We start from the raw sequence: 57,671 nt of genomic DNA, 5'->3' as shown, positions 1-57,671 counted from the left end.
CTCAAAACCCCTGTTCGCAAGATAGAGCTCGCGTGCAACCGCAAGCGAGCGGCGCAAGCCGTCGAGCGACTGCGCTTCGGTCAGATGCGGCCGCTTGTCGAACCATTTCGGCGCCAGCATCTCGGCGCCGGCGCCGGTGGCGCGACCCTTTCCCTCTACCTCGATCTCGACCCGAGCGAACATCTGCGTCGACGCGGTGATCGTCACCGCGCCGAAGCGGAACGGCCGGGCGAACACCAGCGGCCGTTCGAAGAACGCGATGTCGTTGACTTTGAGGCGAAGCGGCATTGAAGGCTCGGGTGTTAGTCCAGCGACCCCTGGGTGAAGAAATGCTTCCGGATCCGCTGCACCAGTTCGTTGAAGACAGGATCGGACATCGTCTCGAGCGAGCGCGGCCGCGGCATCGGCACGTCGTAGATCGCGGCGATCGCGCCGGGCCGCTCGGTCATCACGAGCACGCGGTCGGCGAGGAACACGGCCTCGGGAATCGAGTGCGTGATCAGCAAGACCGTCTTGCCGGTCTCGCGCTGGATCCGCATCAATTCGACGTTCATCCGCTCGCGCGTCATGGCGTCGAGCGCGCCGAACGGCTCGTCCATCAGCATGATCTTCGGATCGTGCACCAGCGCGCGGCAGATCGAGGCGCGCTGCTGCATGCCGCCGGACAGCTGCCAGGGCAGCTTCTTCTCGAAACCTTCGAGGCCGACCAGCTTCAGCAGGTCCTTGGCGCGGGCAAGATATTTGTCCCGCGGCAGCTGCTTCATGTCGATCGGCAGCATCACGTTGGAGAGGATGTTGCGCCACGGCAGCAGCAGCGCGTTCTGGAACACGATGCCGACATTGCCGTGCGGCCTGGTCACCGGCTCGCCGTCGACCAGCACCTCGCCCGTCGTCGGCGGCAGCAGGCCCGAGATCATCTTGAGCAGCGTGGACTTGCCGCAGCCGGAGGGCCCGACCACGACGAAGAACTCGCCGTCATTGATGGTGAAGTCGAGCGGCCGCAGCGACGGCACATCGCCGTCGCGCGACCGGTAGGTCTTCGACACGCCCGACAGCTTGATGCCCGGCGTGGCACCGGCCGCGCGGTCCGACACCAGACGCAGATGCGCGGCGGGCTGGACGTCGGCTATTGGCTTGGTCGCTGGGTTCATTCTGCCCGGTCCGCAGGGACATAGATTGCTGTCATTCCGGAATGGTCCGAAGGACCAGACCCGGAATCTCGAGATTCCGGGTTCGATGCTTCGCATCGCCCCGGAATGATGGTGCCTGTTGCAGTCACGAATCGCCCTTCGGCAGATAGTCGTTGGTGTAGAACGCCTTCGGATTGGCCTTGGCCTTGGCGTCGAGGCCGCCATACTCGACCATCAAATTGACCGACTCGGTCATGTTCTGGTCGGTGACCTGGAACGGCCGCCTGGTCCTGGTCTCCGCCGTGCGATAAAGCGGGATCGTCAGCTCGAAGCCTTGCGTCAACGTGTCGATCTTGCCGCCCTTCGGGTTGGCGTCGAGGATCGTCTGCGCGGCGGCCTTGGGGTCCTTCTCCGCGGCTTCCACCGCCTTTGTCGTCGCCGACATGAAGCGGCGGACCAGGTCGGCATTGGCCTTCACATAGTCGGAGTTCGCGATGATCCCCGACGACACCATGTTGATGCCGTAGTCGGCGAACTTGATCGGATAGACGTCCTTGCCGGTGGCATCCTTGATCTTCATCGACTGGTCCATGACGTAGCCGAGCAGCAGGTCGGCCTGGCCGTTGATCACGGCGTTGAGCTTGGTCTGGCCGTCGCCGGCGACGGTGTTGAAATCGCTTTCCCTGAGGCCGGTCTTCTTCAGGAACAGCGGCCAGATCTGCGTCATCGAATCCGCCGGCGTGATCGCGACCGTCTTGCCCTTGATGTCCTCCGGCTTCCTGATGTTCTTGTCGGCAAGGCTCATCGCCGACATCGGGCTGGTCTGCAGCAGCACGCCGGTGGCGATCACGGGCGCGCCCTTCACCGCGGCGCGCATCATCGTGGGCACGTCGACATAGCCGAAATCGGCGGTCTTGGCCGCCACCGCCTGCGTGGTCGCCGCCGAACCGCGGCCTTCCTGGATCTCGAGGTCGATGCCCTCAGTGGCGTAGATGCCCTTGGCCTTGCCGTAATAGAACGGCGCGTGCTCGCCATAGACGTACCAGTTCAGCATCAGCACGACCTTGTCGGCCGCGGACACCGGTGCCACCGCTAGTGCGGTCCAGGCGAGCGCGGCACCCGCGACCGCAATCAAACGCTTCATGGTTGTTCTCCCTTTATTGTCCGCGGTCCTTGCGTGGACCGCTTGTCCGGTTGCTGCGCTAGGAAGCGAAGATGATGTCGTCGCGCTGGCTGACGTGCCAGGGGATCACCAGCCGCTCGATGCGGTCGACGATCCAGAACAGGATGACGCCGAGCAGCGCAAGGATCACCAGCGCGGCGAACATCGTCGGCAGGTCGAAGGTGCCGATCGAGCGCTGCATCACGTAGCCGATGCCGGAATTGGAGCCGACGAACTCTCCGACGACGGCGCCGACCACGGCGAGCGTCACCGAGACTTTCAGGCCGGAAAAGATCGCGGGCATCGCGTGCGGCAGGTTGACCGCGCGGAACACCTGGAAGCGGCTACCCTGCATCGCGCGCGCCAGATCGACCATGTCAGGGTCGACCGACTTGAAGCCCTGCACCGCCGAGACCACCACGGGGAAGAAGCCGAGCAGGAACGCGGAGATCACCTTGGGGATGATGCCGAAGCCGAGCCACACCACGAACAGCGGCGCGATCGCGATCTTCGGCACGGACTGGGAGAACACCAGCAGCGGATAAACGTAGCTCTCGACCGTCTTCGAACCCGCGATCAGCATCGCGACGGGAATGCCGAACAGCGCCGAGAGCAGGAAGCCGCAAATCGTTGCATAGGTGGTCGGCCAGGACTGCCGCAGCAGCTCCGGCCAGTCGCTCCAGAGCACCGCCACGACGTCGCCGGGCGAGGGAATTTGGTAGGCCGGAATATGGAACAAGCGGATCGCGAGATCCCAGGCCGCCACGATGACGACCAAGAACAGGAACGGACGTACCCACGCCGCATTCAGCACCTTCGACAGGCCCGAAGGGCTCTTTGCCTCCGCCACGTCACGCTCCCTTTGCAGTCTCTCTGTCCGTTCAGAAATTAACCCGTTGGATAAATACTGTCCAGCCCAAGCGCGCGGCAAAATCGCACCGAAATACGCTACTTTCGTCAGGCGAGAATTCTATGGTCCGTAGCCCGGATGCAGCGGAGCGTAATCCGGAGCCCGGAGTGTCTACGGATAAAGCTGCCCCGGATTGCGCTGCGCTTCATCCGGGCTACAAGACACCATTGGCAATAAGCGCGAACGCGCCGCCTCACACCACGCGGTGTTCCATCGACTTCAGCGCCGGCATCGCTCCGCCGAATGCTGCCGTCGACTTGCCGGTCAGCGCCGCCAGCACCAGCGCGGTCATGTGCTCGAGGCGCTCGTCGCGGGCGTCCTTCTTCAAGAGGTCGCGGCCGAAGATCACGCTCAGCGTGGCGCTGTTGGAGAGATAGAAGAACGCCAGCCCGGCGATCGAGATGTAGAGCTGCACCGGATCGACCGCGACTCGGAAATCGCCGCTCTCGACCCCGCGCGTCACCACGGTGCGGATCATCTCGACAAAGGGCGAGTGCATCGACTTGACCTTGGTCGATCGCTTCAGGTGTTTTGCCTTGGCGAGGTTTTCCGTGTTCAGCAGTGCCAGGAACTCGGGATTGCGCAGAAAATAGTTCCACGTGAAGTCGATCAGGCGTCCGATCGCCTCGGGCGGATCGAGATGCTCGAGATCGAGGGTGCGCTCCTCGGCGCGGATCTTCTCATAGGCGCCTTCCAGCACCTCGAGATAAAGATCCTCCTTGTTGCCGACGTGGTAGTACAGCATGCGCTTGTTGGCGCCGGCGTTGGCCGCGATGCGGTCGACCCGCGCGCCGGCGAGGCCATGGGCGGCGAATTCCTGCTTTGCGGCCTCGAGAATCCGCAGCCGCATCCCCTGGGGGTCGCGCTGCCATCTCTGTATTCGCTTTGCCTTGGCCAAATCGATCGCCCGGTGATGCTGGGTTGGTGAATGTAGCATGACGCGCGACGTTTGAGAACGAATGTTGTCGTGATGCTTGTGCGGGAATATTTCTCGCAACCACCCTCCTCGTCATTCCCCGGTGCGCAATTGCGCACCGGGGAATGACGAGAAACTCAAAACACGCACTGCCGGGACGACCCGCGGATGAGACGCAGCCTAGTCCGGCTTTCCCTGTGACGGCTGCACCAGAAGCGTCGGCACACCGCATGTGCCGTTGCGCACCGTCATCACGCGCGTGCCGGTCTTGCGGCCGGTGCGGACCTCGGAGACGTCGACGCCAGCGGCAATCAGCCGCGCACGTGTGGCATCGATGTCGGCGACGCGCCAGCAGATGCCGCGCAGCCGGTCCGGCGCGTCCGTCTCCGATTTGCCCGGCCGGTGCGTGACCTCGACCACGAGGTCGCCGCAGCGAAAGAACATCAGCCGGCCCCACTCCGGATGCGACCGGTCGAGCGCCATGTCGAGGCCGAGCCGCGCGCCATAGAGCGCGGCGGCGCGTTCCGGATCGGCGGTCGAAACCACCACGTGATCCATCGCGGTGATCGATGCGGTCGTGGTGCGGACCGACAGCGGCCGCTCCTGCGCGCGCTCCAGGAAGAACATGCGCACGCCGCGCGTCGCATCGGTCGCAGCGCGGGTCCGCTTCCAAGACAGCACGACGCCACTGGTCTCGTCGCGGCTTTCGACTTCAGTGATGGGTTCGGGCTTCAGCGTCAGCCGATCGAGCCTGCGGTGTGTCTTCGCGATATCGCTGGTGCGGAAGCAGAGGCTCGCAAGCCCCTCGCCCTGGGTGGCTAGCGCGCTGCGGACACGCTGGGCTGCATCATCGTCGCCGCGCGGCGCCACCAATTCCAGCGTGGTGTTGTCGAGCGTGAACAGCATGCGGTCCGCGCCGCCGCCGCTGTAGCGCCAGGAGGGCGTCCGCGCGAACAGCGTCTCGTAGGCCGCGCTGGCAGCCGCGATGTCGCCGGTCAGGACGACGACGTGATCGAGACCGGTAATCATGGCTGCAACCTCCCCGAATCTGCCGTCATTGTGTTTCTCCCTTGACCCAACCCGGAACCACGGACTGCCGCCGGCCGTTATGCCGCATGCGAGAACGGCCCGGCGCAATCATCACCTCTACCTGTAAACCAGGCAGGGTTGCGAATAATTTCAGCTATATCGGCCGATCAGCAATGCTAGTCTGGAACCGCCGGCCGGGACCACACCAAGCCACGACGGAAAGCGAATGCAGGCTCTCTTCATCGGACAGACCTATATCGACGTCACCTTCATCACGGATCACATGCCCGTCGGCGACGAAAAGCACGTCGCCGACGCCTATGCGGTGTCGTTCGGCGGCAACGCCGTGACCGCAGCATTCTGCTGCGCCAAGCTCGGCGTCCCGCCGGACCTGATCGCCACCATGGCCAATGACTGGCTGGGACGGATGTTCTGGGACATGGCCGACAGGTACGGCATCTCGTTCCACCCCCGCAAGGTCAACTCCTCCTCGCTGTCCTTCATCATGCCGAACGACGGCAAGCGCGCCATCGTCCGCTGCCGCGACGACCAGCACATCCACCCCTTTCCGCTGCTGAACATCAAGGGCTGCCGCGCGTTGCACATCGACGGCCACCAGCCGGACGCCGCGATCCATTATGCGAAGCTGTGCCGCGAGGACGGCATCCTGACCTCGCTCGACGGCGGCGGCCTGCGCACCAACACCCACGAGCTGCTCGCATTCATCGACATTGCGATCGTCGCCGAACGGCTGTGCGAGCAGATGGACAAGACGCCGGAGCAGATGCTCGACTATCTCAAGGGCCGCGGCTGCAAGGTCGGCGGCGTCACCATGGGCGAGCGCGGCCTGCTCTGGTATGACGAGGCCGGCACGGTGCGCACGCTGCCGGCTTTCCCGATCCCGCGCGCGCGCGTGATCGACACCAACGGCGCCGGCGACGTCTTCCACGGCGCCTACATCTACTCTTACCTTTCGAACCCGAGCAAAGGCTGGCATGAGCACTTCAAGTTCGCGCGTGCAGCCTCGACCTTCAAGATCCAGAAGCTCGGCAACGAGGCCGGCTTGCCGACACTCGCCGACATCGCAGCGGTCAAGCAGGAATTTCGCGCCGAGGCCTGATATCGGTGAACGGGGCTAGTCATGAGGCACGTCTTCGTCGCCGGCAGCATCAATATGGACGTGGTGGCGACCGCCGAGCGCCATCCGCGGATCGGCGAAACCGTCGCCGGCGAGACCGTGCTGTATTTTCCCGGAGGCAAGGGCGCCAACCAGGCGGTGGCTTCGGCCAAGCTCGGCGTCCCGACCACGCTTGTCGGCCGGCTCGGCATTGATGCGTTTGGCAAGGAGCTGCGAGCGTTCCTTGTCGCGCAAGGCGTCGATCTCTCCTGCGTCAAGACTACGAGCCGCACCCATTCAGGCACGGCGATCATCACGCTCGCCAATGCCGACAACACGATCGTCGTCGTGCCGGGCGCCAACGGGCTGGTCAGTGCCCGTGACGTCGCCTCACCTGATTTCGTAAGAGGCGACGTCGCGGTCAGCCAGTTCGAGATCCCGCTGCCGGCGATCGCTGCCTTCTTCCGGCGCGCCCGCGTCGTCGGCGCCACCACGATCCTTAATCCGGCACCTGCAAAACAGGCCGACAAGGCTCTGCTCGATCTCGTCGACATCCTCGTTATGAACGAGACCGAACTCGGCTACCTGACTGGCACGGAGCTGCGAGACAGCGACACGCCGGAGCGCTTCTCCGAGGCGGCCCGGACCTTGGGGCAAGGCAGGATCGTTTGCGTCACGCTCGGAAAGCGTGGCGTGCTGGCGCTGGTCGACAACCAGCCGCTGCTCGTGCCGGGACGCGAGGTCAAGGCCGTCGACACCACAGGCGCCGGCGATTGCTTCGTCGGCGCTCTCGCCTCACAGCTTGCCATCGGCAAGCCGCTCGGCGACGCCCTGGCCTACGCCAACGCTGCGGCCTCGATTTGCGTGCAACGGATGGGAGCCGCGCCGTCGATGCCGACGGCGCAGGAGGTCGAGGACGCTCTCTCCCCACGTCGTCCCGGCGAAGGCCGGGACCCATAACCACAAATGTCAATTGTTTGCGGCGCTGGAACGACTAGTCCCGTTCACTAGACCCGCCGCGGAGTATGGGTCCCGGCTTTCGCCGGGACGACGAGGTTGTTAGGAAAGCGCACTCTTCAGATCAAAGCTCGCATCCGCCGCCTGCTCCGGGGTGATCGAGCCGCCGGCGCCGAGCAGCCGGCGGCCGAACATGTGATCGCCGGCGCGGTTGACCGATTCGATGCCGAGCAGTTTGTCGCCGCGGTAGCAGAACGCCGAGAACGCGCCCTGCGCGCGGTCGCCGCGCACCACGACGCGGTCGTAGCCGGTGGTGAGACCCGCCATCTGCAGCTTGTCGGGGCCCTGATCGCTCCAGAACCACGGCAGGCCGTCATAGACCTCGGTCTTGCCGGTCAGCCGCGACGCCACGCAGCGCGCATGGTCGGTCGCGTTCTGCACCGACTCCAGCCGCAGCGATCCGCCGAAGCGTTTGCTGGTATAGAGCGCGCAATCGCCGATCGCGGAGACGTTCGGATCGGCGGTCAGAAGATGCTCGTCGACGATGATGCCGGATGCCACCGGCAGGCCGGCCTCCGCGGCAAGCTCGACATTCGGCAGCACGCCGACACCGACCACGACGAGATCGGCCGGGATATGCGTGCCGTTGCTCAGGCTGACGCCGGTAACCTTGCCGCCATCGGCCTCGATCGCCGTGACCTGCACCCCGAGGTGAATCCGGATGCCGGCCGCGCTGTGCCGGGATTGCGAGAACTCGGAAATCTCCGCGGTTACCGCCCGCGCCATCACGCGGGAGGCGAGTTCGACCACGTCGACCCCGAGGCCCTTGGCCCGCGCGGTGGCGGCGAATTCGAGCCCGATGAAGCCCGCGCCGATCACGACGACGCGCATGCCGGGCGCGATCAAGTCGCGCAGCGCCTGGCTCTCATCCAGGATGCGCAGGTAGCGGACTGCATCGAGCCTGGCGTTGGGGATATCCAGCAGCCGGTTCCGCGCGCCGGTCGCGAACACCAGATGGCCGTAGTCGAGCGATGCGCCGGAGGCGAGCGCCACTTTCCGCGCATTGCGGTCGATCGCATGGGCGCGATCGGTGATCAGCTCGATCTTGTTGTCCTGGTAGAACTTGTCGGGCCGGAACATCAGGGTCTCGGGCCCGCCGGTCCCCTTCAGATAGGCCTTCGACAGTGGCGGCCGCTGATACGGCAAATGGCCTTCATCATTGATCAGGGCGATGCGTTCGGCGAAGCCGGCCTGGCGCAGCGACGCCGCGAGCTGGAAGCCGGCGTGTCCGGCGCCCACGATGATGACCGAGCCCGTCATCGGAACAACCCAAATACGCGCGAGCAGGAGCGACCCATGCCGTTTCCTCTTGTCGATGTTAGCTTGCTTGCCCCGTCCCCACAGCGCTCGTGTCTGCGTACCGAAGGCGCGTGCCATTTGGCCTCATGGCTCGCGCGGACGCAAGGGGGTCCCAGGCGATTCTGGGCGCCCCCCCCGGCCGCCGGGCCGGATTGCCACGGCTCCCGCCAAGGCCTTAAATATGCGGAACCAACAAGCCCAAGGTCTTCAATATGCCAGCACCCGCCCCCTCCGCCAACGACCCCGCCTTGCTCCGCATCGACGGCGCCATCGCGACCATCACGCTGAACCGGCCGGCCGCGTTCAACGCGATCGACATGACGATCGCCAAAAAGCTCGAGCAACTCAGCGCCGAGGTCGAAGCCAACAAGGACATTCGCGTGCTGGTCATCGAGGGCGAAGGCCGCGCCTTCTGCGCCGGCGGCGATCTGCAGACCATCGGCGCTGCGACCGAAGCCAACAATGTCGCCCCCGTGGTCGGCGAGATGCTTCACCACTACCATGCCTTCATCGAGACCGTCCGGCGGATGCCGAAGATCGTGTTATCCAGCGTGCATGGTTCGGCGGCGGGCGCCGGCATGGGCCTCGCGTTCGTGACCGACCTGTGTATCGCCGCAGACGATGCCCGCTTCACGCCCGCCTATGCCAAGATCGGCGTGTCGCCGGATGGCGGCAGCACGGTCGGCATCGTCGGCACGGTCGGTACCCGCCGCGCGCTGCAGATTTTCCTCGCCGAGGATGGATTCACCGCGCAGCAGGCCTATGAATGGGGTCTCGTCGTCAAGACCGTCCCCGCGGCCGAGTTGAAGGCGGCCACCCGGCAACTCGCCGAGCGCCTGGCGCAAAATCCGCCCGCCGCAATAGCTGGGACCAAGTCACTGGTCTATCAGGCCGCCACCACGCCGACCAAGCAGCAGCTCGACGCCGAGGAACACAAGATCATCACGGCGATGCATACCGACGATTTCCGCGTCGCCGTGAAGAAGTTCACCAGCAAGTCGAAGTAGGCCCGCGACGGATCGGCTAGTTCGGACAGATATAGCCGGTGCCGCCGGGTGCCTTGAAGCAGCCGATCGATTCCGGGATCACCTGCTTGGGGAGCCACAGCACGACCTTCGGAAAATAGATCGTGAAGCAGATCGTGAGCAGGAACACGACATAGATCGGCAGCGCCGCCCGCAACGCTTTTGCAAAACTGATGCCGACGAATTTCGAGGCCATCAGCAGCACGAGCCCGTAGGGCGGCGTGATCAGGCCGAACGCCAGCGTTGCGATCAGCACCACGCCCATATGCACGCCGTTGATGTCGCCGGCCTGGGTCAGCGCGTTGACCAGCGGCATGAAGATGATGATGGTCGGCACCGGCTCGATGAAGTCGCCGACCACGGTGAACAGCAGCACCATCAGGAGCATGATGAGGTGTGGGTCGTTGCCGGCGATCGAGGTGATCCAGTCGGCGATGTAGATCGCGCCGCGCAGATAGGCCAGCATCCAGCCGAACGCGTTCGCCGCGCCGATCGTGATCAGCGGCAGCGAGAAGATCAGGCCGGCCAGACAGAAGTCGTACGGGATCTTCTTCAGGTGCCCGCGGTTCAGCGCCGGGATCACCACGATGATGATGTAGGCGACCGCAACGACCCCGGCCTCGGTCGGCGTGAACCAGCCGGTCAGGATGCCGCCGAGCAGGATCACCGGGATCATCATCGGGAGCGCCGCGTCACCGGCGGCGAACACAACCTGGCGCAGCGGCGCGCGCGGCTTGCGCAGGCCCGAGGGCCCGAAGAAGTAGCAATAGATCATCAGCCCGAAGCCGATCATCAGCCCGGGCACCACGCCGGCCATGAACAGCCCGGCGATCGAGACATTGCCGACCGCACCATAGACCACCGCCGTGATGCTCGGCGGCACCAGCGCTGCGATCGTCGAGGCCGAGGCGATGATCGCGGCGATGAAGGCCGGCTCATACCCTTCCCGCCGCATCGGCCCGCCGAGCGCCCGGCTCATGACCGCGACGTCGGCGGTGGTCGAGCCCGACATCTCCGAGAAGAACATGCTGAAGACGACAACGACCTGCGACAGCCCGCCCCTGATGTGACCGACCAGCGAGACCGACAGATTGGCGATGCGGACCACGACATTTGCCGAGCTCATGAGCTCGCCGACCAGGAGGAAGAACGGGATCGCAAGCAGCGCCTCGGAATCGACGCCGTCGAAGATCTTCTGGATGATCGCCGCCAGCGAGACGTCTGATAGCACTGCGCCGACGAACACGCCGGCCATCAGCGAGAACGGCACGGGCACGCCGAGATAGCCGAAGAACAGGAAGCAGAACGACATCAGCGCAAGCACGACCGGGGCGCTCACGGCTGAACTCCCGTCGTCGCGCGGGTGTCGATCGCAGGAATCGGAAGGTCGTCATCCGGCGGCTCCGGATGGTCAAAGCCGTTGCGGATGCCGTTGACGAGCTGCTCGATCGTGAACAGACCGATCAGGATTCCGGAGAGCGGGATCACCGCATAGAGCGAGGCGATCGGCGTACCCGACGGCAGGCGGAAGCTGCCGAAGCCGCGGAGGTAATTTTGATAGCCGTACCACACCAGGCAAAGGGCGACGCCCAGCACCACCAGACGGATGACGATCTCCACGAGCAGCCGCGACCTGCCATGCAGCGCTTCGGAGATCGCGGTGAGATAGAGATGGTCGTTGCGCCGTGTCGCGACCGCGGCCCCGATGAAGATCGCGTAGATGAACAGCGTCGAGGTCACCTCCTGCAGCCACAGCCAGGGGTGACCGATGGTGCGGGTGACGATATCTGCGGTCACCGACAGCGAGAAGCCGAAGCACAGCAAGCCGCACAGCATCATCAGGATCAGCTCGAGCCGGTCGAGCGCCCGCCATTTCAGATGCCGCTGCCGTTGCAGCACCAGCGTGTCGGCGATGGCCATCGAATGCTCCGTCCTCGTATGTCGTCCCGGCGAAGGCCGGGACCCATAACCACCGGCGCCTGATGCTTTGAGAAAGAACGGCGGCCCGGTGCTTCAATGGACGAGCCGCAGCGTATGGGTCCCGGCCTTCGCCGGGACGACGCTTGTCTAGTTGACCGCGCGGATCAAATTCTTGATCTTCTCCGCATGTGGCCCGAGATCCTTGGCGAGCTTGTCGAGATAGGGATCGGCGATCGCGGTAAAGCTCTTCTTGTCGACGTCCTCGACCACCTTGACGCCGAACGACTTCAGTTTTGCAGCCGCGTTCTTCTCCAATTCGAACGCCTTCGCCGGCTCCTTGGCGCTGACCTCGGCGGCCGCCGTCGTCACCCAGGTCTTCTGCTCGGCTGAAAGGCTCTGCCACAGCTTGTCGCTGACGAACAGCAGCGCATTGTTGGCCTCGTGCTCGGTCATCGAGAGCACCGGCGCGACTTCGTAGTGCTTGTTGACGAGGTAAACGTTCACGCTGTTTTCCGCCGCATCGACGACGCCGGTCTGCAATGACGTGTACACGCTGCCGAACGGCATATGGACGGTTTGCGCCGCGTAAGCCGGGAAGATCGTGTCTTCCGTAGCCGTCGCCTGAACGCGAATCTTTACACCCTTGAGGTCGCTGACATTGTGGATTTCCTTCCTCGCATAGATGCTTCTCACACCTTGGCTGCCCGTCGCGATGACATGAAGGCCTTGCGACGTGTCGTCGATCATCGCCTTGATCGCATCGATCACCTTCTGATCGGCAAGCGCCTTGACCACGTGGTTGGCGTCGCGGAACAGGAAGTGCAGCGACATCACACCGGCCTGCGGCGAGATGGTTGCAGTGTTCGCCGACGAGATGATGGCGAATTCAATGTCTCCGGATTTCACAAGCTGCAGCAGCTGCGGCTCCTGTCCGAGCTGCGCTCCCGGATACTGGTCGACGATCATGGTCCCCTTGCTCAATTCCTTGAGCTTGGCGGAGAACATGTCGTAGGCGACGCTATATCCGGTATTGAGCTGCTGATCGTGCGCGAAGCGGTAATGCTTGACCTCCTGCGCGCCAGCACGCGGCGGCAGCAGCAACGCTGCCGCAGCCACGGCAATCCCGACGATCCCAGCTGAATAGCCCATCGCGACGTTCCCCCTGTTTTTAATTGAGGAGATCATCCCACCAGTCGCGCGGGATTGTCAATAAAACGGGCGAAACGAGCTGACCGCAGGTATTATTGAGTGCCGCATCGCAGAAATTATCGACAATTCGACCACCGGGCCGAACGACGCCGGCTACTTGCGACTTGCTACTTCCCCTTGGCGCGCATGAAGTCGAAATCGCAGCCCTCGTCGGCCTGCAGGATGGTTTCGTTGAAAAGGTGCGCGTAGCCGCGCTTGGCCCAATCGGGCGTACCGGCCGGCGCGAGCGCGGCGCGGCGCTTCTGCAATTCGGCCTCGTCGACCAAAAGATCGATGCTGCGCTTGGCGACATCGAGCCGGATCATGTCGCCGTTCCGCACCAGCCCGAGCGGACCGCCGACGGCGGATTCCGGCGTGATGTGCAGCACGATGGTGCCGAACGCGGTGCCGCTCATCCGCGCATCGGAGATGCGGACCATATCCTTCACGCCGGCGCGCGCGAGTTTCTTCGGGATCGGCAGGTAACCCGCCTCCGGCATGCCGGGCGCGCCCTTCGGGCCGGCATTGCGCAGCACCAGCACGTCGTCGGCGGTCACATCGAGCGCGGGATCATCGACCCGCAGCGTCATGTCCTCGACCGACTCGAACACCACAGCGCGGCCGATGTGCTGCAATAGTTTCGGGCTCGCCGCCGACTGCTTGATCACGGCACCGCGCGGCGCGAGATTGCCGTGCAGGATCGCCATTGCGCCTTCGGACTTGATCGGGTTCGCCTTGGAGCGGATCGCGTCCTGCCCCGGAACATCCTCGGCATTGGCGACGACCTCACGCAAGGTCTGACCGGTAATCGTCTTGGCATCGAGATCGATGAGGTCGCCGAGTTGCGCCATCAGCTTCGGCACGCCGCCGGCATGGTGGAAATGCTCCATGTAGTGTTCGCCCGACGGCTTGAGGTCGACCAGCACCGGAACCTCGCGGCCCAGCTTGTCGAATGCCTCGAGGTCGATCTTGTGCGGCGAGCGGTTGGCGATGGCGGTGAGATGGATCAGCCCGTTGGTCGAGCCGCCGATCGCCTGCATGACGACCTGGGCGTTGCGGAACGAGGATGGCGTCAGGATCTCGCTCGGCTTCGGTCCCTTGGTCTTCGCCATCTCGGCGGCGACGCGGCCGCTGGCCTCCGCAGAGCGGAAGCGTTCGGCATGCGGCGCCGGGATCGTCGCGCTCATCGGCAGCGACAGGCCGAGCGCCTCGGTGATGCAGGCCATGGTGGAGGCAGTGCCCATCACCATGCAGGTGCCCACGGAAGGCGCAAGGCGGCCGTTCACCGCCTCGATCTCATTGTCGTCGATCTCGCCGGCGCGATACTTGCCCCACAGTCTGCGGCAGTCCGTGCAGGCGCCGAGCACCTCGCCCTTGTGATGGCCAACGACCATGGGCCCGACCGGAATCACCACCGTCGGCAGATCGGCGCTGATCGCGGCCATGATCTGCGCCGGCAAGGTCTTGTCGCAGCCGCCGATCACGATCACCGCATCCATCGGCTGGGCGCGGATCATCTCCTCGGTATCCATCGCCATCAGGTTGCGCAGATACATCGAGGTCGGATGCGCAAAGCTCTCCGCGATCGAGATCGTCGGGAACACGAACGGCATCGCGCCCGACAGCATCACGCCGCGCTTCACGGCCTCGATGATGTCAGGCACGTTGCCGTGGCAGGGATTGTAGTCGCTGTAGGTGTTGGTGATGCCGACGATCGGGCGATTGAGCGCATCGTCGGAATAGCCCATCGCCTTGATGAAGGCCTTGCGCAGGAACAGCGAGAAGCCGGCGTCACCATAGCTTGTCAGTCCCTTGCGAAGTCCGTCGGCCATTTTCTTCTATCCCGTGGTTGTTCGGCCGCACTTAAGGAGCGGCAGGAATTATTGTCAATATGAGATAATCCGGTCGCGGCGGGTGGCTGGTCTGCGGCAAAATCGCCCCCATTATTGACAATAACCGTGGCGCCATGCTGACCTCAGGCACCGATCGGAAGCCGAGAGCGCATGACAGCTGAGCCCACATTGCCCGAACTCCAGGCCCCCTCGCGCGAGGAGGAACAGGCGGAGGTGATCCGCCGGTTGGAGGAGGACATCATCTTCGGCCGCTTCGCGCCCGGTTTGCGGCTGGTCGAGGATACCTTGATGCAGCGCTATGGCGCGAGCCGGCATTTCGTCCGCCAGGCGCTGTTCCAGCTCGAGCGCCAGGGCATCGTGCTGCGCGAGAAGAATGTCGGCGCCACGGTGCGGTTCTATTCGGCCGAGGAAGTGCGGCAGATCTATGAGGTGCGCGAGATGTTGACGCGCCAGGCCGCGCTGATGATCGCCCTGCCCGCGCCGCAAAGCCTGATCGACCAATTGAGCGAGCTGCAACGGCATTACAGCACCAAGGCCGAGGCGCAGGACATGCGCGGCATTCACGAGACCAACGATGCGTTCCACCTCGCGCTGTTCTCCGCCTGCGGCAATCCCTACCTCGTCCGCTCGCTGCAGGACTACATGAACCTGACGCTGCCGATGCGCGCCAAAAATCTCGCCGACAGCGAGGGCCTCGCATTGTCGCGCCGCCAGCACGAATTGATGATCGAGCTCTTGAAGGGCCGCGACGGCTGGGCGCTGGCGCAGCTCTGCGTCGATCACATGCAGTACAGCAAGGCGGATTATCTCGTCCGCATCTCCAACGACAAAAAGCCGCAATAGCGCGATACGCGGCCTCCTCGTGAAGGAGACGGCGATGCGCTACGTGGCTATATTCCTTGGATCGTTGGCCGTGCAGCTTGCGCTCGGCGGCGTCGGCGAAGCGGCCGATCCGCGCGCGACGCAGCTCACCTACGAGCCCTGGACCAAGACGTGCCTGACAGAGGCGAGCTGCTTCGTCGGCGCCGCCGCGCGCGGTCAGTGCTCGCCGTCGGGCGGCACACTCAGCGTCTCGCCGCAGAGCAGCAAGCGCGCGATCGTGAGCGCCAATGTCGGAACGCGGACCATGCTGGAGGGCACGATCAGCCTCCGCATCGATCAGGACGAGCCGATCCAGATCGCCAAGCCGCATTGCTACACGCTCGGCTGCGGCGGCACGCTCGAGGCCGATGGCGAAATGATCGAGCGGCTGAAGCACGCGCAGACCATCGCCGTCGAAGCCAAGAACCTCACCGGGCAGACCATCAGCCTCGCCTTTCCCCTCACGCACTTCGCCGAAACCTTTGACGGGCCCGGCAGCCCGCCCAAGACATCCGGGCAAGGTTCGAAGGACGCGCAGCAGCACACCGAATCCGTGAAGCAACTACCGCAATGCGAGGATTGATCACTTCTTCCAGTCGATCACCCGCTCCTTGTCGCCGTCGAACTCCATGCTGCAGAACGCACCGCCCTGGTAATAGTCGCCGACCGGATCCGGCGGCAGCTTGGCCTGCTCGGCCGTCGCGTGCTCACGGAAATCTTCAGCCCTTCCGGTCGGACGATAGCCGAGATCGTAGGCGCGGTGATTGTCCCACCACGAGCGCTCATTGTAGGACGCGCCGTACAACACCTCGAAATGGATGTCGGGATGCTCGAGCCCGATGCGGCAGAGCTGAACCAGATCTTCGGGCTTGAGCCAGATCGAGAGCCGGCGGTGGTCGAGTGGCGCCTCGCCGAAATTGCCGATCCGCAGGCAGGTGACCTTGATGCCGTGCTTGTCGGCATAGAGCGCGCCGACGCCTTCGCCGAACACCTTGCTCACACCGTAGCGACTGTCCGGCCGCGCGGTGACGTCGGTGCCGATGCGGTGATGGCGCGGATAGAATCCGACCGCGTGATTGGACGAGGCGAAGATCACGCGCTTGACGCCCTTTTTGCGCGCCGCCTCGAACAGATTGTAGCAGCCGATGATGTTGGACTGCAGGATCGCGTCCCAGGGTCCTTCGACCGAATAGCCGCCGAAATGCAGGATGCCGTCGACGCCCTCGCAGATCGCCTCGACCTCTGCGATGTCGGCGAGATCGGCCGCCTTGAACTTTTCGTAGCCGCCGAGATCGGAGGGCTGCTTGATGTCGCTCAGCAGGAGATCCGGATAGATCGGCGGCAGCAGCTTGCGCAGGCTCGTTCCGATTCCCCCCGATGCGCCGGTCATCAAAATGCGTGGCATGCCGTCCCTCTTCCTTCCTGATTGCTGCGATCGAATTGCGGTCGCAGGCCGACAATGATAGCAAACCAGGCGCTCAAGGAAACACCATCGAAACACAACAACGAGAACAGCAAATGTCCGATGTTCATTCCGCCGGCTGGCGTCCCGCGACCTGCTATCCCGATCCCGCGATCCACGCGCTTGATCCGCGTTTCGAGAAATACTGGCTGAAACTCTCCGCCGTCGAGCGCATCGCGACCGGCCTGCGCTGGGCCGAAGGTCCGGTGTGGTTCGGCGACGGCCGCTATCTGTTGTGCAGCGACATTCCGAACCAGCGCATCCTCAAATGGGAGGAAGAGACCGGCGCAGTCAGCATCTTCCGCAAGCCGTCGAACTTCGCCAACGGCAACACCCGCGACCGCCAGGGCCGGCTGATCACCTGCGAGCATGGCGGCCGCCGCGTGGTGCGCACCGAATATGACGGATCGATTACGGTGCTGATCGATTCCTTCGGCGGCAAGCGGCTGAACTCGCCGAACGACGTCGTGGTGAAGTCCGATGGCGCGATCTGGTTCACCGATCCGATCTTCGGCCTGCTCGGCAACTACGAAGGCTACAAGGCCGATCCCGAGATCGAGCCCAACGTCTACCGGCTCGATCCCGAAACCCGCAAGGCCACCATCGTCGCCGAGGGCGTGCTGGGACCGAACGGGCTGTGCTTCTCGCCGGACGAGAAGATCCTCTACGTCGTGGAATCCCGCGGCGAGCCGAACCGCAAGATCCTCGCCTATGACGTCGCAGCCGACGGCAAGACGATCTCCAACAAACGCGTCTTCATCGACGCCGGCCCGGGCACGCCCGACGGCATGCGCTGCGACATCGACGGCAATCTGTGGTGCGGCTGGGGCATGGGCGATCCCGAGCTCGACGGCGTGGTCGTGTTCGCGCCCGACGGCGTCATGATCGGCCGCATCGCGCTGCCGGAGCGCTGCGCCAACCTCTGCTTCGGCGGCATCAAGCGCAACCGCCTGTTCATGGCGGCGAGCCAGTCGATCTATGCGCTCTACGTCAACACCCAAGGCGCGCTCGGCGGTTAAGTCTCTTCGTCGTCCCGGCCTTAGTGCGCGATTGCGCACTTGGGGCCGTGACCCAAAACCACCGATGGACTTTGGCTTGGCCGGCTGGGGCCGCAATCTTCGCAAAACGACGGCCTGTGGTAATGGGCCCGGCCTTCGCCGGGACGACGATGAATATGCATCTTCCAAAACGTCTGACGCCGGAGCGGTGATCCGCCCCGGCGCCAAAAGTCACGTCTCTCGTGGCTCGGCTTACGCGGCGTTGTAGCCGGCGACCGCCTTGGCCTCGAGATATTCTTCCAGACCGTAGCGGCCCCACTCGCGGCCGTTGCCGGACTGCTTGTAGCCACCGAACGGCGCGGTGCGCTCGTTCGGCACGCCCTGCAGATTGACGTTGCCGGCGCGGATCTGGCGGCCGACGCGGCGCGCGGTTTCCACGGTGTCGGCCGAGACGTAACCGGCGAGACCATACGGCGTGTCGTTGGCGATCTTCACCGCGTCGGCTTCGTCCTTGGCGCCGAGGATGGTCAGCACCGGTCCGAAGATCTCCTCGCGGGCGATCGTCATGTCGTTGGTGACGTCGGCGAAGATGGTCGGACGGACATAGAAGCCCTTGTTGACACCCTCGGGCAGGCCCGGGCCGCCGGCGACCAGCGTAGCGCCCTCGTCGATGCCCTTCTGGATCAGTGCCTGGATCTTGTCCCACTGGCCGCGGTTGACCACCGGGCCGATCGTGGTGCCGTCGGCACGCGGATCGCCGGCCTTGGTCTTGTCGGCGACGCCCTTCGCGATCGCGGCCACTTCCTTCATCTTGGAAAGCGGCACGATCATGCGCGACGGCGCGTTGCAAGACTGGCCCGAGTTGTTGAACATGTGCATCACGCCGCCGGTCACCGCCTTGGTCAGGTCGGCACCATCGAGGATCACGTTCGGCGACTTGCCGCCGAGCTCCTGGCTGACGCGCTTCACGGTCGGCGCCGCACGCTTGGCGACGTCGACGCCGGCGCGGGTCGAACCGGTGAACGAGATCATGTCGATGTCGGGGTGCTCGCTCATCGCCGCACCCACCTCGGGGCCGAGGCCGTTGAGCAGGTTGAATACGCCCTTCGGCACGCCGGCTTCATGAAGGATTTCCGCGAAGATCAGCGCCGAGGTCGGGGTGAACTCCGACGGCTTCAGGATCATGGTGCAACCGGCGGCGAGCGCGGGCGCGACCTTGCAGGCGATCTGGTTGAGCGGCCAGTTCCAGGGGGTGATCATGCCGACGACGCCGACCGGCTCGCGCACGATCACGGCGGTGCCCATGGTCTCCTCGAACTCGTACTTCTTCAGCACTTCGAGGGTGTTCATGAGGTGGCCAAGGCCGGCACCGGCCTGCAGCTTCTCGGCCATCGGCAGCGGCGCGCCCATCTCGTCGGAGACGGCAGCACCGATCTCCTTCATGCGGCCTTTGTAGACCTCGACGACCTTGGTGAGCAGCGCGATGCGCTCCTCGCGGCTGGTCTTGGAATAGGTCTCGAAGGCGCGCTTGGCGGCGGCGACTGCCTTGTCGACATCGGCCTTGGAGCCGAGCGCAATCTCATACATCGCTTCTTCGGTCGCCGGATTGACGACCGGGGTGGACTTGCCTTTGACGACGGGATCGACCCAGGCGCCGTCGATGTAGAATTGCATGCGATTGACCATCGGAAACCTCTTGTACGGGGCGTATGGAATGGGGAACGAAAGCGTTCGGCAGGCATCCTTGCACGAAAGCCCGGCGAATTGAACCCGCCATATGCGGGACGCGGCTCGTGCGCGCGAACAGCATATAATGTCGCTATCGCGCAGGTGGCAAGGTTGGTCTCGTCGCCCCGGCGAAGGCCGGGGCCCATAACCACCGCCGGCAATTGGTAAACGGTGCTGTTAGAACGAGTCGCGTTTGCTTGCTGCCAGTTGTGGTAATGGGTCCCGGCCCCCCGTGCGCAATTGCGCACTAGGCCGGGACGACGATGTGGAGCCTGCAATGGCTCACACCGCCATCTTGCGATGCCGCACCGGGGCGCCGACCGAGACGCTTTCCGCCGCGTCGATGATGGCGTTGGCGTCGATGCCATAGTGGCGGTAGAGGTCGCCGATCGTGCCGGTCTGGCCGAAATGCTCGACACCGAGCGCCTCGACGCGGTGGCCACGCACGCTGCCGAGCCAGCCGAGCGTTGCCGGATGGCCGTCGATCACGGTCACAATGCCGCAGTCGCGGCCGAGCGGCGCCAGCATGCGCTCGATATGACTCAAATGCTGCGCGCCGCGGCGGTCGCGGCGCAAATTCCGTGCGGCGGACCAACCCGCATAGAGCCGGTCGGCGGAAGTTACCGCCAGCAGACCGACGTCGCGGTGGCTCTCGCCGATCAGGCCGACCGCCTCGATCGCCTCCGGCGCGACGGTGCCGGTATACGCAATGACGATGTCGCAGTTCGGGCCCGGCTTGCGCATCCAGTAGGCGCCGTCGGTGATGTCGCGCTGCAGGTCCGGGGTCATGATCCGTTGCGGCTGCTCCAGCGTCCGCGTCGAGAGTCGCAAGTAAACCGAACCGCCCTCGGCGCCCTCGCGCTGCATGTGGCCAAAGCCCCAGCCCATGATCACGGCAAGTTCATCGACAAAGGCCGGATCGAACGAGGCGAGCCCGTCCTGCCCGATCCCGATCAAGGGCGTCTTGATCGACTGATGCGCGCCGCCTTCCGGCGCCAGCGAGATGCCCGACGGCGTCGCCGCCACCATGAAGCGGGCATCCTGGTAGCAGGCGTAGTTCAGCGCATCGAGACCGCGTTCGATGAAGGGATCGTACAGCGTGCCGACCGGCAAGAGCCGCGCACCATTGATCTGGTGCGACAGGCCGAGCGCCGACAGCATGATGAACAGATTCATCTCGGCGATGCCGAGCTCGAGGTGCTGTCCTTTCGGCGAATATTCCCAGGTGTAGGCGGACGGGATCTTCTCCTGCCGGAACAGGTCGTGGTTCTCCGCCTTCGCGAACAGGCCGCGGCGGTTGACCCAGGCGCCGAGATTGGTCGACACGGTGACATCGGGCGATGCGGTGACGATGCGCGAGGCGAGTTCGCTATCGCCGCGCGCCAGCTCGTGCAGGACGAGGCCAAAACCCTGTTGCGTCGACATCTGCGCCGAGGCCTTGAAGGCCAACCGTTCCGGCACATCGATTTCAGGCGCCGACAGGCGGCGGCGCCCCTCGCGGTTGAACGGCGCCTCGGCGAGGAACGCCTCGAGCTTCGCAGGCTCCTGCGACAGGCCCTCGAACTTGTCCCACTCGTGGCCGGGGCGGATGTTCTGCGCGGCGCGCCACTTCTCCATCTGCGCCACCGTCATCAGGCCGGCGTGGTTGTCCTTGTGGCCCTGCATCGGCAGGCCGACACCCTTGATGGTGTAGGCGATGAAGCAGACCGGCCGATCATGGTCGATCGCCTCGAAGGCCTCGATCATGCTCGCCATGTCGTGGCCGCCGAGGTTGGACATCAGCGCCAGCAACTCGTCGTCGCTGCGGCGCTCGATCAACGCCGACACCTCGCCCTGGTCGCCGATGTCGTCGCGCAGATGCTTGCGGAACGCGGCGCCGCCCTGGAAGCACAGCGCGGCGTACATCTGGTTCGGGCAATTGTCGATCCAGCGCCGCAGCGCCTCGCCGCCGGGCTCGGCGAACGCCTCGAGCATCAGCTTGCCGTACTTCACGATCACCACGTCCCAGCCGAAGTTGCGGAACATGGTCTCGAACTTGGCCCACAGTCCCTCGCGCACCACGGCGTCGAGCGACTGCCTGTTGTAGTCGACCACCCACCAGGTGTTGCGCAGGCCGTGCTTCCAGCCCTCGAGCAGCGCCTCGAAGATGTTGCCCTCGTCCATCTCGGCGTCGCCGACCAGCGCGATCATGCGGCCCTCCGGCCGGTCGTTCAGCCAGCCATGCGCCTTGACGTAGTCCTGCACCAGCGAGGCAAACAGCGTCTGCGCGACGCCGAGGCCGACCGAGCCGGTGGAGAAGTCGACGTCGTCGCTGTCCTTGGTGCGCGACGGGTAGGACTGCGCGCCCTTGTAGCCGCGAAAATTCTCCAGCTTGTCGCGGGTCTGGTGGCCGAACAGATACTGGATGGCGTGAAACACCGGGCTCGCATGCGGCTTCACCGCGACGCGGTCCTGCGGGCGCAGCACCGAGAAATAAAGCGCCGACATGATGTTGGCGAGCGAGGCCGACGACGCCTGGTGGCCGCCGACCTTCAACCCGTCGGTCGAGAGCCGCACATGGTTGGCGTGATGGATAGTCCACGACGACAGCCACAGCACCTTGCGGGCCAGGGCGGACAGCATGTCGAGGCGTTCAGGCGCGATTCCCATGGCGATGCTCCGGGCGATATGCCGGAATGTTACTGCCGCAAGCGGCGGCGAAAATCTCAATTCCACGCGACAGCACAGGAAAAATTGGGATAAATTCCCACGATCCGGCTTCAACTGACGAGTTCATCCCAATGCCCGCCCTCGATGCCATCGACCGCAAGATCCTGAGTCTGCTCCAGACCGACAGCCGCATGACCATGCAGGAACTCGCCGACAAGGTCGGGCTGTCGGTGTCGCCTTGCCACCGCCGGGTCAAGCTGCTCGAGGAGCGCGGCGTGATCTCTCGCTACATCGCAACCGTCGACCAGAAGTCGATCGGGCTGCACGTCTCGGTCTTCATCTCGATCAAGCTGGCGCGGCAGAAGGAAGAAGACCTCAACCGCTTCGCGCGCGCGATCTCGAAATGGGACGAGGTGCTCGAATGCTACCTGATGACGGGCAATCGCGACTATCTGCTGCGCGTCGTCGCCGCCGACCTCTCCTCCTATGAAGCATTCCTGAAAAACAAGCTGACCCGGCTCGACGGCATCGCCTCGATCGAGTCGAGCTTTGCGCTGAGCCAGGTGAAGTATTCGACGGCGTTGCCGGTGTGAGTGTTGCTCGCGTCTGAATGGTGCCGTCGGTCGCGCCAAGATGTACGCCGTCGTCCCGGCGAAGGCCGGGACCCAACTACAGGGTCGAGTAGTTGAAGAAGGCTGTGGCCCCAGCGTCGCGCGATCATTGGCATTTGGGGTAATGGGTCCCGGCCTTCGCCGGGACGACGCCGAGTGTGTTGCATGATCTGTGCGTCACATCCACATTCTCGCAACATGAATCGTCCGAGCTTTGCATCTTGTTCCGTTTTGCAAGAGAGGCTTGCGCCGTCGGGCAACTCAGTGATTGGCGCTGGCACCCTGCCCGGCTGGACGGCCTCGCCGCGACAACCAGGCTACGGCGCGATCCATATCCCAATCACGATGATGGCCAGTGAGACGGCAATGACCAGCATATCGGTGGTGAGCCAATCGGGCATTCCGTTTGATGGCTGCTCGCTCATGTCCGCGACTCCTTCTGTTCGCGTCGAGCCAATATGCTGGAGCGAACCCGCGCGAACGAGGATGAACTGGTTCACATAAAGCCAGGAAAAAGCGGCAAATTCCTCGTGTTTTAGCGCGCTCAAGTTGCGCCACGCGGTCGCTCTGCCGCGCAGGTTTCTGAACATGTTCGACAATGCCGCCGCTTTCGCACAGTCACCATCATCGTCGCTCAACGCGCTGCAAGAGGCGGCTGAACGTCACCGGATTGCGGGCGCAACTCAGCGCCGACCTGCCGCCGCGCGACAGGCCGCACATGGCCGACGAAGCGGCCGAGGTAGTGGACTCACCGTCCCGTCCCGATCCTCAGAGCACCTTGCGCTGTGCGAGGTTCTTCATCAGTGCACCGACGCCGAAGGTCCAGGGCTCGCACTCGTCGCTGCCCCGCATCCGGTTGACCAGCTTGCCGAGCTGCGGCGCGGCGATGGTGACGATATCGTCGCGCTTGTGGGTAAAACCCTCGCCCTTGGCGTCGCGGTCCTTGACCGGCGCGAACATCGTGCCGAGGAACAGCGCAAATCCATCAGGGTATTGATGCACGGGGCCGATGGTCTGGGCGACCAGATCGGTCGGGTCGCGGCTGATCTTGCTGATCGAGGAATGGCCCTCGAGCACGAAGCCGTCTGCGCCCGTCACGGTCAGGCCGACATCCATCTTCCTGACATCGTCGAGCGAGAAGGTCTGGTCGAACAGCCGGAGCAGCGGGCCGATCGCGCAGGACGCGTTGTTGTCCTTGGCTTTCGACAGCAAGAGCGCCGAGCGCCCCTCGAAGTCGCGCAGATTGACGTCGTTGCCGAGCGCGGCGCCGACGATCTTGCCGGCGGCGGAGACGATCAGCACGACCTCCGGCTCCGGATTATTCCAGGTCGACTTCGGATGCAGCCCGGCATCCATGCCTGATCCGACCGAGGACAGCGTCGGCGCCTTTGTGAACACTTCGGCGTCGGGACCGATGCCGACCTCGAGATACTGGCTCCAGGCATTCTGATCGATCAGCACCTGCTTCAGTTTCATCGCCTGCTCGGAGCCGGGCTTCAGCTTGGAGAGATCGTCGCCGACCAGCCGCACCACCTCCTTGCGGATCGCGTCCGCCGAGGACGGATTGCCGCGCGCCCGCTCCTCGATCACGCGCTCCAGCATCGAGATCGCGAAGGTGACGCCGGCGGCCTTCAGCACCTGGAGATCGACCGGCGCCAGCAGATGCGGCCTGGCCTTGTCGCGGCCGTCGGGCGGCGTGTTGGCGAGGATCGCCTCGAAATCACCGATCCGCTCGCCGCGCGTGGCGCGCAACGCGGCCGCGGGATCGCTTTCCTCACAGAGCGCGCTCATCGTCGGGAACCGCGCCGTAACGTCGAACACGCCGTCTGCCCGTACCGCGACGACGGCCGGTCCGCCGGCCTGCGGCAGCCAGACCCGTCCGACCAGCGTGCCGGCGGTGCCGTCCTCCGGCAGGACGTCTTTTGGCGTGAGCGAAATCATCGGCACATCTCCCTTTTTGGTTTTGTCGACTTGTTAGCACAGTCCGCCCGGCGGCGTGAAACAGCGGTCATGGCATTGTCATAGAGGGGTAACATCGCCCGTCAATGCTGCCGTCCGATCCATCTAACATACTGAAAGACGGACCTTCATGACGACCTCCGCCCTCACCGACGAAGCCTCCCGGGATGAAGCCTTGCGCGATGAAGCCTTGCACGACGAAGCCTTGCGCGCCCGCATCCATCAGGAGATGGCCGACAGCCTCGACGAGGAACTCGAGCTCGAGCTCGACGACATGAGGCTCGACGAGCTCGACCGTGACGGCGCCCCCGGCAAGCCGTCGATCGACCGCAAGTTCTACTTCCGCGAATTGCTGCGGCTGCAGGGCGAGCTGGTCAAGCTGCAGGACTGGGTGCAGCACGAGAAGAAGAAGGTCGTCGTGCTGTTCGAGGGCCGCGATTCCGCCGGCAAGGGCGGCGTGATCAAACGCATCACCCAGCGGCTCAATCCGCGGGTGTGCCGGATTGCGGCCCTGCCGGCGCCGAACGAGCGCGAGCGCACGCAATGGTACTTCCAGCGCTATGTCTCGCATCTGCCGGCCGGCGGCGAGATCGTGCTGTTCGACCGCAGCTGGTACAACCGCGCCGGCGTCGAGAAGGTGATGGGGTTCTGCAGCGACGAGCAGTATGAGGAATTCTTCAACTCGGTGCCGGAATTCGAGCGCATGCTGATCCGCTCCGGCACCATCCTCCTGAAATACTGGTTCTCGATCACCGACGAGGAACAGGCGTTCCGCTTCTCGATGCGGATCCAGGATCCGCTGAAGCAGTGGAAGCTGAGCCCCATGGACGTCGAGGCGCGGACCCGCTGGGAGCTCTACACCAAGGCCAAGGAAACAATGCTGGAACGCACGCACCTGCAGGACTCGCCGTGGTGGATCGTCGATGCCGTCGACAAGAAGCGCGCCCGGCTCAACTGCATCTCGCATCTGCTCAGCCAGATCCCCTATCAGGCGGTCACCCATCAGCCGGTAGTGCTGCCGCCGCGGGTGCGCAACCCCGACTATCACCGCGGCCCGATCCCGCAGGAAATGTACGTGCCGGGACGGTATTGAGAGCCGCGATCACTGGCCTCTCCCGCTCGCGGAACCGCTGAACGTCCCCACAAACTCGTCATGCCCGGGCTTGTCCCGGGCATCCACGTCTACGTTCCCACATGGAGAAAGAAAGACGTGGATGGCCGGGACAAGCCCGGCCATGACGGCGCGCTGAGAGCTCAGTCCAAGGCGAGGTGAAGAAATAGCCACCCCATCGCCTACTATTGGCGCAGGCCGGCGGTATTGCTGGTACCGGATACCGACGCTAGGCTTCCGCCGATCTGGTGCAGGGAGGCTCGCTTGACTCAATCCGACGACATCACAATTTCCGAAGATCGCCGCGACGCGCTGCGCTATGCGCTCGGGATCGGCAGCGGCGCGGCAATCGCGGCCGCGATGGCAACGCCGGCCTCGGCGCAGACGCCAGCCGACAACACGCTGGATCGCATCCGGGCCAGCAAGGTGCTGCGGATCGCGGTGCTGCCGGGCGAACTGCCCTATTTCAACAAGGACCTCGCCTCGGGCACCTGGTCCGGCTTCTCGATCGAGATGGCCAACGATCTGGCCAAACTGCTCGACGTCAAGCTGGAATATGTCGAGTCGACCTACGGCAATTCAATTCTCGATCTGCAGGCCAACAAGATCGACCTCGGCTTCGCGCTCAACCCGACGCCGCAGCGCGCGCTGGTGGTCGATTTCACCAATCTGGTGTTCCCGCATCCGTTCGGCGCGATGCTGAAGAAGGGGCTGGAAGCCAAGACCTGGGCCGACATCAACAAGCCCGAGGTGAAGATCGCAGTCGACGTCGGCTCTGCCAACGAAGCCGTGGCGCGCCGCTTTGCGCCGAACGCCACCATCAAGTCGCTGAAGTCGCGCGACGAGGTGATGCTGGAAATGTCGTCGGGCCGCGTCGATTGCGTGGTCAACGCGCTGGTGCTCGGGCTGACCGCGATCGCCAAGAACCCGAACCTCGGCACCTACAAGATCCTGGCCTCGCCGTCGGTGACGATCGCGAGCGGCACGGCGGTACGGCGCGAAGCCGACAAGCGCTGGCGCGATTTCCTCTCGGTGTGGATCGACTACAACCGCGGCATCGGCCAGATGCGCGAATGGTTCGTCAAGGGCCTCGGCCTCGCCGGCGTCAAGCCCGAGGACGTGCCGGTGGAGTTGAGTATTTGAGGGGGTGAAGCTCCGCCTCCGTCAACTTGTCATGCCCGGGCTTGACCCGGGCATCCACGTCTTCGTTTCTACAAGAAAAAAACGTGGATGGCCGGGACAAGCCCGGCCATGACGGTGGTGCGAGACCTCACACCTTGTCGTAGGTCAGCCCGCGCTCCAGCCGCCTGGCCACCAGCGTCGAGGGGAACAGGATCGCAAAATAGATCAGCGCGACGATGGTGTAGACCTCGAGGGGCCGGTAGGTGTCGGCGTTGATCAAGGTCGCGTTGTAGACGAGGTCGGGCACCGCGATGATCGAGACCAGCGAGGTGTTCTTGAGCTGCGTGACCGACTGGTTGACATAGGGCGCCATCATCGGCTTCAGCGCCTGCGGCAGAATCACGAGCCGCATCAGGCGCCAGCCGCGGAAGCCGAGCGCCTTCGCGGCGTCCCATTGCCCGACCGGCACGCTCTCGATCGAGCCGCGCACGATCTCGGCGTAGAATGCGCCGCCATAGAGCGACAGCACGCTGACGGCTGCGACATGCGCCGGGATGTTGACGCCGATCACCACCGGAAACGCATAGTAGAACCAGATGATCTGCACCAGCAGCGGCGTGCAGCGGAATGTCTCGATATAGGCGATCAGGAGCCAGTCGATCACCGGGATCCGCCGCAGCCGCAGCATGCCGACGATCAGGCCGATCAAGGTCCCGAGGATGATGGTGCCGATGGTGTAGGCGATGGTCCAGCCGAGCCCGAGCCAGAACAGATGGCTGTATTTGGCAAGGATGCCGAAATCCCAGACGTAGTTCATCCTGCCCCTCGGTTGCCGCGCGCTTGATCGCCAAACATCGCAGGCGGCCTCGCGCGTGTCACGCGATATACCGGTTCGGCGAAAATGCCTGCGCCTCGAACGGCGGTGCATCGCCCGCGATCATCGCCGCGATTGCGGCGCCCGTTCCGGGGCCGGTGGTGAAGCCGATATGCTGGTTGCCGAAGGCGAGCCAGAGCCCGCGATGCCGCGGCGCCGCACCGATCATCGGCAGGCTGTCGGGCAGCGTCGGCCGCGCGCCGCGCCAGCGCTCACCGACCGCATCGCCAAATTCGACCACGCTGCGCGCCATCGGCACCACCGCCTCGAGCTGCGAAAAATTCGACGGCGCGTCGCGCGCGGTGAGCTCGACGCCGCTGGTGACGCGAACACCCTGCTCCATCGCGGTCATCAGAAAGCCGCCGTCCGCATCATGGATCGGCCGCAGCAATTTGCGTGCCGGGTTCGGCACGAAGTGCTGGTGATAGCCGCGCTCGAACGCCAGCGGCACGCGATAGCCGAGCGGCCGCAGCAGCTCGGCCGACCACGGCCCGAGCGCGACCACGACATGGCGCGCGGCGATCTCGCCGTCGGCGAGCTGCACGCGCCAGCCGTCGCCGTGCGGTTCGATCCGCCGGATCCCGGATTGCCTGATCGTGCCGCCGCCAGCGGCGAGCATCTGCGCGTAGGCCTTGACCACCGCGCCGGGTGAATCGACCGATGCCGTCTGCGTGTGCAGGAGACCCGTGCTGTAGGCAGGGATGATGTTGGGCTCGAGCGCGGAGATCGCCTGGCGATCAAGCACCTCGCTCCTGATGCCGAATTCGGCGAGCGCGGCCTGCTCGGCCTGCGCGGCGGCAAGCCCGTCGCTGCGCCACGCCTTGAGCCAGCCGGTTTCGCGGATGCGATGGCCGGCGCCGGCCTGCACGATCCAGTCGCGATGCAGCTTCAGCGAGGTTCCGATCAGGCCGTGCAGCGCGGCCGCGCGCGGCCTGGTCTGTGATGGCGTCGCCGCAGCGAGGAAGCGCATCACCCAGCCGGCATTGGCAAGCGCCCACGCAATGTTCCAGCGCAGCGCCGGATGCGCGTTGGTCAGATATTTCGGCAGGTTCTTCAGCAGCGACGGCGTATTGAGCGGCAGGATCGAGCCTGACGAGATGATACCGGCATTGCCGTAGGAGGTTTCGCTGCCGGGCTCGCGGCGATCGACGATGACGACGGAGAGCCCGCGCTGCCGCGCGGCGAGGCCCGCCGAGACGCCGACCATGCCGGCGCCGAGCACGGCGACATCGACCTGTTGTGCTGGCGTGCCCTCGCTCATGCCGTCACATCAAGGTCAGGCCGCCATCGACCGGCAGCGTCGCGCCGGTGACGTGGCCTGCTTCCGGCGACAGCAGGAAGGCAACGACGGCGGCGACCTCGTCGGGCTCGGCCAGCCGCTGCATCGGATTGGCCTTTGCGACGCGCTCCCAGGTCGCGGTATCCAGCGCGCCGAACAAGCCGGGATCCTTGCGGGTGTAGCCAGGCATCACGGCGTTGGCGGTGGCGCCCGACGCGGCGAGCTCGATCGCGAGCGACTTCACCAGCACCTCGAGCGCGGCTTTCGCAGCGGCCGATCCCGGATAGGTGGCGCCGGGCACGAAGCGATGCGGCCCGAAGCTCGACACCGCGACGGCGCGGCCCTGCGCGCTGCGCGTGAGGTCGGACAGCGCGGCCGCCGCGATTTCATGGAAGGCCGCCGCCATCACCGCGAAGGCACGCTCCAGCGCCTCGCGTGGCAGGCTTGAGAATTCGCGCCGGTCGGCAAAGCCCGCGGCGTGCACGATGCTGTCGATCGGCCCGAACGCGGCCCGCGTTGCCGCGACCAGCGCAGTGCCGGCGCCGGACTTGGCGAGATCGCCGGTGCTCACCTCGACCTTCGCGCCCTTGCTGCGGCATTCCTCCGCAACCGAATTCAGCCGCGCGAGCCCGGTAGCCTCGGCGCCCTGTCCGTGCAGCATCAGGGATTGACCGGGGCCGGCGAGCCGGCGCGCGACTGCGGCGCCAATGCCGGAGCCGCCTCCCGTGATGATTGAAACGCGCATGAGGTTCGTGCAGTCAGTGCGATAACAGACAGCGAACTATAGGTTCGGCATCACGAAATGCAAACCGCGCCCATCGCCATCAGTTTAGCGCCAGATTATCGCCACGGCTCGACCAGGATCTTGGTGTGCTCCCCGGGATTGGCGAGATCGGCAAAGGCCTGCGCGACGCCGTCGATGCCGACGCGGCCGGTGACCAGCGAGGCGGCATCCACCTGGCCTTCCGCGATCAGGCGCAGCGAATAGGCAAATTCCTCCGGCGTATAGCCGAGCACATATTGGACGTTGAGCTCCTTGATGATGCCGAGCATCGGCTCGGACTTGTCGGTTTCCATGCAGACGCCGACCACGACGACACGGGCGCTGCGCGGGGCGCCCTCGAACACCTGCTGCAGCACGCCGGGCACGCCGACGCATTCGAAAATCAGCGCGGGCTTCAGCGGCGGCAGCAGCGCCTGCATCGGCGGACGCGCCGCCTTCTCCGCGTCGGTCATCTGGGCGTGCTCGGCCCAGCTCGCATAGGGCTGCGTCTTGGCGGGATCGACCACCACATCGGCGCCCATCTTCTCGGCGAGCAGGCGCCGCGCCGGCGAATAATCGGCAGCAACGATCGGGCCGAGCCCCCTGATCTTCAGCGCCGCGATCACCGCCAGCCCGACCGGTCCGCAGCCGATCACCAGCGGCACCTCGCCGCCGTGGATATTGGCCATCGCCACCGCATGGACGCCGACCGCAAGCGGCTCGGTGAGCGCGGCGTGCTCGGCCGCAAGCCCGTTCGGCACTTCGAGCAGCAGCGGCTCGCTGAGCAGCATCTGCTCGACATAGCCGCCGAGATAGTCGTTGGAATAGCCGATGCCCTTTGGGCCCTCCGGCGTCAGCAACGCCGGCAGCGAGCATACGCGCGTGCCCGGCTTCAGCTTGCGCGTGGTGCCCGGCCCGTAGTCGAGAACCTCGCAGCAGAATTCATGGCCGAACACGACGTCGCGCGACAGATCCATCGGCGTGCGGCCGGGCAGGAACTTGCTCAGCTCGACCATGCGGTGGGCGTGCTTGCGCGCGTGCAGATCGGATCCGCAGATGCCGCAGGCGAGCGATTTGACCAGCACCTGGCCGGCGCCGGGCTTCGGCTCGGGCATCCGGTCGACGACAATCTCGCCGTTCCTGAAGATCGCTGCGCGCATATTCCCTCCCGCGTGGGTTTTGTCCCACTCATTTTGATGCGTATTTCGTCCCGCGAAATGCCGTCGCGGATCACGTCCGGGACAGGCTTTCGCCGCAGGAGGCTATAGCACGGAGGGTCACCACGTATAGCGCATAACGCCCTTGCCGGCGTAAGACTGCGTCACGTTGGAGAATTCGCCCTCGAAGGTCGCGGCGGCCGACCAGCCGTTGCGCCACCTCAGCCCGGCGGAGGCCGCGGTCAGCACCGAGTCGCTGGCCTGCGCCGCGCCGTTGACCACGAAGGCCGCGCCGGGCAGTGTCTGGAACACCGCACCGACGGCGCGGTCCGGATTGAAATCATGCGCCCAGGCGACGCGGCCGCGCAGCGTCACGATGCCGCCGTCAACCGCGAACGACTTGTCGGAGCGCAGGCCGAGTTCGCTCCTGACGTCGGTGACGCTCTTCGCTGCATAATTCAGCGCGAAGGCGCCGCCGCCGGAGACCACGCTCTCCGCATAGGCCGGCAGCTCGAAGCTCGTGAACTGGGCCGCCGCGTAAGGCGTCAGCCCGATCCACGGCATGGCGTAGCGATAGCCGCCCTCGAGCCGGCCCGACCACGCATTGGCATTGAAGTTGGCGCGCAGGTGATCGGCGCCGGCCGCGGTGACGATGCGGTCGGTGGTGACATCCTGCCAGCCATAGGCGAGCCCAGCACTTAAGTACGCCGCGCCGACGCTGTGGCGAACGAACGCGCCGGCCTGGAACAGATCGGAGCGGCCCCAGCCGAGACCGTTGACGCTGAAGCTGGTGGCGCCGCCGGCGAGCGCAAAGCCGGCAATGGTGTTCGGCGACAAGCGGTAGTCGGCGCCGACCGCGGTGCCATAGAGGCTGCTGCTGGTGTTGTTCGAGCCCAGCACCGCATTGCCGCTGGTGGTCTGCGAGCCGCCATAGCCCGCCGCCCAAACGCTCCAGCGCTGCTCGAAGCTCGGCTGCAGTGGCGGCGCCTTGGTGTAAATCGCGGCCAGCGCATCGCGCGGCTCGGTCTTGCGCGCCGCATAGGCGAGCGGGGTGCTCTCCTCGGTGAACGGCGTCGCCCCCGCGCCGCCGCCGAGGCCACCATCACGCCCGGCGACGAACGGATCGGTCAGCAGACCGAGGAACAGGCCCATCGCGTCGAACGTCGCCTGCTGCGAGCCGGTCGCGCCCTCGCCCGAGGCCTGCGTCAGGCCGTTCGGCGACAGTCCGGCGAACACCGCGTTGATACCGCCATTGGCGTTGAAGAAGTTCTGCAGCGTAGCGGCGACGTTCTGCTGATTGACGTTCAGCTTCGACTTCGCGCCGTAATCGAGCGTGAAGTTCAGATAGGCGTTGCTCGCGTCATAGCCGAGCGTCGCGACGAGGTTCGACGGCAGCCCGGTTGAATCGACACCCGCAAACGTGCCGCTGCGGCCGCCGGCCGCCGACAGGATGGTGTATTGCTTGGCGATCGTAGTGCCGGCGGCGACGCTGACGCCGACCGATCCGGCCAGCGTCGCGCTGCCGCTCACCTTGGCCAGGGTGGACGCCGTCGAATTGAGCCCGACGAGGTACAGTGCACCGGACTGGAAGGCGAGGTTGCCCGCCACGTTCAGGAATGTGCCTGATGTCGCATTGCCGGGCATCAGGATGCCGCCGCTTGCAATCGTCGTGTTGCCGACGGTGCCGATGCCGGCGAGCGCACCGGCGGCATTCACCGTGGTGAGGCTCGACGAAGCGATCGAGCCGTCGACCTGAAGAATGCCGCCGTTGACCGTCGTGGTGCCGGTATAGCTGTTGACGCCGGACAGCGTCAGGGTGCCGCTGCCGGTCTTCTCGAAATTGGCAGGACCGGTGCGGCCGCCGCCGAAGCAGCCACAGATATGGAATGGGTTCAACGGATCGAAGTCGGCAAGCACGCCGCTGAGCGCCGTCGAGAGATTATTGCTGCCAACGACGAGGGTGTTGCCTGAGCCGATATAATAGAAGCCGGAGCCTGCGATCGAACCCACGGTGATGCGCCCGTCGCCGTTCAGCCCCGTGCTGAGCGAGAAATCGACCAGTCCGGTGCCGTTGGTGATGAACTGTGCGTTGCCGCCGGTCGCGTTGTTGAAGAACTTGATGGTGCTGCCGGCTTCGGTGATGATGGTGGCATCGCCCGCCGTAGCGAACGCCGTGAAGATGTGTTGGCTGCCGGCCTGGTTGTCGATGGTCGCATTGCCCGCGGTGGCATAGGCATCGAACTGGAGAACGCTGCCGTCCCGATTGACGATCGTCGCGTTGGCAGCGGTCGGCGCCTCCACCGGGTTGAAACCGCCAGATCCGAAATAGAGCACGCCGCTGTTGTCGAAGCTGGCGTTTGCCGCCGTGCTGTTCTGGAAAAAGGCGACCTGACCGCCCGCGAGCGTGACGATCGTTGCGGAAGCCGCGGATGAGGACTCGAAAAACTGCGTCGAGCCGCCATTGGTGCCGTTGGTGATGGTGACCTGCCCCGCATTGGTGTGGCCCAGAAACACCGCGGCACCGCCGTTGGAGTTGTCGATCACGGCCTTGGCGGCCGTGCTGGTGTCGGAGCCGCCGGGAGGACCAAACGCGTCGCCGAACACCACAGTGCCGCCGTTGGTGTTGGTGAATCTGGCGTTGCCGGCAGAACTGGTGTCGCGGAAGATCGTGAGCGCACCATTGGTGTTGCTCACGGTGGCATTGCCCGCGGTGCTGCTGTCGCGAAACTCCGTGATGCCGAAATTCTGGTTGACGATCGTCGCCGTCGACGCCGTGGTGGAATTGTAGAACGTCGTGGTGGCGATCCCGTTGAAGCCGTCGTTGACGATCTTGGTGATGCCGGCCGTGTTGGCGTTGACGATGTCGAACTTGCCGTCGACGGCGACCTCGCCGACGATTGAGGCGGTGTGGCTGGCGTCGCCGAGTTGCAACGTCGCGCAATCGCAGATCGTGGTGCCGCCGGTGTAGGTGTTGGTGCCTGTTAGCACTACGCGGCCGAGACCGCCCGAATTGTCCAGCACCGTCAGCTTGCCGGGGCCGTTGCCGTCGGCGATGTTGCCGGCGATCGTGAGCGTGACGCCATTGGCGTCGATCGCGCTGCCGATGGCCGACGTATTGATCTTGAAGTTGTTGCTGAAAGTCAGGTTGCCGAGGCCGTCGGCCTGAAACGAGGCATTGTCGAGCGTGACGCTGCCTGACCCGACCGAGCTGTTGTTGCCGACGACGACGGTCGTATCGACCACCAGCGTCCCGCCGGAATAGGTGTTGGCGCCGGAGAGCTGTACGTTGGAGAACGCGGACGCCGACGAATCGATCAGGCGCAGAACGCCGGCGCCGGCACCGTCGGCGATCACGCCCTGGAGATTGACCTGGGCGCCGTTCGCATCGACCGTGCCGCCGGCCGCATTGACCGCGATGTTGTTGGCGAAGGCGACGCTCGAGACCGTCGGCGACTGCATCTGGAACGTGCCGCCATTGAGCGTGATGGTGCCGGTGCCGACCGAATCCGCATTCGTCACCTGCACGGTGCCGGCCGAGATCACCGTGCCGCCGGAGTAGCCATTGGTCCCTGCGAGCACCAACGTGCTGCTGCCGAGCAGCTGCACCATCGCGCCGGGCGCAAATCCGTCGTTGATGTTGGCGCTGATGGTGATGGTCTGGCCGCTGTTGGCCCGGTTGATCAGGCCGCCGCTCGGCCCCGTCAGGGCGAAGTTAACCGGGTTGCCGCTGATCGTGTAGGACTGCGAATTGGCGGTGAAGGTCCACGAGTCCAGCAGCATCGGGCCAGCGCCGATCGTGACCGTCGCCGATCCCGTCGAATCGAAAATGGCGGATTGGGTCGGGAGGATCGGCGGCGCGCCGGGCGACGTCGTCGACCAGTTGGTCGGGAGCTGGTAGTCGGCACTGCTCGTTGTGCTACCGCTGCCGCCCCAGGTGAAGCTCTGGGCCTGTGCCGAACTGGACGGCAACAGGCTTGCAGCCGCCGAGACGCAGACTGCCGAAGCCAGCACACCGCGAAACTGCCGAGCAAACGAAAAAAAGACCGAACCAAAATGCACTTAAATTGCCCCCAAACGCTCTACGGCGCTCTTGGGGCGAGATTAGCATGCTGCCAAACGCGCAATTGTTGATTGTGTCCGAAATCCTTCGATTCAGCTTCCGGAGGTCGAAGTTTCGGCCCCACTGTTGTACACCCGCAACGCTAGCGGAGGCTGGCCTCGCAACCAGCGCACGATTCTTGGTACTGTGGTCAGGGCGTTCGGCGACGGCTCGCTGGCCACGGTCAGCAGCTGCGACCGTCGGACGCGCTCGCGATGCGCGGTGTAGAGGCCCGAGGCGACGATGAAGCCGGCGCCGAGGATGGTCCAGCTGTCGGGCACTTCGCCGAAGATCAGGAAGCCGAGGATGCTGACCCACAGCAGCTGCGTGTAGGAGAACGGCGCCAGCACCGAGGCATCGCCATAGCGGAATGCCAGCACCACGATCCACTGTCCGACGGTGGACGCAACGCCGATCAGGATGCCGAACATGATGTCGTGCCAGCTCGGCGTGACCCAGACGAACGGCACCAGCGCGCTGACGATGGCGACGCCGACGATGGACGAATAGGTCATCACGGTGATCGGGCGCTCGCTGCCGCTCATCATGCGCGTCAGGATCAGCGTGCCGGCCCAGGCCAGCGCCGAGACGAGCGGGAAGATCGCGGCGGGATGGAACGCGCTGGTGCCCGGCCGCAGGATGATGAACACGCCGGCGAGGCCGACCGCGGTCGCGATCCAGCGTCGCATGCCGACCCTCTCACCGAGGAAAGCGATCGACAGCGCGGTGACGAACAGCGGCGAGACGAAGCTGGTGGCCGAGGCTTCGGCGATCGGCAGGAAGCCGAGCCCCGTGATGAAGATCAGCGAGGAACCGAGCAATGCGGCGCCGCGCAGCACGTGCAGCCCGGGACGGCTGCTGCGCAGCGCGAACAGCGGCGAGCCCGGCAGCATCGCCGGCGTCATGATCATCGCGAACACCAGGAAGCGGATCCAGGCGATCTCGATCGAGGGCAGCGTGGAGGAGAGATATTTTGCCGTGACGTCGGAGGTGCCCAGGAACACGGTCGACAGCAGGATCAGCGCGATGCCCTTGAACGGCCGGTCGGTGCGGGCGGGCGCCTTGCTTGTCGCTGCGGGCGCGGTCTTTGCGGGCAATGAAAGGGGAACGCTGTCCAGCCTGGCGGCCACGGCTGCGGGGGGCGGTGTCACGGCAATCTCGAAGGCAAAATAAAGGGAATCTGCTCCGCGTACAAAACGCCAATTCCGCCGCAAGAACAATGCCCGAAAACGGGACTCCGATATGCACCAGCGCGCGCGACCGCCCGCCGCAGGCTGTGTGCCGCCGCAACTGCAACAGTTTGTTAAGAACTGTGTGAAGCGGAACGCGCTCAGAGCATCGGCAGCGAGCGCGGCTTCGGCCCGCGCGGGAACGCGGCATCGAGCGCGGCAAGTTCCTCGGCGCTGAGCTTGAGCTTGCCGGCGGCAGCATTCTCCGCCGCGTGGTCCGCGTTCGACGCCTTCGGAATCGCGAGCACTGACGGCAGCCGCGTGAGGAAGCTCAGCGCGACCTGGCGCGGCGTTGCCTTGTGCGCCTGCGCGATCGATTGCAGCACCGTGCCGGCCTTGCTCGACGGCGCGGGAAAATCATTGTGACCGAACGGCGAGTAGGCGACGACGGCGACACCGTGCTGCTCGCACCACGGGATCACGGCATGCTCGATGGCGCGCTCCTGCAGATGGTAGAGTACCTGGTTGCAGGCGATCGTGCCCTCACCCGCGACATCGAGCAGTTCGTCGAGATCCTCGGTGTCGAAATTGCTGACGCCCCAGGCGCGGATCTTGCCGGCCGCGATCAATTCGTCGAACGCCGCGACCGTCTCTGCAAGCGGAGTGGTTCCGCGCCAGTGCAGCAGATAGCAATCGAGGCGATCGGTCTTCAGCCGCTTCAGCGAGCGCTCGCAAGCGGTGATGGTGCCGCGTCGCGAGGCGTTGCTCGGCAGGACTTTCGAGACCAGGAACAGCTCGTCGCGGCGGCCTGACATCGCATCTGCGATCACAAGCTCGGCGTCGCCATACATCTCGGCGGTGTCGATATGCGTCATGCCGGCATCGATGCCGCGCTTCAGCGCAGCGACGGCCACCTTGCGGTCACCGCGATCGAGATACCAGGTGCCCTGCCCGATCACCGAGACCTGCGGGCCGCTGTCGCCGAATTTTTTTGTCTGCACGATCGCCTCGTTCTGCGTGTTCGCTCTTGTCCCCGCGCAAAGATAGAGGAAAGAGACGATCGTGTCTCCACAGTGTCGTCCCTGCGAACGCAGGGACCCATAACCACAAGAGTCAATTGTAGAGGCCGCTGCGGCCCCAGCGTGTTCCAACAACGCGGATTTGGGGTTATGGGTCCCGGCCTTCGCCGGGACGACAGCTGTTATGCGACGCGTTCTCGCGCAATCCCATCAGTGCGGGCCCGCCTACCCGCCCCCGTTTGACGGCGTTGCGCATCGTCAAACGTTGAGGTTCATCCACACCGCCTTCGGCTCGGTAAAGTTATCGAGCGCGGCGGTGCCGTGCTCGCGGCCGAGGCCGGAATCGCGCTCGCCGCCCCACGGCAACCGCACATCGGTGTAGCCATAGGTGTTGATCCACACCGTCCCGGCGCGGGCCTTCTTGGCGAAGCGCTGCACGCGGCCCATATCGGCGCTCCAGACGCCGGCGGCGAGGCTGTAGGCGGTGCCGTTGGCGATGCGCAGCGCATCGGCCTCGTCCTTGAACTTGATCACGCTGACGACGGGGCCAAAAATCTCCTCCTGCGATATGCGCATCTCGTGCGCGACGTTGGCGAACACCGCGGGACTGATGAAATAGCCGCGGTCACCGACCCGCGCGCCGCCGGTGGCCAGCAGCGCGCCCTCATGTTTGCCGATCTCGACGTAATCGAGGATCGAGCGCATCTGCTTCTCGGAGATGACCGGCCCGAGCGCGGTGGCGCGATCTGCGGGATCGCCGACCCGCAACGCCTCGGCGCGGGCGACCAGACGCTCGACCACCTCGTCATAGGCGTTCTCCTGCACCAGCACGCGCGAGCCGGCCGAGCAGACCTGCCCGGCGTTGAAGAAGATGCCGGCAGCCGCGGCTTTGGCGGCGGCTTCGAGATTGGCATCGTCGAAGATCACATTGGCGGACTTGCCGCCGAGCTCGAGCGAGACCCGTTTGAAGTTGCCGGCGGCGCCCTTCATGATGCCGCGGCCGACGCCGGGCGAGCCGGTGAACGTCACCTTGTCGACATCGGGATGATTGACCAGCGCATCGCCGACGACACGGCCGGGGCCGGTCACGATGTTGAGCACGCCCTTCGGCAACCCGGCCTCGAGCGCGAGCTCGCCGATCCTGAGCGCCGACAGCGAGGTCAGCTCGGCCGGCTTCATCACCACCGTGCAGCCACAGGCGAGAGCCGGCGCGAGCTTCCACATGCCGATCATCAGCGGGAAATTCCACGGCACGATGGCGGCGACCACGCCGACCGGCTCGCGCACCGTATAGGTCAGCGCGTCGTCGCGCGCCGAGACCACATCGCCGCTGATCTTGTCGGCCCAGCCGGCGTAATAGGTCAGCGTGTCGATGGCCGCCGGAAAATCCTGGCGCAGCACCGCCGATATCGGCTTGCCGGCATCGAGGCTCTCCAGCGCTGCGATTTCATCGGCGTGCTGCTTCAGCAGCTCGGCCCATCGGAGCAGAATGTGGCCACGCTCGGCCGCGCGCATGGTGCGCCACGGTCCCTCGAAGGCGCGGCGGGCAGCCGCCACGGCACGGTCGACATCCGCCTCGTTGCCTTCGGCGACGGTCGCGATCACCTGCTCGGTGGCGGGATTGAGCGACGTGAAGGTGTTTCCGGACAGCGAACGGACGCGAGCGCCGTCGATCAGCAGCAATTCGTCCCTGATGGTCGTCGCGCGGCGGGCGTCACGCTCATAGTCATATGCAACAGACATCATATTTCCTCCTCGTGTTGTCACTCAACCTAGGAGGCTTTGATCGGCAGTAAATATGATATCTTGTGCCTATTGGCATGCCAGGATATGAAGTCAAATTCATAATTGGTGGCCACCATGCTGCAGATCGAGATCGAGACCGTCTGGCGATTCCGGAAGGAGGACAGCCCGCAGACCGCGGTCGTGATGCTCGGCATCCTCAACGAGATCAGGAAGACCGGGAAGATCACCAGCGCCGCCAACGACGCGCAGCTGTCCTACCGCCATGTCTGGAACCTGATCGAGCAATGGACCGGCTTCTTCGGCGTGCCGCTGGTGGAGACGCAGCGCGGCAAGGGCTCGAAGCTGACGCCCTTCGGCGAGAAGCTGGTGTGGGCCGGCGAGCGCATGCAGGCGCGGCTCGGGCTGCAGCTCGAGAACCTCGCGCAGGAACTGGTCACCGAGATCAAGCCGTTTCTCGAGCAGCGGCCGTCGGTGATCCGGGTCCATGCCAGCCACGGCTTTGCGGTGTCCAAGCTGCGCGAGTTCCTCGACCGCGCAGGCGGCGTGGGCGTCGATCTGCGCTATGTCAGCAACCAGAACTCGCTGGTCTCGCTGGCGCAGGGCGCCTGCGATCTCTCCGGCGTGCATCTGCCGCGCGGCGAACTACGCGCGCAAGGCATCAAGGCCTGCCGCGAATGGCTCGATCCGCGCGAGGACCGCGTCATCAATTTCGTGACGCGCGAGATGGGCCTGATGGTCAAGCGCGGCAACCCGCTGAAGATCACGTCGCTGAAGGACCTGGTCGAGCGCAAGGCCCGCTTCGTCAACCGCGACCATGATTCCGGCACGCGGCTGCTGTTCGATCAATTGCTGGCGCTGCACAAGATCCCGGAAGGGCGGATCAACGGCGCCCAGCACATGGAATTCACCCATGCGGCGGTCGCCGCCTATGTCGCGAGCGGCATGGCGGATGCGAGCTTCGGCGTCGAGGCCGCGGCGCGGCAGTTCGGGCTCGATTTCATCCGCCTGCTCACGGAAGATTATTTCTTCGTCTGCAAGCGCGCCTTCCTCGAGACCGAGCCGATGCAGCGGGTGCTCGACATCATGAAGAGCAGCGAGTTCCACAAGGCGGTGGGCGCCCTTCCCGGCTATGTCGCCTCCAACACCGGCGCCGTCAGCGCCGTGAAGGAGTTTCTCGAGAAGCTGCATTCGGACCGCTGATCGGCCACACCCGGCGGCGGCCGACCTGGTGGCCGTCGATCCTTCGGGACTCGCGCCAGGTGCGATGACGAGGAACGACAGACACGAAGATATCTAGCCGAGGCCGCCGATGTCGGCGACCAGCACCGAGCCCGTCACCGATTCCGTGATGTAAAGACGGTCGCGGTTGGCGCCGCCGATCGCGACGTTGGTGCAGCTCGGCCCGGCGCAGGACTTGATCCGCGCGATGCACTCGCCGTTCGGCGCGAACACGAAGACGTGGCCGAGCGAGGCGTGCGCGACGAACAGCCGACCGGCGGCGTCCATCGTCATGCCGTCGGGCCCGCTCGGGCCGAACAGCGAGCAGAAGCGGCCGACCTTGGAGACGCTGCCGTCCTTCATGAATGGCGCGCGCCAGACCGCATTGTCGCGCGTCATGGCGACGAACAGCACCGCTTCGTGCGGATCGAGCACCAGGCCGTTCGGGCTGATGCCGGTGTCGATCAGGCAGTCGAGCGCGCCGCTCACCCGCAGCCGATAGACGCGGCCGGTCGGATCGTGCAGTCCGGTCTGGCCCTGATCGGTGAAATAGATGTCGCCGTTCGAGGCGATGTGCAGGTCGTTGCAGCCGCGGAACGATTCCGAATTGCGCGAGCGCAGCAGCGGCGTGACCTCGCCCGATTTGGCATCGAGCTCCATCAGCCCGTGCCGATAGTCGGCGATCAGGATGCGGCCCATCGGATCGATCTTCAGCCCGTTCGGCCAGCCGTCATATTCGGCGACCTGCGTCCATGACTTGTCCGGCGCGATCCTGAAGATGCGGCCGAACGGAATGTCGACGATGTAGAGATTGCCTGACGCGTCGAAAGACGGTCCCTCGATGAAGCAGTCCGTCACCGCACCCGGCCGGTTGGCGTCGGCCCATTCGCTTGCCACCTTGCGGCGGAATTCGGCGGGAACCGCGGAGAAGATTTCGGTCGGGATCAGTTTCGGCGGCGTTTCCAGGAACATCATTTTTCGGTTCACCCGTTGGCGGAACGGGGTGGACCATAGATCGATCCTTTCGTCATTGCGAGGAGCTCGCGATAAAACTGCAAAGCAGTTCTGCGCTGAAGCGACGAAGCAATCCATTATCGGCAAGCGGAGGTATGGATTGCTTCGCTTCGCTCGCAACGACGTGGATAGAGTTGCCGCTCGCAGCGGAACCGACGTCACGTGGCAAGCGCCGACGACGACCGCCCTACTCCGCCGCCCGTGGACCGCCGTAGGCTTCGGAAATCATATAGCCCGACAGCGTGCCGTAGGCCGCGGTCCATGCGGCGGCGACGTCAGGCGTCCAGGCGGGGCCAAGGCCCTTCTCCAAGGTCCAGAGCAATGCGCCGCCGACCACCGGATAATGCTCGGGCCTCGCGCCATAGTTGACATGACGCTTGGCGAGTGCACTCGCGGCCGGCAGGATCGTGTCGAGGTTGCTCAGCCCGTTGACGACGACGGCGAGCGTCGTCATCAACTTCTTGCGCTGCTCCTTCATGTCGGCGGGAAACATTGCCTTTACGGCTGGCGCGACCTCGAACAGACGGTCGTAGAAGATGACCGCAGCTTGCTCCGAGATCGGCGCGACCTTGCCAAAGCTTTCCTGAACCAGCTTGATTTGGGCCGGATTCATCTCGACTCTCCTCGGTTCTGAAATGAATTCTGAAACGATTTTTCAAAATGCGAGCATTGGTAACCCCGTCCGGCGTTTCGGTTCAAAGCGGAAACGCGCTTGCCGTCGACGTGATCATCACGCCGCCTCGACGAAGCTGTGGCGCTCATAGAGGAATTCGAGCACGCGCTGCCGGCACTTCAGGTAGCCTTGGTTGGTCGCGAGCTCGAGCCGCTTGCGCGGCCGCGCCAACGGCACCTCGAGCACCTCGCCGATCCGCGCACTCGGACCGTTGGTCATCATGACGATGCGGTCCGACAGCAGCACCGCCTCGTCGACGTCGTGGGTGATCATCAGGATGGTGTTGCCGAGCTTCTGGTGCAGCGCCATCACCGAATCCTGCAGATGCGCGCGGGTCAGCGCGTCGAGTGCGCCGAACGGCTCGTCGAGCAGCAGCACCTTCGGCTCCATCGCGAGCGCACGCGCGATGCCGACGCGCTGCTTCATGCCGCCCGAGATCTCGCTCGGCCGCTTGTCCTTGGCATGCGCCATCTGCACGAGGCTGAGATTGTGCATCACCCAGGCATCGCGCTCGGCCTTGCTCTTGATCCTTGCAAACACCTTGTCGACGCCGAGCTTGACGTTCTCGTAGACGGTGAGCCAAGGCAGCAGGCTGTGGTTCTGGAACACCACGGCCCGATCCGGTCCCGGCGAATTGACCTCGCGGTTCTCCAGCAGCACGCCGCCATTGGTGGCGCCGGTAAGGCCGGCGACGATATTGAGCAGGGTCGACTTGCCGCATCCGGAGTGACCGATGATCGAGACGTATTCGCCCTTCTCGATCGTCAGGTTGATGTCCTTCAGCACCTCCGTGGTGGCGCTGCCGCGGGTGAAAGTCTTGTCGATGTGATCGAGCTTCAGATAGGCCTGCATGACTTACTCCTCAGTTCGCCGCCGTGCCGCGGGTCACGATCTTGCCCAGCCCCGCGATCAGGCGGTCGAGCACGAAGCCGATGATGCCGACATAAAACAGCGCCAGGATGATCTCGCTGATATGCGAGGAATTCCACGCGTCCCAGATGAAGAAGCCGATGCCGACGCCGCCGATCAGCATTTCCGCGGCGACGATCGCGAGCCAGGACAGGCCGATGCCGATGCGCAGGCCGGTGAACATGTAGGGCGCGGCCGCCGGGATCATGATCTTGGTGAAGAACTCCAGCGGATTGAGCTGCACGACCGCCGCGACGTTGCGGTAGTCCTGCGGGATGTTGCGGATGCCGACCGCGGTGTTGATGATGATCGGCCACACCGAGGTGATGAAGATGACGAAAATCGCCGAGGGCTGGCCGTCGCGGAACGCGGCGAGCGACAGCGGCAGCCAGGCGAGCGGCGGGATCGTGCGCAGCACCTGGAACAGCGGATCGAGCCCGCGCATCGCCCAGACCGATTGTCCGACCAGCGTGCCGAGCGCGATGCCCGCGATCGCCGCGAGCGAATAGCCGTAGGCGACGCGCTGCAGGCTGGCGGAGAGATGCCAGAACAGGCCCTTGTCGATGCCGCCATTGTCGAAGAACGGATCGAGGATCAGCTCCTTGGTGTCCTTGAACACTTTCGACGGCGGCGGCAGGCTGGAGCCGGCGCGCCGGCAGATCAGCTCCCACACCACCAGCAGCAGCGCAACCACGATCAGCGGCGGCACCACGCGCGCCGCGGTCTCCTTGGCCATCCTGGCGTAGGCCTCGGCGCGCGGCGCGCGCTTCGGCGTCATGGTCACGACCGGCGCCGCGGCAGTGGCCGGCGGGATCGCCACCGCCGACACTTCAGTCTTCATGGCAGGCATCGACATTGAACGAAAATCTCCGTGGTCAAAAAAGGAGAGCCGCGCTGCTCGCGCGGCTCGCTCAAATCAGACGTCAACACGCTTGATGGACAACGACTTCAGATAGGCGGCGGGATCGGCGGGATCGAACACCTTGCCGTCGAAGAAGGTTTCCTTGCCGCGCGAGGTCGAGGCTGGAATGTCGGACACGCCAAGCTCCTTGGCGGCCTCCTTCCAGAGATCCTCACGGTTCACCTTGGCGATCAGCGCCTTGGTGTCGAAGCCTGCCTCGTACTTGCCCCAGCGGATGTCCTCGGTGAGGAACCAGAGGTCGTGGCTTTGATAGGGATAAGAGGCGTTGTCGCTCCAGAACCGCATCTGCTGCGGCGAATTCTCGACCACGCGGCCGGTGCCGTAGTCGAACTTGCCCTTCATGCGGTCGGTGATGTCCTCGACCGGGCAGTTGATCCACTGCCGCTTGGCGCAGATCGCCGCGGCCTCCTCGCGGTTCTCCGCCTTCTCGCACCACTGCTGGGCTTCCATCACCGCCATCAGCAGCGCCTTCGCGGCCTTCGGATTCTTGTCGACCCAGGCGGCGCGCAGACCGAACGATTTCTCCGGATGCTTGTCCCAGAGCTCGCCGGTCGTGATCGCGGTATAGCCGATGTCCTGATGGATCAGCTGCAGATTCCACGGTTCGCAGACGCAGAAGCAGTCCATCGTGCCGACCTTCATGTTGGCCACCATCTGCGGCGGCGGCACCACGATGGTCTCGATATCCTTGTCGGGATCGATGCCACCGGCGGCGAGCCAGTAGCGGATCCAGAGATCGTGCGTGCCGCCGGGGAAGGTCATCGCGGCCTTCACTGCCTTGCCGGAAGCTTTCTTCTTCTCCAGCGCCGCCTTGAACGGCGCGGTGTCGATGCCGACCTTGAGATCGGCATATTCCTTGGCGACCGAGATGCACTGGCCGTTCAGGTTGAGCCGCGCCATGATGTACATCGGCGTCGGCTGATTGTTCTGCGTCACCTTGCCGGCCGAGATCAGATACGGCATCGGGGTCAGAATATGCGCGCCGTCGATGCCGTTGCCCTCGGAGCCGAGCACGAGATTGTCGCGCGTGGTGCCCCACGAGGCCTGCTTCTGCACCTCGACATCGGGCATGCCGTATTTGGCGAAGATGCCCTTCTCCTTGGCGACGAACAGCGGTGAGGCATCGGTCAGCGCAATGAAGCCGAGCTTGGCGCCCTTCACCTCGGGACCGGCGCCCTGCGCGAACGCACCAGCGGGAAAGTTGAGCTTGGCCGCGGCGAGCAGCGCGGCGGCGCCGCTGGTTGCCTTCAGGAACTGGCGACGGTTGATCGCGTGGCCTGAGGGCTTGTTGGTGGGCTTGGTCATCGGTCGTCCTTTGCGTCGTTGCGTTGCGGTGATGCGGCTTTGCGTCGAGCGCCCTCCTTCGGGTGGCGACGCGCGCAGGGCGCAAAAGGGCGTGCACCGGGGAGGCCCCGGTCTGGCGGCGTCAGAAATCCGATGGGGTAGCCTCGAGGGACGGCTTCAATGGCGTCGGCTAATGATTATTCAAGCCTTGTGCCAACCTACCGCAGCGCAAAAATCGATTTTGATGCAAAGCCTTGCGCAACATGTCGCAGCACGTGCGAATTTTCCGCGCGCTCCCAAAATTTGCGATTCGCTCAATTCTTGTGCGACGCACAAGAATTGAGCAGGCGCGTTCGGGAAACCAATCAGGCGTCTTCGGTGACCTTGGTGCCGAGCGGCGCGGGCGCCATTCCGCCGCCGGGCTTCACGTGGAATTCGTAGGTCATCAGGCTCCACGGCCCATCCGATTGCTGGCCATCGGGCATCACAGGATCGGTGCGCCTCTCGACCTTGGCGATCAATTCATCCTTCACGCCGAACACGACGTCGGAATCGATGTATTTGTCGCCCTCGACGAAGACATGCGTGATCAGCGGCTCGTGGCCCTTGGCGTTGACCAGGAAGTGCACATGCGCCGGCCGCATCGGGTGACGGTTGGTCTGCGTGATCATCTGCCCGACCGGGCCGTCGGTCGGGATCGGATAGCTGCACGGCACGATGGTGCGGAAGAAGAAGCGGCCGTCGTCATCGGTGATGAAGCGCGCCCGCGACGACGGACCTTCGGTGGCATAGCTCGGCTTCTGCGAGTCATAGAATCCGTCATCGTCCGCGTGCCAGACATCGACCGGCACATTGGCCAGCGGCTTGCCGTCGAGGTCGGTGACGCGGCTCTGCACGAACATGCGCTCGCCGGGCAGGCTTGCCGAGATGTCGGTGCCGTGCGGCGTCACCTTGTGCTCGCCGACATAGAACGGGCCGAGCACGGTGGTCTCGGTCGCGCCGTCGCGATCGCGATGGTTGACCGCGTCGACCAGCATCGACACGCCGAGCACGTCGGACAGCAGGATGAACTCCTGGCGGATGTCGGTGCACTTCTGCCCGGTGCGGGTCAGGAAGCCGATCGCGAGGTCCCATTCCTCGAAGGTGAGATCGGTCCTGCGCACATAATCGTGCAGCGACTTCACCAATTCTTGCAGCAGGAACTTGGCCCGCGGATCGGGTGTCTGGTCGAAGCTACGGATGACGGCGGCGGTGAGCTCGGTTTCGTTGAACTGGGTCATCTCGGCGTTTCCCTTGACGGATACCTTGGGCCCCTTGGGGGGGCGCGATTGCAGGGGCGACCGTACACCACCAGCTCAACGCCGGTAAGCGGCAGCGGATTGGTGCGGCAGACACTTTTCGGCTATCAAGGCTGCCTTGCAAGCCGGAGAAACGCCTGATGCTAGCCCCCACGCCTGCCTCGCCCGAATCCGCGGGAATGTCGACCACTGCCCTCAACCGCCTCGAAGCGCATCTGAAGAGCCGCTACATCGACGCCGGCCGTTTTCCCGGCACGCAGGTCCTGATCTATCGCCGCGGCAAAATCGTGCATTCCACGGTCCAGGGCTTTGCCGATCTCGAGCGCAAGGTGCCGGTCAAGGACGACACCATCTTCCGCATCTATTCGATGACCAAGCCGATCACGTCGGTCGCCTTCATGATGCTGGTCGAGGAAGGCAAGGTCGCGCTCGACGAGCCGGTCGCGAAATACATTCCGGAATGGAAGAACCTCGGCGTGTTCGTCGCCGGCACCGCGCCCGCCTTCTTGACCCGCCCACCGACGCGGCCGATGCAGATCGTCGACCTCTTGCGCCACACCTCGGGCCTCACTTACGGCTTCCAGCAGCGCTCTAATGTCGACGCGGCCTATCGCGAGAAGAAGATCGGCGAAGTCATCAAGGCCGGCACGCTCGACGGCATGATCGAGGACCTGGCGAAGATCCCCCTGGAGTTCTCGCCGGGCGAAGCCTGGAACTACTCGGTCTCGACCGACGTGCTCGGCTATCTCGTCGGCAAGATCTCAGGTGTGCCGTTCGAGCAATTCCTGAAGGAACGCATCTTCAAGCCGCTCGGCATGAACGACACGGATTTCTTCGTGCCGGCCGACAAGGCGCATCGGTTTGCCGCCTGCTATTCCGCCGATCCGCAGGGCGGCTTCAACCCGCTCGCCGCCGAGCGCAAGGGCACACTGACGCTGCAGGACGATCCGACCACCAGCTCGTTCCTGGCGCCGCCTTCGCTGATCTCGGGCGGCGGCGGACTGTGCTCGACCGCGGCCGACTACCTGACCTTCTGCCTAGCACTGCTCAATGGCGGCGAGCTCGGCGGCGTCAGGCTGCTCGGCCCGAAGACGCTGAAGCTGATGACCTCGAACCATCTGCCCGGCGGGGTCGACCTGCCGGCGATGTCGCGCTCGATGTTCGCCGAAGCCGCCTATAACGGCATCGGCTTCGGCCTCGGCTTCGCCGTCACCATGCACCCGGCGCAGACGCTGATCGCCGGCAGCCCGGGCGAATTCAACTGGGGCGGCGCCGCGACGACATCGTTCTTCATCGACCCGGCCGAGGAGCTGATCACGATCTTCATGACCCAGGTGCTGCCGTCGAGCGCCTATCCGCTGCGCCGCGAGCTGCGTACCATGGTCTACGCCGCGATCACCGAGAGCAGCCTCTGACATGACGTCATTCCGCGGCGCATCCTCCTCGTTCGAGCATGATCCTTTCGGAAAACCGCTTCACACTTTTCCGGATCATGCTTTGGGCGCCGCGGAACTTTTCCGATAACCAACTGTTTCCTTTGGCGGACTTTTCCCGCCTCCCCTAAGCTCACAGCGAATGGGCACCGACCTGGGGACATCGTGCCGAAACTGACATTGCCAGTCCGTCTCGCGCTTCTGGTCGCGGGAACGATGTTGCCGCTGATCATTTTCGCGGTCGGGATTGTCTTCCACAATTATCAGCAGGATCGCCAGGCGGCCACGCAGCGCGTGCTGGAGACGGCGCGCAGCATCCGCCTGCTGCTCGATGCGGAAATGCAGCGCATGACCGGCGGGCTGCAGGTGCTGGCGCTGACCAACTCGCTGCGCAACAGCGACTTCGACAACTTCCGCCGCGTCGCGGTCGGCTTCATCGATCAGTACGGCAAGGACGGCGTGGTGCTGGTGGCGGACCGCGCCGGACGCCAGGTGTTCTCCTCGCTGACGCCGGACACCGCGAGCCTGCCGCCGCGCAACAATCTCGAGATCCTCGAGAAGGTGTTCACGACGCGGCAGCCGCAATACTCCAACCTGTTCTTCGGCGCGGTGAAGCAGCGGCTGATCATCACGGTCGAGGTGCCGGTGATGCGCGACGGCGAGGTGCTTTACGACATCTCCTTCAGCCCGCCGATCGAGGTGTTCCAGGCCATCATCGAGAAGCAGCGCCTCAACCAGGACTGGACCATCTCGATCTTCGACAGCGACGGCGTCAACCTGGCGCGGGTGCCAAACCCGCAGGCGACCATCGGCCAGCGCGCCTCGCCATCGCTGTTTGCCGAGATGTTCCGCCAGAGCGAGGCGACGCTGCCGACCGTCTCGCTGGAAGGCGTGGCGCTGATCACCGGCTTCACCCGATCGCGCGTCACCGGCTGGACCGTCGCCGCCGGCATCGCGGAGAACTCGCTGGTGGCGCCGCTGTGGCGCTCGCTGGCGATCACCAGCGTGATCGGCGGCGTCCTGCTGCTGGTCGGGCTCGGCTTTGCGGTGCGGATGGCGACCACGATCGCGCGCGGCGAGATGCTGCACGACCTGCTGATCGAGGAGCTCAACCACCGCGTCAAGAACACGCTGGCGATCCTGCAATCGATCGCCACGCAGACCTTCCGCAGCGCAAGCCGCACCGAGCGCGACAAGTTCGAGGGGCGGCTCGGCGCGCTGGCGGAGGCGCACAATCTGCTCTCGACCGACAAATGGCAGGGCTCCGACTTCCAGGACGTGGTCAGCCGCGTGCTGCGGCCCTATCTCTTGAACACGTCCGAGCGGGTCAAGATGTTCGGACCCCGCGTGCCGCTGTCGCCCCGGCTTGCTTTGGTGCTGTCGATGATCCTGCATGAGATGGCGACCAACGCCGCCAAATATGGCGCGCTGTCCAACGACACCGGCACGGTGACGCTGGACTGGGAGATCGTCAACGAGAGCCCCGGACCGAAGCTGCGGATGATCTGGACCGAGACCGGCGGCCCGCCGGTCACCGCGCCGGTCCAGCGCGGCTTCGGCTCCCGCCTGATCGAGCGCAGCGCCCGCGACCAGCTCGGCGGCGAGGCCACCGTGGATTTCCTGCCCCACGGCGTCGTCTACAGCGTGACCAGCGCCCTCGAAATCGACGGCTGACCGGGCAGGCGTGGCCGATCCTGCGACATCTTGGCACGCAAGTTGCTACGTAGGGCGGGTTCGGCGCTGGAACCAGGGGGAAGTCATGTCGACCATCGCAGCGGAAGCGACAATTGCACGCAAGCCGCTCTACACATCACTGTTCGTGCAGGTGCTTGTCGCGCTGCTGCTCGGCATCGTCATCGGCATGGCCGCGCCCGATTTCGCGATCGGGTTGAAGATCTTCAGCGATGCCTTCCTGAAGCTGATCTCGATGATCGTGGCGCCGATCGTGTTCTGCGTCGTCGTGCACGGCATTGCGGGTGCCGGCGACCTCAAGAAGGTCGGCCGGGTCGGCGTCAAGGCGCTGGTCTATTTCGAAGCGATGACGACGGTCGCGCTCGTGGTCGGCCTGCTGCTCGCCTATCTGTTCGGCCCCGGCCACGGCATGAACATCGACACCTCGACGCTGGATGCCAAGGCGCTCGGCAACTATGCCAGCAACGCACAGAAGCTGAAGGGCGAGGGCATCGGCAGCTTCCTGCTCAACATCATCCCGACCACCTCGTTCGACGCGCTGTCGCGCAACGACGTGCTGCAGGTGTTGTTCTTCGCGATCATCTTCGGCGTCAGCCTGGCGCTGGTCGGCGGCGAGAAGGGCGAGAAGATCTCCTCCTTCATCGACGCGGTCTCGACCGTGCTGTTTCGCGCCATGGGCCTGATCGTGCGCTTCGCTCCGATCGGCGTGCTCGGCGCCGTCGCCTATACGGTCGGCAAATACGGCGTCGGTTCGCTGAAGCAGCTGCTGTCGCTGGTCGCGCTGTTCTACGTGTCGGTCGCGATCTTCGTGCTCGGCGTGCTCGGCGCCGTGATGGCGCTCGCCGGCATCAACATCCTCAAGTTCCTCGGCTACCTGCGCGAGGAGCTGATGATCGTGGTCGCCACGGCATCGTCCGACGCGGTGCTTCCGCAGGTGATGCGCAAGCTGGAGCGTTTCGGCGTCAAGGATTCGGTGGTCGGCCTCGTGATTCCGACCGGCTATTCCTTCAACCTCGACGCCTTCTCGATCTACCTGACGCTTGCGGTCGTCTTCATCGCGCAGGCGACCAACACGCCGCTGTCGTTCGGCGATCTGATGCTGGTGCTCGGCGTGTCGTTGATCACCTCGAAGGGTGCGCACGGCGTGCCCGGCTCGGCGATCGTCATCCTGGCAGCGACACTCAACGCCGTGCCGAGCATCCCGGCGATCGGCCTCGTGCTGGTGCTCTCGGTCGACTGGTTCATCGGCATGGCGCGCGCAGTCGGCAATTTGATCGGCAACTGCGTCGCCACCGTCGTGGTCGCGGCATGGGAAGGTGACCTCGACCGCGACAAGGCCCGTCGCGTGCTCGAAGGCGCCGAGGCGGTTGACGTGACTGCGGGCTGACCCGCGCGCCCCAAAGCGAGCAGCGTCCCGCGCGTGACGCGGGGCGCGACCTACTTGATCAGCCTCAAATACGGCGGCAGTTGCCGGGTCGTCGATTGTTCCTGGACGGGCTCGTCCGACGCGATCATGTCACAGAGGGCCTTCAACTCGGAATCGGTCACCTTGTGGAGCTCCATCCGAAGCTCGAGGATGGCAAGGGACAACAGCCGCGCCGTCTCCGTGTTCGCCCGGTCGGTCAGGAACGCCTGACATTCCTCCAGCGTTGCGAGCAGCGCCAGCAACCGTTCTTCCGTGTTTGCGACCGGCATATCTTCAACTCCCGAAGCCGCGAGGTAGAGTCGAGGCCTTCCCCTCTTTCGCTTCATTGGCCCCTCCCGCCAGAGTTCGCCGGCTTGTCGTAGGCACATACTTGTTCCAGATGATCGAGAACTTTTGGGCAATTGTCCAGCAACATTCCGAAAGCCTGACTTGGACTTACGTCAAACTCTTGCAAATCGGATGATTCAGTCAAGCACTCGCCGGCCACTTCTCGACCTCAGGCTGCACTAGCTGGGGTTGCATCCACGCAACGACGCCCGTACAATATAGTGACCCGTAGAACTACGGGCACTGTGCATTGACGCCTATTATGCATGTACGCAAAATCTGTGTCGATCAAACTCGCGCTAGTTGTGGTTTGGTCAATATTTTGCCAAATGTAGAGGGCGGGGTGTCGACAGACACCTTGGCGCGGTCGACTTCAGGTAGTCGACCGAGTCGGTACTAGGGTGCTTCCGATGCGCTTTTGCGGTTGGATACCATCCCGCGATCTTCCTGGATTTCGTAGTTCAGACGAACTGGCGATCCACTCGAGCTTAACGCGGTACATCATGAACGTGTCTCTGACCCAGCCGGGCCAGGGATTCTCGATTTGAAGGACGGGTCACAAGAATGAACAGATCAGCAGCAAAGAAGATGAAGCAGCGCAGTGCCGGCAAGCCGGACATTGAGTTGGGCAAGCGGATTCGCCTGCGCCGTGTCGAGCAAAAGATCTCGCAGGCCGAACTCGGCGACAAGCTTGGCGTCAGCTTCCAGCAGGTTCAAAAGTACGAGAAGGGCGTCAATCGTGTCGGCGCTGCCCGCCTTCAGCAGATCGCGACGGCGCTGGATGTGCCGGTCACCTTCTTCTACGACGGCGACAACAAGGCCCGCGAAGTCGAGAGCCTGCTGTTCCTCGACAGCGCGTTCAGCCTCCGGTTGCTGCGCGCCTACAGCAAGATCAAGGATCAGACGGTGCAGCGTCAGCTGGTGTCGCTGATGGAATCGATCGCCGCCAACGAAGACTGAGCGCGGATCGGGTCGCGGCGCCGCGAACGCGATCCACCACACCGCAACGGCCGGTCCGCCGGCCGCCGCGGCCGCACATGCCGGTCGGGCCGAGGAGATGTCGAAGCGCTGCCATTGCCGATGGCAGCGCTTTTTCTTGAGACGCGTCTGTCTTTCAAGATTTTGTGATCCAGGCGGATAGCTTCAGTCCCCCGCGCCGGATGCGCGCTCATGAAGCGGCGACGAGCATCGCGTCATGATCTCATCGCTCCACGTGAGCATGCGCGCAGATCGCCGCGCTTTTCCAGTTCGCGCTCCGACTGCCCATCTCGCGCAGCGCAGGCGCGCGCAATGCGTCGCTATTCTGTCGCGCGGCCAATTGTCGCCCGCACATCGGGCGACCTCACAACTCCCGCATTTCCTCAGTTGAACCGGCGCCGCCAGAACCAAGTGCACAAGCCTGTCTTTTTTGTCGCAGCAACGAAGTGGCCCGCATGAACGTTTTCAGGCTTCAACCAAGGAGATCTCGATGAATATCAAGCTTGCCGTTATTGGACTCGCCGCGCTTGGAAGCGCAGCGTTGATGTCCGGCGCGGCATCCGCGATGCCCAACGGGCTTCCGCAAGCCAGTCACATCGCGGGCGAAACGTCCAATGTCGACAAGGTGCGACAGGTCTGCGATCGCTGGGGCCGCTGCTATTGGCGACCGGGCGCATACGGCTACTACGGACCGCGCCATCACGGATGGCATCATCGTCCGCACTTCCACCATCGCCCGCATCATTACGGGCACCGCCCTCATCACGGCGGACATCATGGTGGCCATCACGGCGGTGGACATCACGGCGGACACCATCGCTAATCATCAGCGAGGGGGCTTCGGCCCCCTCACCCTTCCGCTAGAGCGCTGCCAGCACCGCCCTCGCGACATCGGTCGTGCCGTTGCTGCCGCCGAACTCAAACGGCTTGATGCCGTCGGCGTAAACCTTGTCGACCGCGCGCTCGATCCGTTCTCCGGCCTCGGCGGCGCTTTCGAGTCCATGCTTGTCGGCGAGCCAGTCCAGCATCATCGCGGCCGACAGGATCATCGCCGTCGGATTGGCCTTGCCCTGCCCCATGATGTCGGGCGCCGTGCCGTGACACGGCTGAAACACCGCGTAGCGGTCGCCGATGTCGGCTGACGGCGCCATGCCCATGCCGCCGATCAGACCGGCGGTGAGATCGGACAGGATGTCGCCGAACATGTTCTCGGTCACCATGACGTCGAAGTCCCACGGACGCTTCACCAGCGCAGCCGCGGTCGCATCGATGTAGAGGTGGTCAGCCCTGACGTCGGGATGACGCTTCGCGGTCTCGTCGAAGATGTTCCGGAAGAATGCGAACGCCTTGAACACGTTCGCCTTGTCGACGCAGGTCAGCCCGCCATTGACCTTGCCGCGCGCCTTGCGGCGTTCGGCGAGCCGGAACGAAAACTCGAACAGCCGCTCGGAGGTGTGGCGCGTGATCACCATCGTCTCGCGCGCCTCGCTGTCGGTGACGACGCCCTTGCCCATCGAGGCGAACAGGCCCTCGGTCGATTCCCGGATCACGACGAGGTCGATGCCCCTTCGATCGGCGCCGACGATCGTGCTCGATACACCGGGGATCAATCGCGCGGGCCGCACGCCGGCATAGAGATCGAAGATCATGCGCAACTCGATCTGCGGCGCGATCTCGGTGTTGTCGGGGTAGCGCACCGACGGCAGGCCGCAGGCTCCGAGCAGGATCGCATCGGCCTCCTCGCACAGCCGGATCGTGCTCTCCGGCATCGACTTGCCGGTTTCCCTGTAATGGCCCGCGCCGGCCGGCGCCTCGGTGAAGCGGAATTTGAGACCGGCCGACGCCTCGATCCTGCGCAGCACGTCGAGCGCCGGCGCCATCACCTCGGGGCCGATGCCGTCGCCACCGAGGACGGCGATGTGAAGTGCGTCGTTGGCGGACATGGGATTCTCCGGAACACAACAGTCATTCCGGGGCGATGCGGTGCACCAGACCCGGAATCTCGAGATTCCGGGTCTGGTGCTGACGCACCATCCCGGAATGACGGCGACTCGATCTACGGCGTCAGCACCGCGCGGCCGACCAGCTGGCCCTTCTGCAGATTGGTCAGCGCCTCGTTCGCCTTTGCCAGCGGCATCGGCGTGACCGGGATCGCCGGAATCTTCTTGGTCCGCACGAGGTCGAGCAGCTCCTGGGTCTCGCGCAGATTACCGACATAGCTGCCCTGGATGGTGACCGCCTTGATCGGGATCAGCGGCAACGCCCAGGTTGCGCCACCACCGAACAGGCCGACGATCACGAGCTTGCCGCCCTTGGTCAGGCAGTCGAAGCCGAGTTGCGAGGTCTGTGCGTTGCCGACCAGATCGATCGCGGCACGGATCGGCTGGCCGGCCTTCTTGACGAGCTGTTCCAGCGCGTCGGGTGCCTTGCCGTCGACGGTCGCGAGCGCGCCGGCGGCTTCGGCCGCCTCGCGTTTCCTGGCGTCGATATCGACCACGATCGCGCCCTTGCCGCCCATCGCCTTCAACAGCGAGAGCGCCATCAGGCCGAGGCCGCCGGCGCCGAAGATCACGATCGGCGTATCGAGGTCCTTCTCGACCTTCTTCAGCGCGCTGTAGGTCGTGACGCCGGAGCAGGCGTAAGGCGCGGCCGTGACCGGATCGAGCCCCTTGAGGTTGAGCAGATACTTCGGATGCGGCACCGTCATGTGGTCGGCGTAGCCGCCATCGCAATAGACGCCGAGCGCATTCGGCTTGATCGCGCACATGTTCTCGTCGCCGCCGAGGCAGGTCGGGCACTTGCCGCAGCCGAGCCAGGGATAGGCCAGCGCGACATCGCCGACCTTGAGGCCGCCCTTGTCGGCGTCCTTGACGTCGGGCCCGAAGGCCACGATCTCGCCGACCGTCTCATGGCCCATCGTGCGCGGCAGCGAGACGCCGCGATCCTTCAGCGACAGCGGCTTGCGGCCGTGGCCGAGATCATAGCCGCCCTCCCAGATATGCAGATCGCTGTGGCAGACGCCGGCGGCCTTGACCTTGATCAGCACCTGCGTGCCCGACGGCTGCGGCGTCGGCTGATCGACCTCCTTCAAGGGGGCGTTGAAATCGACGACCTGGAAACTCTTCATCGCTGTTCTCCCGTAGCTTGTTCTTGCGGCGGACCTTGCCACGCCTGCCCGTCCGGGACAAACGCGGTGTCGGCCTCCGGATATTTAGATCAGGGGATGATGGCAAGCCGCGAACTGGCCGGACGCAACCACGCGCAGTTCCGGCACCTCGCTGGCGCAGCGCGCGTCGGCCCGCGGGCAGCGGGTGCGGAAGCGGCAGCCGGAGGGCGGCGCGATCGGCGACGGCGGCTCGCCGACCGGCACGCTTTGGGTCGGGCGGACATCCGGATCCGGCACCGGGATCGCCTCGATCAGCAGCGCGGTATAGGGATGCGCCGGCCGTGCAAACAGCTGCTCCGACGGGCCGACCTCGCAGAGCCGGCCGAGATACATCACCGCGACACGATCTGAGACCGCCTTCACCACGGCGAGGTCGTGGGCGATGAACAGCAGGGTCAGGCCGTAGCGCGCCTTCATCTCCTCCAGCAGATTGAGGATCTGCGCGCGGATCGAGACATCGAGCGCGGACACCGGCTCGTCGCAGATCACGAATTCCGGATTGAGCACCAGCGAGCGGGCGATGCAGATGCGCTGGCATTGTCCGCCGGAGAATTCATGCGGCAGGCGTCCGCTCACCAGCGCCGGATCGAGGCCGACCGCCGACAGCACGTCGCTGACGCGCCGCCGCCGTTCCTCGGGATCCTTGACGCCCGCGATCACCAGCGGCTCGGCGACGATGTCGCCGATCCGCCGCCGCGGATTGAGCGAGGCAATCGGGTCCTGAAAGATCAGCTGCACGCGCCGGCGCATCTTGCGCAGCGCCTCGCCCTTCAAGGCGGTGAGATCGTGCCCGTCGAACAGCACCTTGCCGGAGACGGCCTGGCGCAGTTGCAGCACGGCGCGGCCGAGCGTGGACTTGCCGCAGCCGGATTCGCCAACCAGCCCCAGCGTCTCGCCGCGCGCGATCTCGAGGCTGACATCGGAGACGGCATGGATGGTCTTGCCTCCGACCGAATATTCGACGACGAGGTTTTCCACCTTCATCAGCGGATCGGGTGCAGCCTGCAGCATCATGCGCCGACCCCCGCGGTGATCGGATGGAAGCAGGCGTAGAGATGCTCTGGCGTCTCCGCCCGGCTGAGCTGCGGCTTCTCCGCGCCGCAGCGCTCCGCGGAATAGCGGCAGCGCGGCGAGAACGAGCAGCCCTTGAGCGGCCGGGTCGGGTCGGGCGGCCGTCCCGAAATCGCCGGCAGCGGTGTATGCGGCGCGACGTCGAGCTTCGGCAACGCGGCGAGCAGCGCCTCGGTGTACGGCATCCGCATCTGCTTGAACAAGGCCGGCGTCGGCGCGCGTTCGACGACGCGCCCGGCATACATCACCGCGACCTCGTCGGTGCGGCCGGCGACCACGCCGAGGTCATGCGTGATGATGATCATCGCCATGTGACGGCGCTGCTGCTCGCGCGCCAAGAGATCGAGGATCTGGGCCTGGATCGTGACGTCGAGCGCGGTGGTCGGCTCGTCGGCGATCAGGAGCTGCGGCTCGCAGGATAGCGCCACCGCGATCGCGACGCGCTGGCGCATGCCGCCGGAGAGCTGGTGCGGATATTGCGCCAGGCGCTGCTCGGGCGCGGGAATGCCGACCGCCGCCAACAGTTCGATGCTGCGCTGCCGGGCCTCGGCCAGATCGAGCTCGAGATGTTCCACAATGGTCTCGATCAGCTGGGTGCCGATGGTCAGCACCGGATTGAGCGAGGTCATCGGGTCCTGGAACACGACCGCGAGCGAGCGGCCGCGCAGCTTGCGCAATTTCTCCGCCGGCAGTTTCGTCAGATCCTGCCCGTCGAACATCACGCGGCCGGACAGTTTCGCCTTCTTGGGCAGCAGCTGCAGGATCGCGCGCGACAGCATGGTCTTGCCGCACCCGGACTCGCCGACGATGCCGAGCGTCCTGCCGGCGCCGACGGCGAGATCGACATGATCGACCGCGCGCAGGTTGCCGCGCGGCGTCGGCAGGTCGACCACCGCATTCTCGACCGAGAGCAGCGTCCGGCTCATAGCGCCCCCTGCCTGGGATCAGTCAGCGCGCGCATCGTATCGCCGATCAGGTTGAACGAAAGCACGGTCAGGAACATCGCGATCGCCGGAATGAAGGCGAGCCGCGGCGCCACCTCGAGGCTTTCACGGCCCTCCCCGATCATGCTGCCCCAGCTCGAGAT

50 protein-coding genes (2 of these 50 only partly in view) are annotated in these 57,671 nt (G+C 64.8%); 14 read left to right on the top strand and 36 right to left on the bottom strand.

Going from position 1 to position 57,671, the window contains the following annotated elements:
* The 6 genes from XI02_RS14845 to XI02_RS14820 all read right to left on the bottom strand — a co-directional run.
* Positions 1–288 carry the 5' end (the start) of a hypothetical protein gene (locus tag XI02_RS14845; protein ID WP_172648244.1) on the bottom strand. It extends 1,119 nt beyond the left edge of the window, so the window shows 288 of its 1,407 coding nt (coding positions 1–288); the start codon lies at positions 286–288; the stop codon falls past the left edge of the window.
* Positions 289–302: 14 nt separating this feature from the next.
* A complete protein-coding gene (locus XI02_RS14840; protein ID WP_018270482.1) occupies positions 303–1,151 on the bottom strand; it encodes an ABC transporter ATP-binding protein in 849 nt (282 codons plus the stop codon).
* 124 nt (positions 1,152–1,275) lie between these two features.
* Entirely contained in the window at positions 1,276–2,274 is a 999-nt protein-coding gene (locus tag XI02_RS14835) for an ABC transporter substrate-binding protein (protein WP_016842152.1), read from the bottom strand.
* A 58-nt stretch (positions 2,275–2,332) separates the two neighbouring features.
* On the bottom strand, positions 2,333–3,142 hold the full coding sequence (locus XI02_RS14830; protein ID WP_172648245.1) for an ABC transporter permease: 810 nt from the start codon (positions 3,140–3,142) through the stop codon (positions 2,333–2,335).
* Between the two features lie 253 nt (positions 3,143–3,395).
* Positions 3,396–4,052, bottom strand: coding sequence for a TetR/AcrR family transcriptional regulator (locus XI02_RS14825; RefSeq protein ID WP_016842154.1), 657 nt, complete (start codon positions 4,050–4,052; stop codon positions 3,396–3,398).
* Between the two features lie 246 nt (positions 4,053–4,298).
* Positions 4,299–5,147: a VOC family protein gene (locus XI02_RS14820; protein WP_172648247.1), complete on the bottom strand. Its 849-nt coding sequence runs from the start codon at positions 5,145–5,147 to the stop codon at positions 4,299–4,301.
* Positions 5,148–5,373: 226 nt separating this feature from the next.
* On the opposite strand from XI02_RS14820, the gene XI02_RS14815 reads away from it, so the two are divergent.
* Together XI02_RS14815 and rbsK are read left to right on the top strand one after the other, a co-directional pair.
* Positions 5,374–6,267, top strand: coding sequence for a sugar kinase (locus tag XI02_RS14815; protein ID WP_028331857.1), 894 nt, complete (start codon positions 5,374–5,376; stop codon positions 6,265–6,267).
* Positions 6,268–6,288: 21 nt separating this feature from the next.
* Entirely contained in the window at positions 6,289–7,224 is a 936-nt protein-coding gene (gene rbsK, locus XI02_RS14810) for a ribokinase (RefSeq protein ID WP_172648248.1), read from the top strand.
* Positions 7,225–7,323: 99 nt separating this feature from the next.
* On the opposite strand, the gene XI02_RS14805 is transcribed toward rbsK, so the two are convergent.
* A complete protein-coding gene (locus tag XI02_RS14805; protein ID WP_172648249.1) occupies positions 7,324–8,541 on the bottom strand; it encodes an NAD(P)/FAD-dependent oxidoreductase in 1,218 nt (405 codons plus the stop codon).
* Positions 8,542–8,792: 251 nt separating this feature from the next.
* Between XI02_RS14805 and XI02_RS14800 the strand changes: the two genes are divergently transcribed.
* Positions 8,793–9,587: an enoyl-CoA hydratase/isomerase family protein gene (locus tag XI02_RS14800; RefSeq protein ID WP_026192472.1), complete on the top strand. Its 795-nt coding sequence runs from the start codon at positions 8,793–8,795 to the stop codon at positions 9,585–9,587.
* Positions 9,588–9,603: 16 nt separating this feature from the next.
* Here XI02_RS14800 and XI02_RS14795 read toward each other — a convergent pair whose 3' ends face one another.
* From XI02_RS14795 to XI02_RS14780, 4 genes are all read right to left on the bottom strand, one after another.
* Positions 9,604–10,944, bottom strand: coding sequence for a TRAP transporter large permease (locus XI02_RS14795; RefSeq protein ID WP_172648250.1), 1,341 nt, complete (start codon positions 10,942–10,944; stop codon positions 9,604–9,606).
* Positions 10,941–11,525: a TRAP transporter small permease gene (locus XI02_RS14790; protein WP_016842160.1), complete on the bottom strand. Its 585-nt coding sequence runs from the start codon at positions 11,523–11,525 to the stop codon at positions 10,941–10,943. Before XI02_RS14790 ends, XI02_RS14795 begins: the two co-directional genes overlap by 4 nt.
* A 147-nt stretch (positions 11,526–11,672) precedes the next feature.
* Positions 11,673–12,674, bottom strand: coding sequence for a TRAP transporter substrate-binding protein (locus XI02_RS14785; protein WP_018270476.1), 1,002 nt, complete (start codon positions 12,672–12,674; stop codon positions 11,673–11,675).
* 167 nt (positions 12,675–12,841) lie between these two features.
* On the bottom strand, positions 12,842–14,545 hold the full coding sequence (locus XI02_RS14780; RefSeq protein WP_172648251.1) for an IlvD/Edd family dehydratase: 1,704 nt from the start codon (positions 14,543–14,545) through the stop codon (positions 12,842–12,844).
* A 171-nt stretch (positions 14,546–14,716) separates the two neighbouring features.
* On the opposite strand from XI02_RS14780, the gene XI02_RS14775 reads away from it, so the two are divergent.
* Positions 14,717–15,409 carry a GntR family transcriptional regulator gene (locus tag XI02_RS14775; protein WP_016842163.1) on the top strand — a complete coding sequence of 231 codons (693 nt, stop codon included), beginning with the start codon at positions 14,717–14,719 and terminating at the stop codon, positions 15,407–15,409.
* A gap of 34 nt (positions 15,410–15,443) precedes the next feature.
* On the top strand, positions 15,444–16,010 hold the full coding sequence (locus XI02_RS14770) for an invasion associated locus B family protein (RefSeq protein ID WP_172648252.1): 567 nt from the start codon (positions 15,444–15,446) through the stop codon (positions 16,008–16,010).
* Here XI02_RS14770 and XI02_RS14765 read toward each other — a convergent pair whose 3' ends face one another.
* Entirely contained in the window at positions 16,011–16,832 is an 822-nt protein-coding gene (locus XI02_RS14765) for an NAD(P)-dependent oxidoreductase (RefSeq protein ID WP_172648253.1), read from the bottom strand.
* A gap of 113 nt (positions 16,833–16,945) precedes the next feature.
* On the opposite strand from XI02_RS14765, the gene XI02_RS14760 reads away from it, so the two are divergent.
* Positions 16,946–17,908 (top strand): SMP-30/gluconolactonase/LRE family protein, encoded by a 963-nt coding sequence (locus XI02_RS14760; protein ID WP_172648254.1) that lies wholly within the window; start codon positions 16,946–16,948, stop codon positions 17,906–17,908.
* 231 nt (positions 17,909–18,139) lie between these two features.
* On the opposite strand, the gene XI02_RS14755 is transcribed toward XI02_RS14760, so the two are convergent.
* Both XI02_RS14755 and XI02_RS14750 read right to left on the bottom strand, forming a co-directional pair.
* Entirely contained in the window at positions 18,140–19,573 is a 1,434-nt protein-coding gene (locus XI02_RS14755) for an aldehyde dehydrogenase family protein (RefSeq protein ID WP_172648255.1), read from the bottom strand.
* 324 nt (positions 19,574–19,897) lie between these two features.
* Positions 19,898–22,264 carry a transketolase gene (locus XI02_RS14750; protein WP_018270472.1) on the bottom strand — a complete coding sequence of 789 codons (2,367 nt, stop codon included), beginning with the start codon at positions 22,262–22,264 and terminating at the stop codon, positions 19,898–19,900.
* A gap of 131 nt (positions 22,265–22,395) precedes the next feature.
* On the opposite strand from XI02_RS14750, the gene XI02_RS14745 reads away from it, so the two are divergent.
* Entirely contained in the window at positions 22,396–22,857 is a 462-nt protein-coding gene (locus XI02_RS14745) for an Lrp/AsnC family transcriptional regulator (RefSeq protein ID WP_016841346.1), read from the top strand.
* Between the two features lie 335 nt (positions 22,858–23,192).
* Here XI02_RS14745 and XI02_RS14740 read toward each other — a convergent pair whose 3' ends face one another.
* Positions 23,193–23,513 (bottom strand): hypothetical protein, encoded by a 321-nt coding sequence (locus tag XI02_RS14740; protein WP_244980716.1) that lies wholly within the window; start codon positions 23,511–23,513, stop codon positions 23,193–23,195.
* A gap of 130 nt (positions 23,514–23,643) precedes the next feature.
* The gene (locus XI02_RS14735) at positions 23,644–24,816 is read right to left on the bottom strand and encodes a fumarylacetoacetate hydrolase family protein (RefSeq protein WP_172648256.1); all 1,173 of its coding nucleotides are present in this window, start codon (positions 24,814–24,816) and stop codon (positions 23,644–23,646) included.
* 247 nt (positions 24,817–25,063) lie between these two features.
* Between XI02_RS14735 and ppk2 the strand changes: the two genes are divergently transcribed.
* Positions 25,064–25,927: a polyphosphate kinase 2 gene (ppk2, locus tag XI02_RS14730; protein ID WP_172649202.1), complete on the top strand. Its 864-nt coding sequence runs from the start codon at positions 25,064–25,066 to the stop codon at positions 25,925–25,927.
* Between the two features lie 282 nt (positions 25,928–26,209).
* A complete protein-coding gene (locus XI02_RS14725) occupies positions 26,210–27,088 on the top strand; it encodes a transporter substrate-binding domain-containing protein (RefSeq protein WP_172648257.1) in 879 nt (292 codons plus the stop codon).
* Positions 27,089–27,215: 127 nt separating this feature from the next.
* Here the strand turns inward: XI02_RS14725 and XI02_RS14720 are convergent, their stop codons facing one another.
* From XI02_RS14720 to XI02_RS14685, 8 genes are all read right to left on the bottom strand, one after another.
* Positions 27,216–27,884: an amino acid ABC transporter permease gene (locus tag XI02_RS14720; RefSeq protein ID WP_074128493.1), complete on the bottom strand. Its 669-nt coding sequence runs from the start codon at positions 27,882–27,884 to the stop codon at positions 27,216–27,218.
* Positions 27,885–27,942: 58 nt separating this feature from the next.
* A complete protein-coding gene (locus XI02_RS14715; protein WP_172648258.1) occupies positions 27,943–29,202 on the bottom strand; it encodes an FAD-binding oxidoreductase in 1,260 nt (419 codons plus the stop codon).
* Between the two features lie 4 nt (positions 29,203–29,206).
* On the bottom strand, positions 29,207–29,965 hold the full coding sequence (locus tag XI02_RS14710; RefSeq protein WP_018270469.1) for an SDR family NAD(P)-dependent oxidoreductase: 759 nt from the start codon (positions 29,963–29,965) through the stop codon (positions 29,207–29,209).
* 95 nt (positions 29,966–30,060) lie between these two features.
* Complete coding sequence (locus XI02_RS14705) at positions 30,061–31,143, bottom strand: zinc-binding dehydrogenase (RefSeq protein ID WP_172648259.1); 1,083 nt, start codon at positions 31,141–31,143, stop codon at positions 30,061–30,063.
* A gap of 117 nt (positions 31,144–31,260) precedes the next feature.
* Positions 31,261–35,151, bottom strand: coding sequence for an autotransporter domain-containing protein (locus XI02_RS14700; protein WP_244980717.1), 3,891 nt, complete (start codon positions 35,149–35,151; stop codon positions 31,261–31,263).
* 141 nt (positions 35,152–35,292) lie between these two features.
* Positions 35,293–36,369 (bottom strand): DMT family transporter, encoded by a 1,077-nt coding sequence (locus tag XI02_RS14695; RefSeq protein WP_370143913.1) that lies wholly within the window; start codon positions 36,367–36,369, stop codon positions 35,293–35,295.
* Positions 36,370–36,569: 200 nt separating this feature from the next.
* Complete coding sequence (locus XI02_RS14690; protein WP_172648260.1) at positions 36,570–37,409, bottom strand: aldo/keto reductase; 840 nt, start codon at positions 37,407–37,409, stop codon at positions 36,570–36,572.
* Between the two features lie 276 nt (positions 37,410–37,685).
* Positions 37,686–39,170 (bottom strand): aldehyde dehydrogenase family protein, encoded by a 1,485-nt coding sequence (locus XI02_RS14685; RefSeq protein ID WP_026192467.1) that lies wholly within the window; start codon positions 39,168–39,170, stop codon positions 37,686–37,688.
* A 117-nt stretch (positions 39,171–39,287) separates the two neighbouring features.
* Here XI02_RS14685 and XI02_RS14680 point away from each other — a divergent pair, with 117 nt between their 5' ends.
* Complete coding sequence (locus tag XI02_RS14680; protein ID WP_172648261.1) at positions 39,288–40,373, top strand: substrate-binding domain-containing protein; 1,086 nt, start codon at positions 39,288–39,290, stop codon at positions 40,371–40,373.
* 93 nt (positions 40,374–40,466) lie between these two features.
* Here the strand turns inward: XI02_RS14680 and XI02_RS14675 are convergent, their stop codons facing one another.
* The 6 genes from XI02_RS14675 to XI02_RS14650 form a co-directional block, all read right to left on the bottom strand.
* Positions 40,467–41,366 carry an SMP-30/gluconolactonase/LRE family protein gene (locus XI02_RS14675; RefSeq protein WP_172648262.1) on the bottom strand — a complete coding sequence of 300 codons (900 nt, stop codon included), beginning with the start codon at positions 41,364–41,366 and terminating at the stop codon, positions 40,467–40,469.
* Between the two features lie 226 nt (positions 41,367–41,592).
* Positions 41,593–42,018 (bottom strand): globin family protein, encoded by a 426-nt coding sequence (locus XI02_RS14670; protein WP_172648263.1) that lies wholly within the window; start codon positions 42,016–42,018, stop codon positions 41,593–41,595.
* A 117-nt stretch (positions 42,019–42,135) separates the two neighbouring features.
* Positions 42,136–42,930, bottom strand: coding sequence for an ABC transporter ATP-binding protein (locus tag XI02_RS14665; protein WP_069276981.1), 795 nt, complete (start codon positions 42,928–42,930; stop codon positions 42,136–42,138).
* A 10-nt stretch (positions 42,931–42,940) separates the two neighbouring features.
* Positions 42,941–43,843, bottom strand: coding sequence for a nitrate ABC transporter permease (gene ntrB, locus XI02_RS14660; protein ID WP_026192466.1), 903 nt, complete (start codon positions 43,841–43,843; stop codon positions 42,941–42,943).
* A gap of 60 nt (positions 43,844–43,903) precedes the next feature.
* A complete protein-coding gene (locus XI02_RS14655) occupies positions 43,904–45,214 on the bottom strand; it encodes a CmpA/NrtA family ABC transporter substrate-binding protein (RefSeq protein WP_016844117.1) in 1,311 nt (436 codons plus the stop codon).
* Positions 45,215–45,558: 344 nt separating this feature from the next.
* Positions 45,559–46,473, bottom strand: a complete 915-nt coding sequence (locus tag XI02_RS14650; protein ID WP_172648264.1) for an intradiol ring-cleavage dioxygenase — start codon at positions 46,471–46,473, stop codon at positions 45,559–45,561.
* Between the two features lie 158 nt (positions 46,474–46,631).
* Between XI02_RS14650 and XI02_RS14645 the strand changes: the two genes are divergently transcribed.
* From XI02_RS14645 to XI02_RS14635, 3 genes are all read left to right on the top strand, one after another.
* The gene (locus XI02_RS14645) at positions 46,632–47,906 is read left to right on the top strand and encodes a serine hydrolase (protein WP_172648265.1); all 1,275 of its coding nucleotides are present in this window, start codon (positions 46,632–46,634) and stop codon (positions 47,904–47,906) included.
* Positions 47,907–48,089: 183 nt separating this feature from the next.
* Positions 48,090–49,598, top strand: coding sequence for a sensor histidine kinase (locus XI02_RS14640; protein ID WP_172648266.1), 1,509 nt, complete (start codon positions 48,090–48,092; stop codon positions 49,596–49,598).
* A gap of 85 nt (positions 49,599–49,683) precedes the next feature.
* The gene (locus tag XI02_RS14635) at positions 49,684–51,003 is read left to right on the top strand and encodes a dicarboxylate/amino acid:cation symporter (RefSeq protein ID WP_018270463.1); all 1,320 of its coding nucleotides are present in this window, start codon (positions 49,684–49,686) and stop codon (positions 51,001–51,003) included.
* 50 nt (positions 51,004–51,053) lie between these two features.
* Here XI02_RS14635 and XI02_RS14630 read toward each other — a convergent pair whose 3' ends face one another.
* A complete protein-coding gene (locus tag XI02_RS14630) occupies positions 51,054–51,368 on the bottom strand; it encodes a hypothetical protein (protein ID WP_157790915.1) in 315 nt (104 codons plus the stop codon).
* Positions 51,369–51,933: 565 nt separating this feature from the next.
* On the opposite strand from XI02_RS14630, the gene XI02_RS14625 reads away from it, so the two are divergent.
* Positions 51,934–52,329 (top strand): helix-turn-helix domain-containing protein, encoded by a 396-nt coding sequence (locus XI02_RS14625; RefSeq protein WP_016844123.1) that lies wholly within the window; start codon positions 51,934–51,936, stop codon positions 52,327–52,329.
* 878 nt (positions 52,330–53,207) lie between these two features.
* Here XI02_RS14625 and XI02_RS14620 read toward each other — a convergent pair.
* The 5 genes from XI02_RS14620 to XI02_RS14600 all read right to left on the bottom strand — a co-directional run.
* Complete coding sequence (locus XI02_RS14620; protein ID WP_172648270.1) at positions 53,208–54,290, bottom strand: isocitrate/isopropylmalate dehydrogenase family protein; 1,083 nt, start codon at positions 54,288–54,290, stop codon at positions 53,208–53,210.
* A gap of 113 nt (positions 54,291–54,403) precedes the next feature.
* The gene (locus XI02_RS14615; RefSeq protein ID WP_016844127.1) at positions 54,404–55,474 is read right to left on the bottom strand and encodes an alcohol dehydrogenase; all 1,071 of its coding nucleotides are present in this window, start codon (positions 55,472–55,474) and stop codon (positions 54,404–54,406) included.
* Between the two features lie 84 nt (positions 55,475–55,558).
* Positions 55,559–56,527, bottom strand: a complete 969-nt coding sequence (locus XI02_RS14610; RefSeq protein ID WP_069276974.1) for an ABC transporter ATP-binding protein — start codon at positions 56,525–56,527, stop codon at positions 55,559–55,561.
* A complete protein-coding gene (locus XI02_RS14605) occupies positions 56,524–57,510 on the bottom strand; it encodes an ABC transporter ATP-binding protein (protein WP_069276973.1) in 987 nt (328 codons plus the stop codon). The genes XI02_RS14610 and XI02_RS14605 overlap by 4 nt, the downstream gene beginning before the upstream one ends.
* Positions 57,507–57,671, bottom strand: the final stretch of a protein-coding gene (locus XI02_RS14600; RefSeq protein WP_172648271.1) for an ABC transporter permease. The gene runs 708 nt beyond the window's last position; the window shows 165 of its 873 coding nt (coding positions 709–873); its start codon lies off the right edge, out of view — the gene reads right to left on this strand; its stop codon occupies positions 57,507–57,509. Before XI02_RS14600 ends, XI02_RS14605 begins: the two co-directional genes overlap by 4 nt.

Source organism: Bradyrhizobium sp. CCBAU 21365 (assembly GCF_015291305.1).
In the GTDB taxonomy this organism is placed as follows: domain Bacteria; phylum Pseudomonadota; class Alphaproteobacteria; order Rhizobiales; family Xanthobacteraceae; genus Bradyrhizobium; species Bradyrhizobium elkanii.
This window is presented reverse-complemented; position numbering and strand designations above follow the sequence as displayed.

Excerpts from the sequence above, each read along its gene's own strand:
- XI02_RS14635 (WP_018270463.1), top strand. The coding sequence starts at position 49,684 with ATGTCGACCATCGCAGCGGAAGCGACAATTGCACGCAAGCCGCTCTAC.
- ntrB (WP_026192466.1), bottom strand. The coding sequence starts at position 43,843 with ATGTCGATGCCTGCCATGAAGACTGAAGTGTCGGCGGTGGCGATCCCG.
- XI02_RS14790 (WP_016842160.1), bottom strand. The coding sequence starts at position 11,525 with ATGGCCATCGCCGACACGCTGGTGCTGCAACGGCAGCGGCATCTGAAA.
- XI02_RS14760 (WP_172648254.1), top strand. The coding sequence starts at position 16,946 with ATGTCCGATGTTCATTCCGCCGGCTGGCGTCCCGCGACCTGCTATCCC.
- XI02_RS14805 (WP_172648249.1), bottom strand. The coding sequence starts at position 8,541 with ATGACGGGCTCGGTCATCATCGTGGGCGCCGGACACGCCGGCTTCCAG.
- XI02_RS14670 (WP_172648263.1), bottom strand. The coding sequence starts at position 42,018 with ATGAATCCGGCCCAAATCAAGCTGGTTCAGGAAAGCTTTGGCAAGGTC.
- XI02_RS14745 (WP_016841346.1), top strand. The coding sequence starts at position 22,396 with ATGCCCGCCCTCGATGCCATCGACCGCAAGATCCTGAGTCTGCTCCAG.
- XI02_RS14620 (WP_172648270.1), bottom strand. The coding sequence starts at position 54,290 with ATGTCCGCCAACGACGCACTTCACATCGCCGTCCTCGGTGGCGACGGC.
- XI02_RS14655 (WP_016844117.1), bottom strand. The coding sequence starts at position 45,214 with ATGACCAAGCCCACCAACAAGCCCTCAGGCCACGCGATCAACCGTCGC.
- XI02_RS14680 (WP_172648261.1), top strand. The coding sequence starts at position 39,288 with ATGCTGCAGATCGAGATCGAGACCGTCTGGCGATTCCGGAAGGAGGAC.
- ppk2 (WP_172649202.1), top strand. The coding sequence starts at position 25,064 with ATGGCCGACAGCCTCGACGAGGAACTCGAGCTCGAGCTCGACGACATG.
- XI02_RS14705 (WP_172648259.1), bottom strand. The coding sequence starts at position 31,143 with ATGCGCGCAGCGATCTTCAGGAACGGCGAGATTGTCGTCGACCGGATG.
- XI02_RS14665 (WP_069276981.1), bottom strand. The coding sequence starts at position 42,930 with ATGCAGGCCTATCTGAAGCTCGATCACATCGACAAGACTTTCACCCGC.
- XI02_RS14610 (WP_069276974.1), bottom strand. The coding sequence starts at position 56,527 with ATGATGCTGCAGGCTGCACCCGATCCGCTGATGAAGGTGGAAAACCTC.
- XI02_RS14780 (WP_172648251.1), bottom strand. The coding sequence starts at position 14,545 with ATGGCCGACGGACTTCGCAAGGGACTGACAAGCTATGGTGACGCCGGC.
- XI02_RS14820 (WP_172648247.1), bottom strand. The coding sequence starts at position 5,147 with ATGATTACCGGTCTCGATCACGTCGTCGTCCTGACCGGCGACATCGCG.
- XI02_RS14645 (WP_172648265.1), top strand. The coding sequence starts at position 46,632 with ATGCTAGCCCCCACGCCTGCCTCGCCCGAATCCGCGGGAATGTCGACC.
- XI02_RS14825 (WP_016842154.1), bottom strand. The coding sequence starts at position 4,052 with ATGCGGCTGCGGATTCTCGAGGCCGCAAAGCAGGAATTCGCCGCCCAT.
- XI02_RS14785 (WP_018270476.1), bottom strand. The coding sequence starts at position 12,674 with ATGGGCTATTCAGCTGGGATCGTCGGGATTGCCGTGGCTGCGGCAGCG.
- XI02_RS14735 (WP_172648256.1), bottom strand. The coding sequence starts at position 24,816 with ATGATTTCGCTCACGCCAAAAGACGTCCTGCCGGAGGACGGCACCGCC.
- XI02_RS14775 (WP_016842163.1), top strand. The coding sequence starts at position 14,717 with ATGACAGCTGAGCCCACATTGCCCGAACTCCAGGCCCCCTCGCGCGAG.
- XI02_RS14755 (WP_172648255.1), bottom strand. The coding sequence starts at position 19,573 with ATGGTCAATCGCATGCAATTCTACATCGACGGCGCCTGGGTCGATCCC.
- XI02_RS14770 (WP_172648252.1), top strand. The coding sequence starts at position 15,444 with ATGCGCTACGTGGCTATATTCCTTGGATCGTTGGCCGTGCAGCTTGCG.
- XI02_RS14605 (WP_069276973.1), bottom strand. The coding sequence starts at position 57,510 with ATGAGCCGGACGCTGCTCTCGGTCGAGAATGCGGTGGTCGACCTGCCG.
- XI02_RS14630 (WP_157790915.1), bottom strand. The coding sequence starts at position 51,368 with ATGAAGCGAAAGAGGGGAAGGCCTCGACTCTACCTCGCGGCTTCGGGA.
- XI02_RS14675 (WP_172648262.1), bottom strand. The coding sequence starts at position 41,366 with ATGATGTTCCTGGAAACGCCGCCGAAACTGATCCCGACCGAAATCTTC.
- XI02_RS14650 (WP_172648264.1), bottom strand. The coding sequence starts at position 46,473 with ATGACCCAGTTCAACGAAACCGAGCTCACCGCCGCCGTCATCCGTAGC.
- XI02_RS14685 (WP_026192467.1), bottom strand. The coding sequence starts at position 39,170 with ATGTCTGTTGCATATGACTATGAGCGTGACGCCCGCCGCGCGACGACC.
- rbsK (WP_172648248.1), top strand. The coding sequence starts at position 6,289 with ATGAGGCACGTCTTCGTCGCCGGCAGCATCAATATGGACGTGGTGGCG.
- XI02_RS14715 (WP_172648258.1), bottom strand. The coding sequence starts at position 29,202 with ATGAGCGAGGGCACGCCAGCACAACAGGTCGATGTCGCCGTGCTCGGC.
- XI02_RS14835 (WP_016842152.1), bottom strand. The coding sequence starts at position 2,274 with ATGAAGCGTTTGATTGCGGTCGCGGGTGCCGCGCTCGCCTGGACCGCA.
- XI02_RS14840 (WP_018270482.1), bottom strand. The coding sequence starts at position 1,151 with ATGAACCCAGCGACCAAGCCAATAGCCGACGTCCAGCCCGCCGCGCAT.
- XI02_RS14815 (WP_028331857.1), top strand. The coding sequence starts at position 5,374 with ATGCAGGCTCTCTTCATCGGACAGACCTATATCGACGTCACCTTCATC.
- XI02_RS14625 (WP_016844123.1), top strand. The coding sequence starts at position 51,934 with ATGAACAGATCAGCAGCAAAGAAGATGAAGCAGCGCAGTGCCGGCAAG.
- XI02_RS14720 (WP_074128493.1), bottom strand. The coding sequence starts at position 27,884 with ATGAACTACGTCTGGGATTTCGGCATCCTTGCCAAATACAGCCATCTG.
- XI02_RS14800 (WP_026192472.1), top strand. The coding sequence starts at position 8,793 with ATGCCAGCACCCGCCCCCTCCGCCAACGACCCCGCCTTGCTCCGCATC.
- XI02_RS14750 (WP_018270472.1), bottom strand. The coding sequence starts at position 22,264 with ATGGGAATCGCGCCTGAACGCCTCGACATGCTGTCCGCCCTGGCCCGC.
- XI02_RS14710 (WP_018270469.1), bottom strand. The coding sequence starts at position 29,965 with ATGCGCGTTTCAATCATCACGGGAGGCGGCTCCGGCATTGGCGCCGCA.
- XI02_RS14765 (WP_172648253.1), bottom strand. The coding sequence starts at position 16,832 with ATGCCACGCATTTTGATGACCGGCGCATCGGGGGGAATCGGAACGAGC.
- XI02_RS14615 (WP_016844127.1), bottom strand. The coding sequence starts at position 55,474 with ATGAAGAGTTTCCAGGTCGTCGATTTCAACGCCCCCTTGAAGGAGGTC.